Source organism: Acinetobacter sp. TUM15071, from assembly GCF_008980925.1.
Taxonomy (GTDB): Bacteria; Pseudomonadota; Gammaproteobacteria; order Pseudomonadales; family Moraxellaceae; genus Acinetobacter; species Acinetobacter dispersus.
This window is the reverse complement of sequence record NZ_BKGB01000008.1, coordinates 1-57,671: the sequence shown is the minus strand read 5'-3', so window position 1 is coordinate 57,671 and position 57,671 is coordinate 1. Positions and strand designations below refer to the sequence as shown.

Here is a 57,671-nt window from a genome sequence, read left to right as displayed (position 1 = left end):
TTACCTTAGACGAAGAAGGGATGACTGCGACCTTCTATCGTGATCAGGCACAAATTCGTGAAGATGCACAATATTTGACCTTGGAGCATCCATTTATTGAAAGTGTGATGGAAATGATCCGCACACAATCATTTGGTAGTACCAATGTTGCCTTACTGAAATCAAATGCATTGAAACAAGGTTCGGTGTTATTGGAAGTATGGTTCAAGGTCGATGTCGTTGCACCAAAAGCCTTAAATTTACCATCAAGCTTACCGAAGCAATTGATTCGTGTATTGCTTAGTGAAAATGGTCAGGACTTATCTGCCAAAATTGACCCAAGCATTTTACGTCCATACCTGCATCATCTAGATGGCAATAGCTGTCGTCAAGTGGTGAAAGCACGCCGTGATGTGATCGAAACCCGTTATGCGCAAGCTTTAGACATTGCTAAAACTTCTTTGCCAGAATTGATGCAACAAGCTAAAGAGCATTACAGCGGCAAATGGCAATATGAGATTGACCGTTTAAGCTATCTCAAGCAATTTAACCCAAGTATTCGTGAAGATGAGATTGAGCGTTTACAGAAATTCCAGAAAGAAGGTTTAGGCCTCTTAGATGGTTTGTCGGTGACACCAGAAGCGATTCAGGTCTTGGTTGTGGTCAAACCATAATTAAAACAGCAATAAAAAAGAGGACTCGAATGGTCCTCTTTTTTTATGCCTTGAATAAACTTAGTTTTGATCGATATTGGCTTCCAAGAACCATAAATATTGATCTAGATCTTCGAGTGCCGCATGAATAATATCTTCAGAAATCGGATCTTGAATTTCTTCAATGGTGTCGCGTAGATGATTGGCAACCACGCCATAGCGATCTGCCAGTTCTTTTAAGTGATCTTGTACCGCATGAATGGCGACAGGATAGGGTTTTAGATGCGATGTTTCCGCAACAGTTTGCGTTGTACCTAACGCCGTTCCACCAATCTGTACGGCACGCTCTGCAACATTGTCTAAATGAGTGATTAGCGAGGTACGGAACATATCCAACATTTCATGCACCGCAATAAAATTGCTACCCCGCATGTTCCAATGCGCTTGCTTGGTCAATAATGAAAGATCAATCAGGTTGGCAAGGATCTGATTTAATATTTTTACTGTGGCCTCTTTGATCGAGTCATCTAAATTATTACGTGTATATACTTTTAAAGATTTTGCTGCTGAAGAACTCATAGTTACCTCATTCAATTATAATGTGATGAAACATAGTGAATAAAAACCATTCGATTCATCACTAGCTTATCCCTTGAATCAGCGTTTGAGTGTTTTCGTTTTCTAGGCTTTTGTAAGTTTGCTTATCATCAATTTTCTTTTTGATAATACTCGTTTGAATTCAGATTAATTGATGATTGCATCTGTTAAACTACATATATAAGTGTTAAAAAATTTATTAAATCAATCCTGCATCTTTGCATTCTAATTTGATATACGCATAGAAAACTGGCGCAACAATGAGTCCACTTAAACCAAAAATTGACTCAAAAATGAGCATTGCTAATAACACTTCCCACGCACTGGCATTAATTTTTGTTCCAATAATTTTGGCATTTACGAAATATTCAAGCTTATGAATAATCACCAAATAGGCCAAGGCAATTGCTGCGACAGATAAAGAAATCGTTAAGCCAGCCATAATGATCAAGGTATTTGAAATCAGGTTTCCAATAATCGGTAGTAGACCAAAAATAAAGGTCAGAATGGTCAGAGTCTTCGCAAAAGGTAAATGGATATTGAAGATCGGCAGCACGATAAAGACAAAGATCATGAACAGTGCGGTATTGATTAGAGAAATCTTAACCTGAGCAAACACGACATTTTTAAAAGAAACAGAGAGCTTTTGAATACGGTGTAAAATCGCGGCTTTAAAAACAGGTTGTGGCGCATGCTGTTTGAAATTCTGGATCGAAACCAAGATCCCGACAATCAGGCCAATCACCATGGTTGCCAGATTGTGCAGAATATCGGTGCCTGTGTTTTTCACAATCGAGATATTGTTCTTGATAAAGGACAATATCTGATTTTTGATATCAGCCACACTATGTGGCAGATAGCCAGGCAAATAATGGCTCATCTCAGCCTGAAACTTGATCAATGTCTGGTCGATCTTGATATTGAAAGAATTGAGTCCTGTGCCTTTAAGATCATAAATCACAAAGCTAATCAGACTAGTAATAAAGAAACCGATTAAGAAGGTAGTTAAAACCCCAAGAATAATACTGATAAAGATACGCGCACGTTGACCATCAATATGTTTTTCGACAATTGAGCTTAAGCTGTTAATAATTTCAAAGATCAGGAAGCCTGCAAAAAAACTGGGCAGCAGATGCAGGGGAATGACCATCATTAAAAACAAAAACATCAGAATGAAACTGGCGATGATGCTTTGACGGTCACTGAGAAGATTCATGATCTATATGCCTAATTTAGCTTGTCATTATAATAGCGGACAAAGATACAATTTTTGTTACATTCAATTCTAGTTTAGGCCGATGCAAAACGTTAATCAATTTCCATTTCATTGATATGACGCGCGCCTTCTAAAATCATGCGAATCATCACCATGGTTTGTTCTGCCACTTCAGTGCGTTGTTCAGTAGGCAAATCGAGCACTTTTGCGCCCATGTTGAACACCAATTGAGTGATGGCTTTAGCCGCAAGATCTGCATGACTGAGTTTACTGTTGTTCAAGCGCTCTAAGCGAATCAAGTCTTCTTGAAGTTCTTGCTGGAAGAAGTTCAGTTGACGGTCAACCGCTGCTTTATATGAGGTTGAGCCTGTATAACCTTCGCGTAATAACAAACTCAGGTTGCCTTCATCGGTATTCAATTGTTGAATAAATACTTCAACTGAACTACGGATAATGCTTTGCTGTTTTGAGGCTTGTAAGCGTGCTTCACGAATAATACGACGGAGTACTAAACCAGATTGATCAATCAACGCGATTGCGAGTTCATCAATATCTTTGAAATGGCGATAAAAGCTATTCGGTGCAATGCCTGCTTCACGTGCAATTTCACGCAGGCTAAGTGAGGCGATACTTTTTTGCGGACCAATCAAGCTTAGCGTGGCTTGAAACAGCTCTTCTTTGGTAATCGTCGCTTTTCTACCTACTGAGCGTACAGGAGATTTCATAGGAATGACATCTTGTTCATTTATGTTGTCATGGCCGAGCGGTAAAAAAGAAGAATGAACCATTGTTTTCAATATATAAGTAAGCTACTCGGGATTATAGCGATTGTCTGTGGACTTGTGAAATGTAAATTCTTATACGAGTGTATATACAAATATATATACACATGTATAATAATTAGCAAACAACCAGAGTAAACCTGCTCATGCATGCAATTGAAAAGAGAAACTCTCTATTTAATTTGTTGGCTCACAGTGTGATGAACAGCCATGACGCCAATTTTTGGTTACAGAAAATCAATCCATTGTGGTCCATTAATCAGTCTCTTGCCAAAATCGTAAAAAAACAAATCGTGGCAAAAGACACCGTCAGTCTTATTTTGCAATGTAATCGACACGTCACGCGCGGGTTTGCAGGGCAGCACCATCCTGTTACTGTTGATATTGCAGGTCGTCACTATGAGCGCACCTATAGCTTGATGCAGATAGATGCTGATCATCTTTGTTTAACGGTTAAAAAAGTAGATCAAGGTCTCGTGAGTTCTTGGTTGGTTGAGCAGAGCCAAACAGGTGATATTCTACGTTTGGGTCAACCCTATGGTGAGATGCAGCAGTCCGTTGCGACACCACATTTGTTATTGTTGGCTGCTGGTAGTGGCATCACGCCGATGTTGAGTTTGATTGAAGGTTTATGCCAGTCTAAACAATTGAATACAACAACTGTCAAATTGATGTATTGGGTTAAAACCCAAGCCGATGCTGCTTATGTTGAATATCTTAAAGAAGTCTCTGAAAATTTCCCTCATTTTAGTTATCAAATTTTTTATACCCAACAACAAGATCAGCGTTTAAATCAAAGTCATGTTGATCAATTGCTTGCTTTAGGTCAAACCACGGTTTATGCCTGTGGACCATCTGGTTTTGCAGCGTCAGCGGAAAGCCTGTTTAAAGATGCTGCTGCACTGCAAACCGAAGCTTTTAGCTTAAGTCAGTTTGATACAGATACCACAGAAACCGGCTTTATCAATGTCACTTTGACTCAATCAAATAAAACTGTTGCGATTCCAAAAGGACAATCGATTCTGGCCAGTCTTGAGCATCAAGGGATTAAACCAAATCATGGTTGTCGTATGGGGATTTGTAATAAATGTGCCTGTAATAAAGCACAAGGCGCAACCAAAAATTTATTGAATGGTGCTGCCAATAATGAGCCAACACAGTTATTAAAAATTTGTGTCAATTCAGCCCAGTCTGATCTTGTGATTGATCTATAAGAGAGTAATTGATTATGAACATGCCTGTTAAGATGGAATTTTTTAAAAATCCAAAAAATCGTGATTTAACTGCTGCAGAATTAGATGCTTTTGCTCGTGAACTCGATCAAATTAAACAAGAAGTATTGGATGATTTGGGTGAGAAAGACGCCAAATATATCCGCCGTGTCTATTCCACCATTCGTTATAGCAGTTTGGCTGGGCGTGCTTGTTTATTTCTTGGCTGGTTTCCTCCAGCATGGTTACTCGGTACAGGCTTACTCGGTTTCGCCAAAATCATGGAAAATATGGAGTTGGGCCATAACGTCATGCACGGTCAGTATGACTGGATGAATGATCCTAAATTTAATGGTCAAACCTATGAATGGGATACGGTGGGAACATCAGACAACTGGCGTCAAACTCATAACTATAAGCATCATACTTATACCAATGTAAAAGGTATGGATGATGACGTTGGTTATGGTGTATTCCGTTTGTTTCCTGAACAACGCTGGTCAAAGTTCACTTTAATTCAGCCGATCTATATCGTGCCATTTAGCCTGTTATTCCAATGGGGGGTCGCAGTTCAAAATCTTGAATTGGGTAAGGTGCTGTATAAGCGTAAAACCATGGCGCAATTTAAACGCGAATGGCAGCCTGCGCAAAAGAAAATCCTCAAGCAAATGTTTAAAGACTATGTGTTCTTTCCATTGATTGCGGGACCTGCGGCGATTCCTGTTTTTACAGGCAACTTGGTGGCGAATGGAATTCGTAATGTCTGGACATTCAGTATTATTTTCTGTGGTCACTTTACTAAAGATGTTGAGGTATTCCCGAAAGCCGTATTGCAAGATGAAAGCCGTGGTCACTGGTATATGCGCCAGATTCGCGGTTCATCAAACTTAACAGGTTCCGAAGCATTTCATATTTTGACAGGGCATTTGAGTCACCAGATTGAGCATCATTTGTTCCCAGACATTCCTGCACGTCGTTACCGTCAGGTTGCACCTAAAGTTCAGGCGGTTTGTGAAAAATATGGTTTGCATTATAACAATGCCAGCTTCGTGAAGCAGTTTGGTGAAGTGGTTGGACGTATTTTTAAATATGCGCTGCCATTTAAAAAATAATATCTAGCTTTAAAAAAAAGCCCTGAACATTTTTTCAGGGCTTTTTTATTTTATTTCTTTTTTTTGGAAATCCACATGGTAATGGTGGCATGGAAAACTTTTTCATTGTGCTGATCAAGTACATCAACATTGACTAAGTATTCGCCAGCTTTTTCCCAATCATAGTGAGGCTCAGCAGGCGTAGCAGTTGCAATCAGATCAGTTTCAGCCTTCTTCAAATATTCAACCGTCATACCTTTGGGAATCCAGCGATGGCTTGAAGGAACGGTGACCTCGGTCATGGTACCACCAGCAAGTTCTGCCATATTACACATCGCGATCGCATGCACCGTACCGATATGATTGAGGACAGTACGTTTTTTCTTAATGCTGATTTTGCAGGAATTGGGTTTTAGCTCCTCAAATAAGGGAGAAATACTACTGAAATAAGGTGCCTTTAAGCAGAGCATACGGGTAAATGTCCATTTCCCAGCAGGCAAGACAGATACTTTGTTCCATAGATCTAGAGTTGAGGCCATGACTAAACTTCCTATAACAGAATTAAATTCTTTTACAGAATATAATTCTGTTTACAAGTTGTGGTCAAGTCATACACAATAGTTCCGACGATTGGTGAATTTGATTAAACTATGCAAGCAGCCCAACAATTATTAGAACGTTTATATCCACAACGTAGGTCATTATTAAAAAGACAAATTTTGCTGGATGCTTTGTCATGCTTTATTGAATACGGTCTGGAAACCACCAGTATTGAAATGATTCGGGAAAAATCTGGCAGTAGTGTGGGGGCGATTTATCATCATTTTAAGAATAAAGATGGCGTCGTTGCAGCATTGGTGTTTGCTGCTTTAGATGATCAGGCCCAACTACGAGATCAATATTTACAACAAGCAAAATCACTTAAAGAACTGCTCTATGCATTGATCTATAGCTATACGGATTGGGTTTCTGATCAGCCTAAGTTTGCACAGTTTCTATTACTTGCCCATTTTAGTGTGCGGCAGGGTGAGTATGAACAACAATTAAATGATAAAAATAAACTCAGGAATCAAAAAATAGTTGGCTATATTTCCAATTATGCAGATGCCAGTTTATTAAAATCAGTACCAGCAGAGTTAATGATGTCTTTGGTCATTGGTGCAACAGAAAGCTATTGTCGTGCTTGGTTATCTGAAAAAGTAGTGACCAATCCCAGAGCATATCGAGAAACTTTGGCGCAAGCAGCTTGGGATTCATTACAACATTTAAGCAAACATCAATAACACGAAAACGATCAGGATAACAATCGATGAAACCTAGCAGTGAGAATCAAAAATATACAGGGGTGTGTTTATGCGGAGCAGTGGTTTTTCAGCTAAATCTGAAAAAAATTAGGATGATGTATCGTTGTTATTGCAGCCTATGTCGTAAGCAGAGTGGGGCTGCTTCGAATGCTTCAACTTTTGTGCAGACAGAATCATTTCAGTGGCAGCGAGGCGAGTCGTTGATTCAAACTTATATCAAAGATACAGGCTTTAATAGTAGTTTTTGTAGACAATGTGGTTCACCTGTACCGAATGCTTTAGGTATCAATCCAAAGGTGATGTGGATTCCTTTAGGATTGATTCAGGAAGATTTTAGTCCAGAGCTCGAGCTAAATTTTTGTGTGAACTCTAAAGTGAGTTGGGCCGAAACTCATCAAAAACTTAGTGAATTTGATGAGTTACCGAATATGCTGGAGTTGGCTGGTTATTTTAAGATGAATAACTAAAAGCAGAAAGCTACTGTTTTCTGCTTTTAGGTTGTGGAGATTATTGTGAGGTCGTTAAGAGGCAGCCAATAATTGCTGTTCTTTCTGAGCTTGTTGGTAAGCATCAAAAAGCTCTTCTTGTTTAACTTCTTGATTGACCACGCTACATACGGCTTTATCTTCAGCAGTTTTTTGATCGACCTCTTTCCCTTTTCCGCTACGACGGGACTCGTAAACTGTTCTTTGACGGAAGTAACTAAAAGGTTCGGCATTGCTGATAAAACCATATTTAGAGTCGTGTATATAGTTTTGATAAAAGTCCATGATCTCTGGCGTTGAGCCGTTGCTCCAGCTTTTAAATTGCCAATCCTCAACTCCTAAGTAATATTCATAGGCTTTGGAAACAGGGGATAACAATCTAAAGATATTTATTCCGCCAGATTTATTTGATTCCGTAAGTTTTTTTAGTTTTTCTAATCGTTCCATTTCAGTAGCCATATCAGAAGGGCCAATAGGAATAAATTCACGGATTTTATTGTCACTGCGCGCTTGTTGGCTGACAGAAGCCGTTTTTTGTGTTGCTAAAGCACCATAAGCCGCATAATAGACTTTCATGGAAGTGATAATCTGATCCTGAACTTTTCCTGTCGCTGGCATTTGTGTTTTGACCGCATCATACAGACGCTGTGTTTCATTCTGAATTTCAAACTGTTGCTCAAAAATCTTTATATGTTTTTCTTTTAATTGGTTATAGTCAAACATTCGGACACCTGCGCTGACCGCATCTTCTAGCATGTCTTTCAGTGGAATACGGGCAAAGTTATCATTTACATTTTGGCTACCAGGTGTATAACCACCACCCACATCGGAATGCATGCCTGGATAAACAAGTTCTTTCCAATTTGGATTGGCAATTTGACCATTCTCTTTATGAATTAAATCAACAGGGAAGGCAAAGCGTAGCTCATTTCCTGCAACATGGTGCACACACATTTTGACGCGCTCATCAATCACCATGTCCCGACCTTCAAAGGTTAAATTATTATTTAAGTTAGTCGCAGGTAAGCCAAATGAGGCAACGGTATCAAAGATTCCCATAAATTTAAATTCAATGGGATATTTCCCTATGCCATAGGTTAAACCGTTGCAATCAGACTCACATTGCCACATAAATTGATTGGTAAATGCTCGTGCTAAAGCAGCGCCGCGAGAGAAGCCAAATGTAGAAATATTGATTTTTTTTATGAGTCGATGTTGCTTTAAACTATTATCAACCTCTGCAAAGCTGTACACTTTTTTTGCGTTGGCATATTTACCTGTGTCTATTTCTGCTTTTTTTGCATTGATGATCATGACTTGCTTTAACGCATCATTCAGTTGATCTTCGCCATAATCTAGGCGTCGGGTACCGCCTGTTCCCACACCAAGACCAAAACCACTATGGTCTTGCATTATAGCGAGTGCACGTTGAAAAATATTTAACTCGCCATTAAAGCGCGTGCCTACGCCTGATACATAGATTGCATAATTAGAAGTTGAATTATTTATTCTATTATCTACAACATATTGATTAGCAGTACGCCATAATCGAGCTGGATTAGACCACTTCTTTTTTTCCTCATCGGCATCTTTATTATTGCCTGTACCATCAAAGAAGACTGAAATATGAACTACATCGGAACAATCTTGTTTTGAAGTGGGTGGTGTATTGGAAACATCACTATTGGTTTCTACAGTCCGTTTGATAATCGTCTTTGTAAACATTATCTCTACTCGCTATTTATTATTTTTTAATTGATTTAGCCATTTAACCCCTTTTTCGGTTGGATTTGGCCAATTGTTGGATGTCGTAATCTCTACAGTATCATCTGGATAAAGATGAACTGCTAAGTACTTCATTCCATTTAAGTCTTTTTTCGTTAAAGTTACTTGGTTTTTTGCTTGATGAAGTTTATAACTATTAGATTCCTCCCATTTAATTTCTTGTAGTCCAATTTTTACCGGTGAAGTATTCATACCACCACCGCCACCACCTATTTCACTTCCATTTAATTTTACCATATAAGGGCTATATGACGGATCATAATGAAATGAAGTCGTTCCCATATAATAGGTTGCATTTGGTCCAATCCCTGCACAGCCCACAGCACTGAAAACTAAGCTGATAGGTAGGAGGACGAGTTTTTTTAGATTCATGGTAATTCCTTACTTGCTTTAAAATACTTAATCTATATAAACGTATTAGATTTATATGGATTAAATAGCTTTAATTATTTCTGAGAAATTTATATAAACTCACTATTTATTATTTTTCAATTGATTCAGCCACCTAATTCCTTTTTCGGTTGGATTTGGCCAATTATTAGATGTCGTAACTTCAACTGTATCATCTGGATAGATATGAGCAGCTAAATATTTCTTACCTTTTAATTGCTCTTTCGTAATGATGACTTGATTTTTAGCAGAGTGTGGTTTACCTGTTTTTGCATCTTTCCATGTAATGACTTGAGGACCAGTTTTAATTGAGTTCGTTGACATAGCTCCACCGAAGCCTCCTCCAATTTCTTGCCCATTCAGTTTCAGCATATAGTCAGAATAAGTTGGATCATAGTTGAAGGATGTAGTAGCTATATCATATGTTGTATTTGGTCCAATATCAGCACATCCAGCAGCACTGAAAACTAAGCTGATAGGGATGAGGAGTAGCTTCTTTAGGTTCATGATAGTTCCTTGTTTTATTTAAAATACTTAATCTATATAAACGTATTTGATTTATATGGAGTAAATAGATTTTTAAACATTATTTAGCTCCATTGTTCTTAATTTTTTCTCGCCATTTTAATCCTTTATCTGTTGGGGTTGGCCAATTGTTAGATGTCGTAATTTCAACTGTGTCATCAGGGTATAAATGTGCTGTTAAATATCTCATACCTTTTAATTGTTCTCTGCTAATTATTACTTGATTTTTAGCAGAGTGGAGTTCACCTGTTTTTGCGTCTTTCCAAGTAACAGTTTGTGGCCCAGCTTTTACAGAAGATGTATTCATTGAACCTATAGCTCCACCAATAATATGATTATTTAACTTAACATCATAAGTATTGTAAGAGGGATTTTAATTAACGGATGTTGTTCCAATATCATATGTTGCATTTGCTCCAATACTGGTACAGCCAATTAACCCAAAGATAAGGATAAGTATTAAAATTCCCTTTTTATGATCAATCAGTGTCATGACTTAAATTTGTCCATATACCCAGTTGCCGATACAACCAGATAACATCGCAGATATAATGATAAGTGTAAAAAATAATACTTTGTGATTCATTTTCTCTCTTGGTAATTTATTTCGATCCATTGTAATAAAGCCTATAAAAATAAATTGAATTATATTAGGCTGTTTTCGCCATTACGTTATTCATGACTTCATCCATTGTGAGCTTTTTATCTTTCAAATGAATCAATTGATACTGTAAATCATGGTCTGACTCAAATTGATCTTTATAAATCAACTTTAAACAGATGAAATTTAAAATATCACGTGTACCAGATAGATTATACGTTCTTGCTTCTGGAATACTCTTAACCACCAACTGATATAATCTATCATCATCAATTTTATCGACTAGAAACGAGTTGTTGAGTTTAAGGTAATAGATAAGGTTGTCGGGAAAAGTAGCCTCGACCATCATTTCTTCTTGATCAGCAGAAAAACGTAGTGGTGTTTCTACAAGTGGAAGTACTTCTACACGCTGATTCAAGCCAAATATGCCTTGCAAGTTGCCTGAACGATCCCAGTACCACCAACTTTGAATTGGTTTAAGTAAGGCTTCAATTTGTTGTGGGTGAAGTACAGGGCCTTGTACATATAATGTTGTATCTGCTTTATGGCCAACTAGAGTTGCTAAGATTAGCGGATCCCAAAAAGCCAACATCATTTCTAGGCCACCTTCGAATTCGACATCTAAAAAATGGCGTAAGTGTTGATATAAATAATCAAATGACAGGGGCGTGATAATAATCGTCATTCTGGTCGTGCCAGCAATATTCTTTTCTATCCACTCCCATTCAAGCGCAGTAAAGTCTTTTGGTAATTGCAGTAAATGAGGAGAGATTTCTCTCGCCTTTTCGCCACCTGCTTCTTTCAAAAGGCATTTTTGTCTTAAGTGCTCTAGAACTTTTAAGAATTTTTTATCCTGTGCCGCATCGGCCAATGCATAAACGTTTAATCCAACTTGATCCAGTGGATACTTTTCAAATGTTTTAAATAAGATTTGGAGACTTTGATTGCTCAGCATTTACATTCCATCTCCTTTATTAATAAAAGCACCACGTTGTGCGGCCCGTCGAGCGAGGCATTCCCAGCAAATATTGTTGGGGAACAAGGGGAGTGTAGGACTTTCACTTGCACCAGCTATAAACAGGTGCTGACCTGCTTTGGCGGTAAATTTATTTGGCGTAATCACAGTGACGCCATCACCATTGATTTTTAAGGCACTGTCTTTTGCTTTAAATACAATTTCGGTCGGGCTATGAATTTCTACTTTGCCCTCAGATGAGGTTATTTTGACGTCTAGTCGCGCAGCAACATCCAATACATTGTCTTGTGACTGTAGATCAAATTTACCTTTTGCTGCATAAATTTTTAGGTCTTCTTCACCGGCAAAAACACTGACTTTTTTCTTGGCATTTAAGATCAGGTGTTCATCTGTACTGACATTGACTGATTGTCCAGCACCCATAGTGATACTGTCCAAAGCATTGATATGAACATCTTTCCCCGAAACTAACGATATGCTTTCTGGTGATGCCAAGAGCATCAAGGCATCTTTGGTTGCTTTTAAATCAGACCATTGTGATTCAATTGTTTTGATATATTGATCGATATTCGCAAGCATATCAGCAGCTTCAGCTTTCTGTTTAACTGCATATTCGGAGAGAGCTTTCATACTTTCCAAACTTTCTGTGAAGTTTTGGATGGCTTCTTTTGCCTCTAAATGTATATCAGTTGCTTTGTCTTGGACAAATGTTGAGATATAGAGTCCTTTACTTCGAATAGCACCTGCATCATCGGTTCTGAGTTCAAAGCCTTCACCACGACCATCACTTTCAGCTTTGTCTTTTGGATGACTTAAATTACCTAAATTAAGTTGGGTTACACCATGACTGCTATGTAATTGGGCACTGATTTGTCCTGTCGTATCATCAAATCGCAGTTGGTTATAGCCTTCGCCACCAACTTCTTTGGAGCGGATTCCGCTAAGTTTTTTGGTATCGGGAAGTTGGCCTTTAATGTCAAATTTAGTTGGCGAACGTTGTGCTTCATGAATACGACCAGTCACAAAGGGACGATCGATATTGCCATCAAAAAAGTCAATCACCACAATTTCATCTTTACGTGGTAAAAAGCGTGCACCATAGCCTTCACCCGCCCAAGGCGTCAGAACATCAACCCAAGCCGAATCGGTATCACTGTCATTTGAACCTGCACCACCATCGTGTGCATGGTCTTCTGTACGTGTAAATAAAAAGCGAACCTTGATTCGACCCCATTCATCCACATGGATTTCTTCACCGTCACTGACAACTTTGGCTCGTTGTACATGTGCAGTTGGACGGTGAGTCAATGGATCATATTCAGGGATAATTTCAATTGTACGACGTACCACCATTAGTTCGTTGGCTTGGCGTTCTTGTTCACTGTCTTTACTTATTGCCCAATGGCTTAAGTTTAATAGTTTCTCAACTTGATCCTTGATATCTTTGGGTAGGTTATTCTGATTATAAAAATGCTTGGTCAGGATCAAAAATTCTTTATCATTTTGACTATGATTCTTCTCTAACTCTGGATGATCACTTAACTGAAACCAATAGCCAACTTGAGTATCACGCACACTACTATTTGCGACGAAATATTTTGCCTGTAAAGCCTGATATTGATTCAGCTGTTTATTGAGTCTATCTAATTGTTTATTCCCTGAAGCTGTTGCCTGATCTTCTCCTTTTAGATCAGTAATCCAAGCAGGTGAAATACTCCATGCTTGTTCCAGACTCAGACTTTCATTATCTCTTTGGGCACTGTGTTGATGTGAACTGATTACTGAACCACTTGCATCTTCTTGGCTTAGACTATCTGCTTGCCAACGTTGTACATGAATGGCGGTGGGCTGCAGTTGGCGTTGAGCAATAAAACTGGTGATACTGTCTGACTGTTCTGTTGCATTAGAACGATGATATCGAATGGTTCGACGTTCAAGTGCTTTAAATTGAGCATTGTCATCAATCAGGCGTAACAGTTGTGGCTCGATACTCTGGCTTGGATTTGTGGCAATATAGCTCGATTCATCAATTAAAAAGTTGATTGACTCCTCGCGTAACAACCGTGTCAGATAGGCATAATCACTTTCATTCGACTGCATAGAAAAAGGGCGGATGTCATAATCTTTGGTTAGGCCACTGCTATCCAGTTTTAAACTGGCGGCAAATAATGAACTCTTGCTTTGCCATTCCTTGAAAATGATTTCGCAAATCTCTACCGCACTTTTGTTCATAAATACGCGGCTATTGCGACGTTTATGCCATAAGCTGGTTGCATCCTGCATGGTGAGTCGATATAAACTCAAAGCACCATCGCTTTGTCCTTGACTTGCGCCTGTAATTATTCCTGTGGTTCTAAACAGTTGTCCTGAATCTGTAACTTGATCAACGGCAACCTGACAGCCAATAAATTGTTTTAATTCGATATATGGATTACTTGATAAGCAGATCAGTTCAATGGATAAACCATCATTGAGACCATGATAACCGTCAAGGCGTTGTAATATGACTTGAGTGTTAAGTTCTATATTTGAAAAGTGTACGCTGATCGCACGTTTTTGAGCACCAAACCCTAATTTATCCAAGACACCAAAGATATTATTCAACATTATTATTGCCTTATTCTTGATCGGGGAAACTTAGCAGAAAGACCTGTCTGTTACAATTCTAAACTGTTTTCATTTTGTTTCATTCAGATTCCTTGTTTTGCATGGAAGGGGAAAACTATCTCTAAATAGATATTCTTTGTGCCTTATTTAATACTGAGTTACGAGATTATTTTTAAATGAAAATAAGAAAAAAACCGTGCTTAAGCACGGTTTTGATAGCAACAGGGTGGTTTTTATTTAAACTGAATTGAACCATTGGCGTTGACCGTGATTTTAGATTCACCGGCTGCCATATCTTGTGCAGGTGCCGCTTCAGCCATGGCAAATTTGGCCATGCCACCGCGCATCATCGGTTGTGGGAAATAATTGCTGGTATTTAGATTTAAGCTAACTAAATTGTATTGGGCTTTACTCCAAGCTTGAGTAATCGCTTGTGCGCGTTGCTGGAAATTTTTAGAAGCTTCAATCATCAGCTCATTTTCGACTTTTTTACGTTGTTCATCAGACACCGTAAAGTTAATTGATTGTGTTTGAAACGTTTGCTGTAACTCACTAATTAACTGACTCGCTGCTTTAAAGTCTTTACTTTCAAGTTGGATCTCAGCTCGAGCGCGCCATTCTTTTAGTTTATTACTGTCATTGTCATACACCGGGTAGGTACTTTGTGCACCTGTTTCGACTTTTACTTGTGAATATTTACGTGAAATTGCTTGCGCCTGATTCATCAACTGGTTGATCTGATTTGAAAGCTCAGCGGGTTGTTTGTTGCTTTTCTCGATATAAAGAACGGCACGCATTTCATCATTTGAGACTTGGCGTGAAGCGTCCGCTTGGATATTGACGATATTGTAGTTCAAGTTTTCTGTCTCGTGAGCAAAAAGGGTTGGGCTGAGTGCTGCCCCGATCATCATTGTTGCAAGTGCTAAAGTACGCATAAAAATTTCCTTAGAATTTGGTATCGAAAATTTATTTTTTACAAGATTGATATTAAAAAGAACTCATGGTGAACTTCTGCATATTTTGTGGTGACTTTGTAAGAGATTAGCAGTGTTTTGCAACAGAAAAATAAAACAAAAAATATTAAAAATGAATGGATTATGTGGATTGTTTTGACCATTTATCTAAAAACAGAAGCCTGATTAAAAAAAGCTTACTTTCTTTAGCTTGTCACATAGTATGATGATAATTCATCATACTTATTGGAGCGAAACATTTTTTCAATAAGATTAGATGAATGTAAGGCATAAAAAGTGTTTATTTTATTTCAAAATTAGGTATCATCTCGCTCCTAGTTGAAAGATATAAAATTTGTGTCTCACTAGATTCTAAAAAGCACCGAGTCAAACGACCGCAAGTCACCAGACTTATTTCTTTTACCCATATCAGAGATGGTAATTCGATATGAGCGTTACTTCTGTAAACCCTGCCACTAATTCTACTAACGAATACTACCTGACTCGCCAAAGTCAGATGGAATCCAATGTTCGTAGCTATCCACGTAAATTACCATTAGCGATAGCCAAAGCATTAGGTTGCTGGGTTACTGATGTTGAAGGTACTGAGTACCTCGACTGTCTAGCTGGGGCAGGAACATTGGCTTTAGGTCATAACCATCCTGCAGTAATTCAAAGTATTCAAGATACGCTTGCAAGCGGTCTCCCATTGCATACTTTAGATTTAACAACGCCTTTAAAAGATGCATTTACTGAAGCATTACTTGAGCAATTACCAGGTGGTAAGGAAGAGTATTGTCTACAGTTCTGTGGTCCATCTGGTGCAGATGGTACAGAGGCAGCAATTAAATTAGCGAAAACCTACACAGGTCGTAGCACAGTGATTAGTTTCTCTGGCGGCTACCACGGCATGACGCACGGCGCACTTGCAATGACAGGTAACTTGTCTGCGAAGAATGCGGTGAATGGCTTAATGCCAGGCGTTCAGTTTATGCCATACCCGCATGAATATCGTTGCCCACTTGGTCTAGGTGGTGAAGCGGGTGTTGATGCTTTAACTTACTTCTTTGAAAACTTCATTGAAGATGTTGAAAGTGGTGTAACTAAACCTGCTGCTGTAATCCTTGAAGCAATTCAAGGTGAAGGTGGTGTAGTTACTGCACCTGTAAAATGGTTGCAAAAAATCCGTGAAGTGACTGAAAAGCACAACATCGTTTTAATCTTGGACGAAGTTCAAGCTGGTTTTGCACGTTCAGGTAAAATGTTTGCCTTTGAACATGCAGGTATCGAGCCTGATGTTGTAGTGATGTCAAAAGCGGTAGGTGGTAGCTTACCACTTGCAGTATTAGGTATTAAACGTAAGTTTGATGCTTGGCAGCCTGCGGGTCACACGGGTACTTTCCGTGGTAACCAACTTGCAATGGGTACAGGTTTAGCATCACTTCAAGTGATCAAAGAACAAAACCTTGCTCAAAATGCGCAAGAGCGTGGTGATTTCTTACAAGCTGAGTTCAAGAAACTTGCTCAAGAATTCCCATGTATCGGTAACGTACGTGGTCGTGGTTTGATGATCGGTGTTGAGATCGTTGACGAGCGTAAACCTGCGGACCATATGGGTTCATTACCAGCTGATGCTCAATTGGCTGCTGCAATCCAGACTGCTTGTTTCAACAATAAATTATTGCTTGAAAAAGGTGGTCGTAACGGTACAGTCATCCGTTTACTTTGCCCATTAATTATCAATCACGAAGAATGCGTAGAAGCGGTTGCTCGTTTCAAGAAAGCTGTTGCTGAAGCATTAAAAGCAGTACGAGGCTAATTCATGGTTGATTTTGCAGAACATCGTAAAGCGTTACTCTGCAATGATGCTCAATCTATTGCTGACTATGAGTCAGCAATGGGCGAGGCGGTACAAGCCGTTTCAGCATGGTTGCAAAACGATAAAATGTATACTGGTGGCAGCATTAAAGATTTGCGTGCAGCAATCTCTTTTGCACCTTCAAAAGAAGGTCTAGGTGTACAACAATCTTTACAACGCATGATTGAGCTTTTCCTCAATAAAAGCTTAAAAGTACATCATCCACACTCACTTGCACACTTACACTGCCCAACCATGGTGATGAGCCAGATTGCGGAAGTGTTGATCAATGCAACCAACCAATCAATGGACTCATGGGATCAAAGCCCAGCGGGTTCTTTGATGGAAGTTCAGTTGATTGATTGGCTTCGCCAAAAAGTGGGCTATGGTGCTGGTCAAGCAGGTGTGTTCACTTCTGGTGGTACACAGTCAAACTTGATGGGTGTATTGCTTGCGCGTGACTGGTGCATCTCGAAAAACTGGAAAGACGAAAATGGTAAACCATGGTCTGTTCAGCGCGATGGTATTCCAGCAGAAGCAATGAAAAACGTCAAAGTCATCTGTTCTGAAAATGCACATTTCTCTGTGCAAAAGAACATGGCAATGATGGGTATGGGCTTCCAGTCAGTTGTCACTGTTCCTGTGAATGAAAATGCACAGATGGATGTCGATGCACTGGAAAAAACCATGGCGCATCTTCAGTCTGAAGGCAAAATCGTAGCCTGTGTTGTTGCAACAGCGGGTACGACAGATGCTGGAGCGATTGATCCACTCAAGAAAATCCGTGAAATTACCACGAAATATGGTTCATGGATGCATATTGATGCAGCTTGGGGCGGCGCACTGATTCTTTCAAATGACCATCGTGCAATGCTTGATGGGATTGAATTATCAGACTCAATCACGCTGGATTTCCACAAGCATTATTTCCAAAGCATTAGCTGTGGTGCTTTCTTGTTGAAAGACGAAGCAAACTATCGCTTTATGCATTATGAAGCAGAATATTTGAACTCTGCTTATGATGAAGAACACGGTGTACCTAACCTTGTATCTAAATCATTACAAACGACACGTCGTTTTGATGCATTGAAATTGTGGATGACGGTTGAAGCATTAGGCGAAGAGCTTTATGGTTCAATGATCGATCATGGTGTGAAATTAACACGTGAAGTTGCTGATTATATTAAAGCAACAGCGGGTCTTGAGCTACTGATTGAACCACAGTTTGCTTCAGTCCTATTCCGTGTTGCGCCTGAAGGTTATCCTGTTGAATTTATCGATAGCTTGAACCAAAACGTAGCAGATGAATTATTTGCTCGTGGTGAAGCGAATATTGGTGTGACCAAAGTGGGTAATGTTCAATCATTGAAGATGACCACTTTAAGCCCAGTTGCAACGCTTGAAAACGTTCAAAACTTACTTGCACTTGTGTTGGCAGAAGCTGATCGTATTAAAGATGCAATTGCTGCAGGAACTTATGTTCCAGCGATTGATTAATTTCAATCTGGCACATACATCAAATAAAAAAGAGGTCTGAATAGGCCTCTTTTTTATTGCTTCTTAGAACTGAATGTATGAGTCAGCTAGGCCGCAAAAATAGGATTGAATCCCATTTTTCTTAAAAGACGACGATACATACTTGAACTACGGTCTGCTGGAAAATGCGATTCCATCGATAAATCCAGTGGTAAGTATTCAGGTTTCTGTGTTTCGACAATCAGTCGATCCTCTTCAAAAATTTGCAAATTGAATGCATAGGCATCTTCAACGGGTAAATCTTTATCATAATTACGGCAGATTGGTGCAAACAGGCGAGTTTGTCGCGCGCTTACAGGAGAAGCGGCATTCATAATGACCTGTTTGCTTTGATTGGGGAAATGGATGGTGAGCGTTGCAGTAAAAGGTAGGCTGATTTCAAAATGTCTGAGCCAGTTGAAATTGTCTTGCCCGCGTTGCTCTGTCCCAATCGGGTAGCGTCCAACACTGCTGATATAATCGGCATCAAAGCCATAACTGGTTTCTGTGGTTATATAGTCTGGTACTTCAACATCATCAGGATCACCAAAGGTATCAGGATGTACCCAAGCAAAATGGGCGACATCAATAAATCCTTCCAGTTGCCGACCAGCAAAACAATTCAAATCTACAAATGGGCACACCAGTTGTTGGTAGTCCGAATCATCCCAATACGGCATATCAGGAATAACAGGTTTATCATCAGGCCGAGCTGCCAAGCAACACCAGATCAGCCCATATTTTTCAGTGGCAGCATAGGTTTTCAAATGAAAGCGATCAGATATTTTATGCTGTGGATGCGCAGGAATACGGTTGCATTTTCCCTTATGTCCAAAGCGTAATCCATGATAGCGACACACAATGCCTTGTCCATCATGGCGGCCTAAGCTGAGGGGAACCCCACGATGTGGGCAGACATCTTTTGCAACAATCAGCTCATCTCCCATTTTGTAGATGACCAATGGCATATCTAACAACATGGCCGCAGTGGGTTGTTCGCTAATGTCACGGGCGAGCGCAATCGGATACCAGTGCTGAGCAAGCAATTGCCAATCATGCTCTGAAAATGTCATGTGTACGGGTAAATCCGTATGCTTAAACGTTGTAATCACTTTACTGTTCATATTGTTGGCTTCTAAGTCATTTGTAATGAATATAGCGAAGCCAGCTGTTCTAATAAATTTCAATAAACTGAATGAAGTGTTGCAGCTTTTAGAACATTGGATTCGAACTGAAATTCTGAAGCTATCGTTGAGAATAATAAGATGAGATTGCCGAAGTGCGTGGTGTATTTGGCTTGGTGTGCATATGGATCATGTCTAGAGCCTATAGGAAGGTTTTTTATAATGACAAGGTAGAAAATTGTCGCTGTTCTGCACAAATTGTGCATTTTTAATCTAAATCAGAAATAATTATGCATAAACTGTGATGCGCAAATTCCATATTGTAGTAATAGATGCTCAATATTTTGATGGATAGATGTCATCAATTTTGCACTTGGGATCTACAACGTAGGTCAGATAAGGCAAAAAATCATGATTACAATGAATAGAAGGAACAAGGCATGCAACACTTGAATATGCAAAACCAATTTAAACTCATTATTAACGGTCAATCTTGTCTTGGTGAAGCAGGCGAACTTGAGATTATCAATCCTGCAACAGCTGCCATTGCAGCAAAATGTGCCCAAGCATCGATTGCACAGGTCAATCAAGCAATTGAGGCAGCAAAGCAAGCTTTTAGAAGCTGGCAACGTAGTTCTCATGAAGAGCGCAAAAGCACACTCAACAAAATTGCGGATGGGATTGAACAGCATGCCGAAACCTTGGCTGAATTGATTGTTTTAGAGCAAGGTAAACCACTGGCGTTAGCACAAATGGAAGTGCAGGGTGCGATTGGCTGGACACGTTATACCGCAAGCTTGGAAATGCCTGTTGATATCGTTGAAGATAGCGAACAAAAACGGATTGAACGTCATTACCAACCCTTAGGTGTGGTGGCTTCGATCACACCATGGAACTGGCCGCTGATGATTGCCGTTTGGCATATCATGCCTGCATTACGTGCGGGCAATGTGGTGATTAATAAACCATCTGAATTTACCCCCTTAGCGACTTTAAAACTCTGTGAAATCATTCAGCAAGAAGTCCCAGCGGGTGTGATTTCGATTGTTGTTGGTAATGGTGAAATTGGTGAGGCTTTATCGAGTCACCCCGACATCGCAAAGGTGGTTTTTACAGGCTCGACTAAAACTGGTCAGCACATTATGTCTGGTGCGGTAAAAACCTTAAAACATTTGACCCTAGAGCTAGGTGGCAATGATGCAGGGATTGTTTTACCTGATGCCGATCTTGATCAGATTGCCAAACGAATTTTTAATGTGGCATTTTTAAATGCTGGGCAGACCTGCGCTGCTTTAAAACGGTTATATGTGCATGAAAGCCAATATGACGCGCTAGCACAAAAACTGGCTGATATTGCCAATGCCCAGAATGTCGGAGATGGTATGGCAGCAGAGACCACTTTTGGTCCTGTGCAAAATCAACTGCAATATCAGAAAGTAAAAGCCTTAATTTCCGATGCTCTTGCACAAGGTGCCAAGGCACTGTCGGGTGATCAGATTGTACCTGAGCAAGGCTATTTTATAGCACCAACTATTTTAACAGGGTTGGATGAAAGTTGCCGAGTGGTACAAGAGGAGCAGTTTGGTCCAGTGTTACCAATTCTAAAATATCGTGATATTGATGATGCAATTGCACGTGCCAATGCCAGTGAGTTTGGATTAGGTGGTTCAATCTGGTCGAGTGATTTGAAAGCAGCGCAGTTCTACGCTTCACAACTACAATGTGGTACGGCATGGGTTAATACCCATGCCGAGATTGTCCCACATGCACCGTTTGGTGGTTGGAAAATGTCAGGTGTTGGTGCTGAGTTTGGTATGGAAGGTTTGCTAGAGAATACCGTTGGACAAACGGTGCATATCAGCAAACTGTAGATATTGATGATTTCAAGGCGGATTTGATATCCGCCTTTTTCTTTTTATGCACGATGCTGCTTAAAACTGGGTTTAAGTGGCAGGGTGGTAGCTGTGGTTTTTGGTTTTGCTTAAGAAATGATTCTGTTCTTTTATTTTTTTTAACACAATGTAAGATTTGATATGCCCAATAAATCCATAAGAAAGCAGCCGTTCCGTCACGAATTGGGAAAGCTGTTCCAAATTTTCTGCGACGACTTTTAAGATAAAATCTGCATCTCCACTGATTGAAAAGGCATCTTGAATATTGTCTTCAGCTTCAATTAAATCCTGAAAGGCTTGCTGTGACTTGGCTTCATGGATACGCAGGTTAATGTGGATCATTGCCGTTACTTCTAGGCCCAAAGCCTGTTGGTGGATGCGAGCCGCATAACCCAAGATCACACCTTTTTGCTCAAGTAACTGTCGTCTTCTTGAACATTGTGAGGCCGATAAACCGATTAAATCTCCTACTTCCTGATTGGTGAGCCGTCCATTCTTTTGTAATGCCTGAATGATTTGCCAGTCGAACTTATCCATTGCATAAAATCCTTTTATGATACACAAATATTGTATTTTTATTAAAATCCGTTTTTATTATGCACGAAATTTAACAGGTAGATGAAATATTATTTTTCTATGGAATAAAAAATTGACTTGAAAGGATGTAGAGCAATGTTCATAGAAATCGGTGACTTTTTAAATCTTCGTCTAAAGCAAATGGGTATCCAGCATTTGTTTGGTGTACCTGGTGACTTTAACCTTTCTTATCTAGAGCAAGTAGAAGCAGATGCGCAGCTCGAATTTATCGGTAATTGTAATGAATTAAATGCAGCATATGCGGCAGATGGTTATGCACGTATTAACGGTTTTGCTGCTTTAACCACCACTTATGGTGTCGGTGATTTAAGTGCAATTAATGGCATTGCAGGCGCTTATGCTGAGAATGTACCAGTCGTGCATATTTCAGGGATTCCACCTTTGCATGTCGTTCAAAAGGGAACGCTAGTACATCATACACTGGTGGATGGTAATTACGACAACATCATGAACTGTATGAAAGAATTCACAGTCGCTCAAACACGCTTGACCCCAGCCAATGCTGTCTTTGAAATTGATCGTGTGTTACGCCAATGTTTTCTTGAACGCCGTCCAGTCCATATTCAACTACCGTCAGATATTACTCATGTTAAAGTTGAGGTGACAGATCGTCCATTGGATTTATCCTATCCAGCAGTTGAGCCAGAGCTGTTACAAAGTGCTGTAGCAAAATTGTGTGACATCCTTGCACATGCCAAATGCCCAGCACTTTTAATTGATAATGAAGCATCGGTTTTTGGCGTGACTTCGCTACTCAATGATTTATCACAAAAATGTTCTATTCCTTTTGCCAGCATGCTCACCGCGAAAAATATTATGGATGAAGGTTCACCACGTTATGTGGGAACTTATGTCGGTGGAGCAAGCCAGCCGCATGTCCGCAGTACTATTGAGCAATCGGACTGCCTGATTGGTATCGGTGTGCGTTTTACCGATGTTGGGACAGGCGTGTTTACTCATCAGATTGCTACTGAAAACTATATTGAAATTAAGCCGTATGCATTAACGATTTTTGGACAGGATTTTCCAGGCATTGAAATTGGGCAATTGTTGGTGGAGCTGAATAAGAAGGTTGCACCACGTAAGTTAAGCAAGCCAATGTTGGAAAAACAGCCTTCAACAATTGTAGAAGTTCCTGAACAGCAAGCATTGAGTCAGGACGTTTTATGGAATGCAATTTCAGGTTTTCTAAAAGAAGATGATGTGATTATTGGTGAAGTTGGAACATCTAACTCTGCTTTGGCGGGTTTAAAGCTACCTGCAACCGCTAAATATATTGCACAACCACTGTGGGGCTCTATCGGTTATACCTTGCCAGCATTACTCGGTAGTTTGTTGGCTGCACCTGAACGCCGCCAAATCCTGTTTATTGGTGATGGTTCATTTCAGCTCACCGTACAGGAACTTTCAACGATTATCCGTCATGACCTCAAGCCGATTATTTTCTTATTGAATAATGGTGGCTATACCATTGAACGTTTGATCATGGGAGAGAATGCAGCCTATAACGATGTGCAAAATTGGAAATATGCCGAAATTCCAAATGTCTTTAATGGCACGAAAGCCTATAAAAGTTGTGTGGTAGAAACCGCAGGTCAACTTAAACAAACCTTGGACAGTATCGACCAGTTCGATGGTCTGACCTTTATCGAATTAAAACTACCAGCCATGGATGCACCTCTTAGTCTGAAGAAATTTGCTTCAGTGATTGCACGCTTTGATTATGGTGATCGAGGTTATGAAATCTTAAAACAACGTTCCCAAAAATTACCATGTAAAAAAGCAATTTCCTTCTGATTAGAAGGAAATTGGAAAATCTTCAAATTTATAAATTGATAAGAGAGCGAATCAGGTTCGGAGCTTCATGTTGAGCTTCGAATCATACGCTGTATAAAAGGTGTACAGGATGTGACACACACATTGGAGATAAAGTGATGGATGTAAACAATAAACATGAGTTAAAACAAGGATTGTCCAATCGGCATATTCAGTTAATTGCCCTTGGTGGTGCGATTGGTACAGGATTATTTCTGGGTCTTTCACAAACCATCAAACTGGCAGGGCCTTCTATATTATTGGGCTATGCGATTGCAGGTGTGATTGCTTTTTTAATCATGCGTCATTTAGGTGAAATGGTAGTTGAAGAACCCGTCAGCGGCTCATTTAGTTATTTTGCCAATAAGTACTGGGGCCGCATGGCTGGCTTTATGTCGGGTTGGAATTATTGGGTGCTGTATGTATTGGTCAGTATGGCAGAACTGAGTGCCATCGGAACCTTTATCCAATTTTGGTGGCCTGATGTTCCCACATGGCTGACAGCACTGGTTTTCTTTGTGTTGATCAATGCGATTAATCTAGTCAATGTCAGGTTCTTTGGCGAATCTGAATTTTTATTTTCCTGCATCAAGATTGTTGCAATTTTAAGTATGATTGGCTTTGGTGCCTATCTTTTACTTTCAGGTTCTGCTGGACCGCAAGCGGGTATTGCCAACTTATGGCAACACGGTGGCTTTTTCCCGCATGGAGCACATGGTTTTGTCATGGCACTTGCGGTCATTATGTTTGCTTTTGGTGGGTTAGAACTTATCGGAATCGCTGCGGCAGAAACCAAGAAACCAGAAACGACGATTCCTAAGGCAGTGAATCAGATTGTGTACCGTATTTTGATTTTCTATATTGGTGCGATTGGAATTCTATTATGCCTTTATCCATGGAACATGGTGGCAGAAGGCGGTAGTCCTTTTGTCTTAATCTTCCAGTCTCTAAATAGCAATGGCGTTGCCAACGTTTTAAATTTCGTGGTTTTGATCGCAGCCGTTTCTGTTTATAACAGTTGTATTTATTGTAATAGCCGCATGTTGCATGGGTTAGCTGAACAGGGCAATGCACCTGCGATACTGAAAAAAGTGAATGCGCGTGGTATTCCTGTACCTGCTGCCATAGTCTCTGCATCGGTTACTGCCATTTGCGTGGTAGTCAATTATTTAATTCCTGGTGAAGCTTTCCAGTTGTTTATGATGCTGGTTGTAGCTGCTTTAGTGATTAACTGGTTGATGATTTCAGTGACACATTTGAAATTCAATAAAGCAATGCGTCTGAAACAACATCAGACCAAATTTAAAAGTATCTGGAGCCCGTGGAGTAATTATTTAACGATTAGCTTTGTCTGCTTTATTCTGATTATTATGGCGATGACACCTGATATGCGTTTAGCTGTTATTCTTGGACCGATTTGGTTAGGTGTTTTAGCCCTCATGTACGTACTAAAATATAAAAAGAAGGACGTAATTTCTACGGCTGCTCAACCAAATATTTGAGTTTAAGTTTGACTAAGTAGCGCAAGAAAAAGGAGTCCAATATTTGGGCTCTTTTTATTTATATAAGGTACAAATCGCTGTGTTGTAGCGCCAAGCTCATCAAAATGTCATTTTTTGTCAAAAAATTAGGTTCTTTCTCAATAAATTATCGTTTGAAAAATGGTTATTTTATAGCTTGCTGTAAATATGATCAAAGATGATTTCTAAGTCATTAGACATCACTAGAAAACGAGAAAAATAAAGATGAGCAATCAGTGGCCAGCATTAACAAGTTTTATCAAGCAACTCCATCATGCGTTAGATAAGCCAACAGTGCAAGCTGATTGGTCTTTCCCACCAGAATATGCACTTAAACCTGAACATCGAATGCAGCAACGGGGATGGAGCCGTTATGGCGTTATCATTCCCGACCTACCATATCCACATCATTTTTTTACGTTTTTGTCGATTATGAGTTCAACAGCTGCTGTCGCAACGGAAGCTGATCCACTGTTACAGACTCGCTTTGGACAGAATGCCATGATTGTGACGGGAACTGCCGCGAAAATGGCAAAACATTTTCAGAGTTATTCGGTTCCTAAAAGTCCTCAGTCTTTTGATCATCCTGCATTTTTAAAATTTGGAAAGGAGATCACCATTGAGGGGAAGTATCCAGATTATCATGTTGCAATTCAGCATAATGAATTTGAACTTGATATTGGTTTTAAAAATACCAATCAGGTTTCTTGGTTTATACAAATGCCAATGTATGACCATTTCAGCTTATTGTCTTATTATGAAGGATTTTTTAATTATCAAGGTGTTGAGAAAAAGATCTCTGGATTATGTACCTTTGAATATGCTTTTTGCATGAGTCCAATTACACCACAAGATCAATTTGGGGCTGCGAATGAAAAGATTCCTTTAGATTTCAGTACCTATCATATTATTTCATTGGATGAGCAGACTCAGCTTTTACTGAATGAAACACATTTAAAAGGTGAAAAAGTTGTGAGTAGGGCCTTTCTCCGAAATCTAAATGGAGAGAGTCAGAACTTGGAGGCTGAATTTGAAGTCTTGAGTTATCAATCGCGTTTGGCTGTTGCGATAGACGGACGCAATATTAAGTTGCCTTACTTATTCCGTTGGCTCATCAAAAATCAACAGGATAATGATGAAATTACCATATATGGCGAAGTGGATACGACAATGCTATATGGGGTCGGCAATGGTTATGTTGGAGGATATCATTTTCAGGGAATTTATTTAGAGGCTGTAATAGAGGGGCGGGCCTATATGGAATATGTTGATCGAAGAGCGGGGTAATCATTTACTGACGACACGGAGCCAAATGAATTAAATAAATCAAATTGCTTCCCAGCTATCACACAAAGCATCGTCATCCATGTTCTTTATTGCTCAGGTTGATTCAATATTTAGAAGGGCGGAAATTTGTCTTGTACCAGATTAAGTTCTAGATCATGTTCTAAATAGGCTTTAAGGCTATCTAGAACGGTTGTAAAACCACCAGTACTATCAATAATAAAAGCAATCAGTTCATCGCCTTGTAAAGGGATATTGTAGTTTTGAATCCTGATATAGGTTTGGTTGTCACTTAAAGCTTCAAAGATAAAGTCAACGCTACTGTTCGGCTCACCCCATTGGATTTGAATCAATTCATTGGCAATGATTTTTGTCACATTCACTTTTGTCGAAACTTGATATTTTTCCCATGTCCATTCAACGGTTTTACCTTGTTCAAGCTTTGCTGTTGCTGAACTAAACCAAAACTTTGAGGTGATTTCAGGATCTATAAATGCTTCGAACACCTGTTGAATAGGTTTACGGATCATCATTTGTGTTTCAATTGTGACAGGATTTAGCATGCAATCTATGCTTTTTGATAGGGAATTGTCATAAAACATATATAAACTGTGGGATACGACCAAGATGCTTTTTGTTAAGCAAATATTCTTCCTATCATTAAAACTTTATGAAATTCAGTATGTAGTTGTTGGTTCTTCTCCTGTATACCTAAAGTTTTTTGTAAAAATACAGAGAAAAATACGGCTTTATGACCAAGAATTTTCAAAAAATTAATCTTGAGAAATGACCATCACAAAAGCGTCATAAAGTTGTCACTTAATTGTCATATTATCTGCTCAAAATGCAGTTAACCAAAGTACAACACTTAAACAGAAAAGAGTTGTAAATCAAATTGCATAAATGAGAGAAAACAGAATGCGCTTAAATCCACGTCACATCGCAATTGCATTAGCTGTATCTGGGGCAACTGTAGCAACGACTGCAAATGCAGCTCGTGATACGATTCAAATTGCTGGTTCATCTACTGTATTACCGTTTGCAAGTATTGTTGCTGAAGAGTTTGGCAATACATTCCCACAGTTCAAAGCACCAGTTGTTGGTTCAGGTGGTACGGGCGGTGGTTTGAAACAATTCTGTCAAGGTGTGGGCGATAACACCATCGATATCGCAAATGCTTCACGTCAAATTAAAGACACTGAACTTGATGCATGTAAGAAATCTGGTGTAAACCAAGTACAAGAAATCAAAGTAGGTTATGACGGTATCGTATTTGCATCAAATGTAAAAAAAGCAGCGTATAAATTAAAGCCAGTTCATGTCTTTACTGCTTTATCTGCACAACTTCCTTCAAATGGTAAATTAGTTCCAAACCCATATACAACTTGGAACCAAATTGATAAATCATTACCAAATGAGCCGATTACTTTAGTTATTCCTGCATCTAACCACGGTACACGTGAAGTTTTCCAAGAGAAAATGGTTGATGCAGGTTGTGAAGCATTTGATTACTACAAAGCTTTAAGCAAAGATGATCAAAAGAAAGCATGTTCAACCTTCCGTAAAGATGGCCGTGTGATTGAAATTGCGGGTGACTACACAGAAACTTTAGCTCGCTTGAAGACATCTCCAAACGCAGTAGGTGTATTCGGTTTAGGTTTCTATGATTCAAACCGTGATAAATTACGTGTAGCGACTGTAAATGGCGTGACTCCATCTGAGAAAACGGTATTAGATGGTAGCTACCTTGTTTCACGTCCATTGTTCTTCTACGTGAAAGGCGAGCACTTGAAATCAATCAAAGGCTTACCACAATACACAGAATTCTTCTTAAACAAGAAAATTTCTGGTAAAGGTTCTAAATTAGAAAAAGCTGGTTTGATTCCTTTAAGCGACAAAGAGCGCGCAAAAATCCTAGCTGATTTCAAAGCTGGTAAATCAGTTAAGTAATATTGTTAAAAGGGAGGCTGGTGAGACGTTGGATCATCAGCCTTTTTGTCTAGCTAAGTTTTTTCAAATCATGAAAATTGAGAAAACAGTGGAGATTACATGAATCTGCTACTTATCGGTGTGTTATTAGCCCTTGTGGCAATTGCATATCAAATCGGGCTGAGTAAAAGCCGTAACCTAGCAGGTAAGGGAAATAACTCAGCAACACTACATTCTCGTCCAGGATATTATGGGGCGTTGGTTGCTTTGTGGTGTGGTATTCCTGCTTTTTTAATTTTGATTATTTGGAACTTGGTTGAACCAAGTATTTTACAGCACATTATTTTCAATAATATTCCTGCATCTGTGAGTTCGACCTTAGATGCGGCAGGCCGTGATGTTTTAACCAGTCGAGTGCAAGCAATTGCGTCTGGTTTCGGGGTAACAGATCAGCCAGCAGCATATGAAGTTGCAGCAGCACAACAACTTGCTAAATTCCAAACCATTGGCTCCTTTGCAAAACTTGCAGTGGTGATTAGTGCTGGATTGGCTGGTTTAGTGTGGGCAAAGCGTCATGTGAGCCAACAATTCCGTGCGCGTAACCAAGTCGAAAAAACCATTAATGTTGCTTTAATTCTGTGTTCAGGTGTCGCAATCCTGACAACAATCGGTATCGTTTTATCGATGTTGAAAGAGGCGTTACACTTTTTTCATTTTGTTAGCCCAGTTGATTTTTTCTTTGGTACTGAATGGAACCCAGGCTTTAGCACTTCAGGGAATGCAGAAGGTAGCTACGGTATCTTACCGCTGATTTGGGGGACCTTAATGGTCAGTGGTATCGCATTATTGGTTGCGGTACCGATTGGCTTGTTGGTTGCGATTTATTTGGCTGAATATGCATCGCCAAGCTTGCGTTCTTGGGCAAAACCTGCGATTGAGGTTTTGGCGGGGATTCCAACCATCGTTTATGGCGTATTCGCTTTAATGGTCATTGGCCCATTCTTCAAAATGGTGGGTGAGAGTGTTGGTATCAATATTAATGCGACCAGCGCACTAACAGCAGGTTTTGTAATGGGCATTATGATTATCCCATTCGTCTCCTCATTATCCGATGACATCATTACTCAGGTACCTCGCGCATTACGTGATGGTTCTTTGGGTTTAGGTGCAACGAAATCAGAAACGATTCGTCAAGTCGTTCTACCAGCTGCCTTACCAGGGATTACAGGTGCGTTCTTGCTTGCCGTATCGCGTGCGGTGGGTGAGACCATGATTGTGGTGCTTGCAGCAGGGAATAGTCCATTGTTACATGCAAATCCATTTGAAGCAGTTTCAACAGTAACCGTCACGATTGTGAAGCAATTAACGGGGGATACTGACTTTGCGAGCCCGCAAGCACTGGTAGCATTTGCCCTTGGTTTAACGCTGTTTGTGATCACTTTGGGTCTAAACATTATTGCACTGTACATCGTGCGTAAATATCGTGAGCAATACGAATGAGTTCATCAAATACATCTCCTCTGGATCCGAACCTATTGGATCCTCAAGTAGCTGCTGAACAACGTGAGCAGCGTAAAAGAAAGATCCAAAGTTCTTTGGCTAAGCGTCATCGTAAGGAAAAAACGTTTCGCTTTGCAGGTATCTCGGCTGTTGTTATCGCTTTGGCATTTGTTGCTTTATTGTTTGGTAGCATCTTGGCGAAAGGTCTGCCTTCATTTTGGCAAAGCAGCATGACTGTTCCTGTTTATTTTGATCCAGCAATTATCAATGTTGGCGCGAAACCAAAACAAACAGCAGGTGAAACACCAGCTCACTTTGAAGAGCGCATGGTGGCTTGGCAAACTGAAATGGGTATGGTGGACTGGGATGCTTTGATCGTAAATGGCATTGTTGCTAAAAACAAAGCATTAGAGCCTCAACGTGATTATCTCAGCAGCTTATATACCAGTTCTGAAGCATACCGTTTGCGTGATATGGTACTTAAAAATCCTGCGCTGATTGGAAGTAAAGAAGAGATCAAATTCTTAGCAGATGCCAATGTTGATGTGTGGTTAGCGGGTAATATTGACCGTAGCTTACCTGATGATCAGCAACAGCTTGAGCCAGAAGTACGCCAGTTGGCAGATCAGTTAAAAGCGGAAGGAATTATTAAAAATACCTTCAATACTAACTTGTTCTTTAGTCCAGATTCTCGTAGTTCACCTGCAACTAGTGGTTTAGCCGGCGCATTCATGGGTTCATTATTCATGATGATGATCGTGATTGTGATCTCGATTCCAATTGGTGTTGCGAGTGCAATTTATCTTGAAGAGTTTGCACCAAAGAACATGATGACGGACATTATTGAAGTCAACATTAACAACTTGGCTGCGGTTCCTTCGATTGTGTTTGGTTTACTAGGTGCAGCTATCTTTATTGGCTGGATGCAATTGCCATTATCAGCACCATTGGTCGGTGGTTTGGTTCTGAGCCTAATGACTTTGCCAACCGTGATTATTACGACACGCGCATCATTAAAAGCAGTGCCTCCTTCGATTCGTCAAGCTGCCTTGGGTCTAGGTGCATCGAAAGTACAAACCATTTTCCATCACGTATTGCCACTGGCATTACCAGGGATTATGACAGGTGCGATCATTGGGGTTGCACATGCACTGGGTGAAACTGCACCGTTGCTTTTAATCGGAATGAGTGCTTTCGTTGCAAGCGTGCCGACAACACCACTCGATCAAGCGACAGCATTGCCAGTACAAGTTTATTTATGGCAAGGTAATGAATTACGTAACTTCTTTGAAGGACGTACTGCAGCAGCGATTATTGTTTTACTGGCATTAATGATTGGTTTGAACAGCCTTGCCATTTGGCTCCGTAAGAAATTTGAAGTGCGTTGGTAATTGAGGAGAGTACAATGAATACGATTGATATTATGAACGCCGTAGAAAAGGATAAATCAGTGAATCCACAGCAAAAAGAATTTACGTCATCTGAAGCGCAAGTTCAGCAATCAAATACTGCATTTGTCTCTCAGTTTGAAACGGCTTCTTCAAATAAAAAGCCAAAAACGAGCGAAGTGAAAATCAGTACTAAAGATGTTCATGTTTACTATGGTGAAACTGAAGCAATCAAAGGGATTGATCTTGATGTTTACCAGAATGAAGTGATTGCATTCATTGGTCCATCAGGTTGTGGTAAGTCGACATTCTTACGTACTTTAAACCGTATGAATGACACCATTGATAGCTGCCGTGTGACGGGTAAAGTAACCTTAGATAACCAAGATATCTACGATCCAAACCTTGATGTGGTGTTATTACGTGCACAAGTCGGTATGGTATTCCAAAAGCCAAACCCATTTCCAAAATCAATTTTTGACAATGTTGCTTATGGCCCTAAATTACATGGTCTGGCGCGTGATAAGTATGATTTAGAAGAAATTGTTGAAAATAGTTTGCGTAAAGCGGGTTTATGGGACGAAGTGAAAGATCGTTTGAGCCAACCAGGTACAGGCCTCTCAGGTGGTCAGCAACAGCGTTTATGTATTGCACGTACCATTGCTGTGAGTCCAGAAGTGATCTTGATGGATGAGCCATGTTCAGCCCTCGATCCAATTGCGACCGCAAAAATTGAAGAATTGATTTCAGAATTGTCAGAACAATTCACTATTGCAATCGTCACTCACTCTATGCAACAAGCGGCACGTGTCTCTGACCGTACAGCTTATTTCCATTTGGGTGACTTGATTGAAGTGAACTCGACTGAAAAAGTGTTTACTCAGCCTGATCATCAATTGACTGAAGCTTATATTACAGGGCGTTTTGGTTAATTTTTTACGATTATATAAAAAGGGTCCTCGGACTCTTTTTTTATATATAAATGAAAATGAATCTATTTTGCAAAATCGCTATTGAATTTTTATTGAGCAGACCACATCTTAGAACAATAACGCCGAACTTATAGAGCACATACTTCATGTTATTCCATTTACCTAAGTTTCCTGCTGAAATTCGTATTAGTCATCTCAATGCGCGTGTGAATGAACAAAGAAAAAGAATTGCGCAAACTACAGCATCTCGTTTGGAGTTATTGCAACTTGTTCAACAGCTTGCCAAAGAAGCCAAGATCCGTAAAAAAAATGATCAAAAAATCTATGTTCTCGACTTTAAAGGGGATGTTCAAGCTTCTGCAGTAGATACCATTCGTGAAGAAATTACCTTGATTTTAGCGACTGCCAAAGCAGGGCATGACCGTGTTGTTGTTCGCTTGGAAAGTCCTGGTGGAATGGTGCATGGCTATGGTCTTGCAGCGGCTCAATTGGTGCGTTTACGTGATGCAGGCTTTCACGTCACCATCTGTGTCGATAAAGTTGCAGCCAGTGGTGGTTATATGATGGCATGTATTGCCAGCGAAATTATTTCTGCGCCATTTGCTGTTGTTGGTTCGATTGGTGTGGTTGCACAAGTGCCAAACTTCAATCGTTTATTAAAACAACATAATGTTGATTTTGAATTATATACCGCAGGTGAATACAAGCGTACCGTGACCATGTTTGGTGAAAATACACCAGAAGGTAAGGCCAAGTTTGAAGAAGAATTACAGCAAACCCATTCTTTATTTAAACATTTTGTTGAGAAATATCGCCCTCAACTGGATATTACAAAAGTGGCAACAGGCGAGCACTGGTATGGTGAAGATGCGCGTGAGCTGAACTTGGTTGATAAGCTACAGACCTCGGATGAGTATTTATTAAGTCTATTACCAAAGCATGATATTTATGTGATTAATACCCGTAAACGTCCAACTTTTGGTGAGAAATTAGGTTTGCAAGCTGCACAAATGGCAGAGAGTTTAATTCCAACTGTGCTCAGTAAAATTACCGATAGTCTTGCAAAAGCGAATAGCACATTAGTACAAATGCGTGATCCTAAATTTTAAGCATTTGCATTCAATTGCTCTGTAAAAAGACCAGCCGATAGGGCTGGTTTTTTCTCACTTATATTTATGATTTTAATCATAGATCATATTGATATTTGAACATTTGGTTAATTAAACAAACATGACAAAACTTCTGATAGAAGAGATTGTAGTCATATCGATCATTTGATATTTTATTTGCAAGATGAATTACTTAATTATTCATTAATCGAAGAATTATTTAAAAATATAATTGATAAGTGAGCATAATAATGACAAGAGTCGTTGTTTTTTCAAAGAAAAACTCGAATATTCTACACGATGCGCAATTAAAAAGTGTGGTTTTGGACCAACCTTCAATCGTGCAAATTGGCGTAAATCAGGCGGATATTAAGTCAATTATCAAACAAGGAAATGATCTTGTCATTACATTAAAAAATGGTGAGAAAATTATTGTTAGTGATTTCTATACCGATGGAAATCTGACGGAAAATAGTTTAGCAATTTCTAAAACAGATGGTTCCTATGCAATCGCTGAATTTGATGATTCAGGAAAGTTTGTAGGTTATTCACCAGCGACATCACTGGCGCAATTTGCATATACCGAGCCAGTTACACAAGCAGCGCCTGTTCAAAGCAGTGAGAATGATTTAGGCATTAGTAAGTCACAATTATGGAAAGTCGGCTTAGCAGCTTTAGTCGCAGAAGGCGCGTATTTGTGGGCCGTCAAAGATGACGATAAAGATGACAAAAATAAGAGTGATAATCAGCCAATAGATATCACTCCACCCGCAATTAAAGCCACAATAGCAACGGATGATTCGCAAACAATCACTGTAAAAACAGAGGCGAATGTTAGAATTGAAATTAAAGATTCAACTGGGAAAATACTTGCTACGGGACAAGCGGATGCTCAAGGAAATTATACCTTTAAATTATCCCAGCCCTTGCCAGCAGGTGAAAAAGTTACAGTAACGGCAATTGATAGTGCTGGAAATGCTACTAAGAGTGAAGTGATTGGAAATAAAGATGTGACCCCACCTGATGCACCAATGGCACAATTGAATGCGGATGGTACGATTGTCTCTGGCAAGACTGAAGCGAATGCTAAGGTGTCAATTTACGACGCTGATAGGAACTTACTTGGCACGGTTACCGCAAATAAAGAAGGTCTATACTCAATTAAAGTTTCTCCACCCTTAACTAGTGACAAGGGCGGGACAGTGATTGCTGAAGATGCGGCAGGGAATAAATCCACTCCATCTAAAGTCATTGCTGGAAAAGATACTTTGCCACCTGACCAACCTTTGGTTGATGTAAATAAAGAGGGGACTTCCATTCAAGGGCGTGCTGAAGCCAACAGCAAAGTACAGATAAAAGATGCCGATGGAAAAGTGATTGGCAGCGGAACTGCGGATGCACAAGGCAAATTTCAAATTACGCTTTCAACCGCATTAGCTGCGGATAAAAAAGCATCGATTATTATTGAGGATGCAGCAGGCAACCAATCCAAACCACTTGAAATTACAGCTGGAAAAGACACCATTGCACCAGACAAAGCCTTAGTGCAAATTAACGCAGCTGGTGACTCTGTTACAGGGACTGCCGAAGCCAACAGTAAGGTGGAAATTAGAAGTGCTAATGGAAAGACTGTGTTGGGTACAGGCACTGCGGATGCTGAAGGAAAATTTACCATTACACTATCACCTGTTTTGACGGATAAAAATATCGGCAAAGTTTATGTAGTTGATGCGGCAGGTAATCGCTCCGAGGCAACGGATGTAATTGGTACCAAAGACACTATTGCCCCAAATAGTCCAGTTCTGCAAAAAGTCACAGATGATGTCGGTGCGGTAAAAGGAATTATTGCAGCGGGGAGTGATACGGATGACAGTAAACCAAAGTTAGAAGGTATGGGCGAAGCAAAAGCCGTACTTACGATTTATGATAATGGACAACCTATAGGAACTGTCACTGTAGGGGATAATGGAAACTGGAGTTTTGAAATTACCAAAGACTTAGCGTTGGGGCTACATAAAATTACGTTGACTCAGACTGATGCAGCTGGAAATATAAGCGAAGTGAGTAGCGCATTTAGCTTTAATGTAGTTGCACCTGCAGCGAAAGCCTCTTTGGCAGATACGATTGATTTGAATACGTTGCAAACCCATCCAGTTGAACCTGTATCTGAATCGACGGCTACGGAAAAGCCTGCTGTAAATGAATTGTTAACATCTTCTAATCAAGCTTCAAATCAGTTAGATAGCATTTTAGATCAATTGCTTGTTGGTCAAACACCAACCACAGTAGCGAGCAATTCAGAAAATTCGGATTCAGCTCATCTTGATTATGCACAAAGTATCAAAGCTGATCCATTAGATCAGCTTGCTGTGTTGCAACACTCTATTATTTAATAGACATTCTGAACAAAAAAACGCTTATTTTTGAATAAGCGTTCTTTCTTTAAGGAGTTGAATGATGCCGATCAGAAGTGCTCCCACTGTAGCGAGGAACATGTCTTTGTGAGCATCCCAAATATCACCTTGTTGACCATTATAGTTCTCTGCATCTTCAGGGGATAAGCCGATTGCAATCCACCACTCGATCAATTCATAGAACATACTCGATGCCATGATAAATTGAATCACAAGCAAAAATAAGGTAAATGGTTTGGCTGAGGGTAACCAGACTTGAAAACAACGATAAAAGAACGGATAAAGCAGTAAACCATAAGCAAAATGAACCAGCCGATCATACATATTGCGTGACCAGCCCATACTTTGATTGAGATCAAAATGAAACAGATTTTCAATCCATTCATTATATGGAACATATGAATAGAGATAATGTGCACCTAGAATATGAATTAGAAGAAAACCAATGTAGAGGCAAAAGCTATAAAAACTGACGCCGATCTTCTTCATGACGACAATCAAGGCAATCAGCATCAAGACAGTACCCGCTTGGTGCAATAAATAGGCTTCAAATTCAAGCGGCTGAATACTTGCTATCCCGACGATTAGTAGCAGAATAGCAAGTGCAATATAATGTTTTAAAGTCAGTTGTTTTTCGATCATGCTGTATCCTAAATACAGTCAGGCAAATGTTATTGATTTTACTCAGTGGTCTCTAAAGCGATTGTTTCTTTAGTTGCAGAGATACCACCAAGTGCCTGACAAGCTTGTTTATATAATTGATATTTTTGTTGTACAACTTCATCAAGTGGAATGTCAAAGAGATCTTCACCATTTTTATATTGCTCAATATAGTTTGCTGCTTTCTCTTTATTGGCCGCCAATGACTGTTGATAAAAATTTGACATAGAAGAGGTGGCTAACTCATTGGATTCGATATTATTACATTGAAAACTCTGTAGCACTTTTTCAGCGCGTTTTACTTCATTTGATTTTCCAAAGATGCAACCTGTTAAGCTCACGGTGGCAATGAGTAAGTACAAAAGCTTCATGATCGATAAAGTAGAATTTTAAAGGACGTATTATTGTATATATGATTCATTTTATAAATTAATTATTTATGTCTAACACGATAAAATTTAATCTTTTTTCAATGTGAAGATTTTATTGGACAAAAAATAAATCGCATGATTTTGCAAAATACGAAAACGAGGAAGAACGAAATTAGTGTTCGTATGTCTTTAATTAGTGATGCAAATCGTCATTGTATGGGAGGATGGGGACAAAGCATGTATGTTTAAGAGAAGATAAAAATATTCAATCGGTTGATATAAAATGATTTTTAGCGTTATGCTAAATAGGGGCATCATCAAAACATCTTGTTATGCATATTAAGCACGTTTTTTTATTCTGTTTCCTGATCAGCTTATCACTTGGATCTTATGCAGATGACTATGATTTTTTTGCAGAGCATGATCAAGAAGACACAGAACAAATGTTTGATTCGGCCTATCCACAGACCAAAACTGAATACTCAGTTCTGCATAATCTATTTTTTCAGAATGAGCGTTGGCGTGTATATAACTATACAGCGTATCAAACCAATCAATTTAACCATAAGATGCTGACAGGTGATACCACCAGCCTTTCACTCGATGATTTTTCGATTTCAGTGGGCTACGGCATGATGTATCAATTGAACCAGACCAATCGAATAGGTTATGAATATCTCTCCAGTTTTCCTTTTGATCGTGGGCAATTAATTCGATTTTTCTGGTTAAGAATCTTTTAACTGGTTTTTTGATATAACCCAGCTCGTACGATCCCTGCTTTGGTTTCTTTGATTTTCTGCCATGTGTTTGGCAATTTTAATTGAGATAAGTCTCGATCTGCTTCTACGTAGATAAAGGCCTTGTTGCTGATCATGGGATCAGCCAGTTCAGCTAGCTCTTGCCATAGATCAAGGCTATAGGGTGGATCTAGAAAGATCACATCAAAGGTTTCATTTAATTTTTTTAAGGTCTGTTGTGCTGTTGCGACATGTAATTGGCAATTTTCAGCTTTTAAAAATTGAATATTGTCTTTTAAAAAACGGGCTTGGGTTGGATCGGGTTCGATCATCACCACTTTGGCTGCACCACGGGACAATGCTTCAAAACCTAATGCACCTGAGCCTGTGCAGAGGTCTAAGACCTGTGCATTCTGGATATCCCACATCAACCAATTGAACAAGGTTTCACGGACACGGTCAGGAGTGGGACGTAAACCATCGATACTTGCAAAGGGCAGAGTACGACGCTTCCATTCACCACCAATAATACGTAATTGATTTTTCATTATTCAGTCACTCCATCCGCAGGTTGAGGTGCTGGAGCTGCAACAGGAGAAGAAGCGGCAGGTGTGGTTGCTACGGGGCTTGAAGCTGGTGCTGCATTTTGTGTTGCTGCCGAGTTTGCCATAGATAACTCACCTGGCTTGATTCCAGCAGTCATCAAACCGCCACTCACTTGATGGCTGGCTGGGCGAAGAGGATTCTTTTTACGGGTTACGAGCCAATAATCGAAGATTGGACGCGCAATTTGTGCAGCTGAACCACCATGCTTACCATTTTCCCAAACCACCGCAATCGCAATTTCTGGATTATCTGCAGGGGCAAAGCCTACAAATAGACCATGGTCCCATTGTCGAGATGAAAGTGCTGACTCGTTATAGCGTTTGCCTTGGGCAATACTTTTAACTTGCGCTGTACCTGTTTTACCTGCAATTGAATATTGTAAGCCACCCTTAATGCCACGTCCTGTACCTGATTGGATCACGTCTACCATTGCATCATGCATATTGGTCCAGTCTTGTTCTGTACCGTTAAACTGGATTTTACCGTCAGGTGCATTGTGTACAGCAAACTTTTTGGCACCTTTGGTTTCTCTTAATACATGCGGCGTAACATGTGAGCCTTTATTGGCAGTAATCGCAGTGGCCATAGCCAATTGTAATGGTGTTGCAGTAAAAGCACCTTGCCCAATACTGACCGAAATAGTTTCACCTTTTAGCCATTTCGACTTACGGGTACGCATTTTCCATTCTGGGCTTGGATACAGACCAGAACTTTCACTTGGTAAGTCGACCCCAGTTTTTTCACCAAAGCCAAATTGGCGCATCCAGTCGTTCATTTTTTCAATGCCCATACGATAGGACAGTACATAGAAATAAGTATCACAGGACACAATTTGTGCTTTATGCATATTGACTGAACCATGACCACTTTTCTTATGGTCACGGAAGCGGTGGCTATCACCAGGCAGTGAGAAATAACCAGGATCGGAGATCGCTGTACTCCAATCAACAAGGCCATAATGAATACCGCCTAAACCAAACATTGGTTTAATGGTAGAACCTGGTGGGTAAGCCCCTTGAACCGCGCGGTTATATAGCGGTTGATCGAGGTTATCACGCAGGCCACTATAGTCTTTGGAGCTAATCCCTGTAACGAAGAGGTTTGGATTAAAACTTGGGCTAGAGACCAGTGCGAGGATTTCTCCTGTACGTGGGTCCATCGCGACAATCGCACCACGACGATCTGCCAATTGTTTTGCAGCAATGGTTTGCAGACCATAATCAAGCGATAAATATAGATCATTCCCACGTGCTGGATTTTGGCGACCTAAATTACGCAATACATTACCGTGCGCATCGGCTTCGACAGATTCATAGCCAGGAATACCATGTAACAGGTCTTCATAGCTTTTTTCGACCCCAATTTTACCAATCAGGTTGGTTCCTGCGTATAAATCCTTATCAATAGACTTGAGTTCTTTATCATTGATACGCCCCACATAACCAATCACATGTGCAAACAATTCCCCATGCGGATAATAGCGGGTCATCTGGGTTTCAATTTTGACCCCAGGAAAGGCGTATTTCACTTCACTGAATTTGGCAATATCGGCTTCAGTCAAATTTAATTTGATCGCAAGGCGTTCGGTTTTACGTGCTGTTTTGACACGGCTTTTAAAACGATCAACATCATCCTGAGTCAATCCTAAGATTGGGATTAAACGTGTAATGGTGTCGTCAATATCGCTGACATCAGCACGGCTTAGGGTCGCCGTAAAAACAGGGTAGTTATCTGCCAACAATACGCCATTACGATCGTAGATATAGCCACGAGCGGGCGCTAAAGGTTGTAAACGAATTCGGTTCTTATCTGAGGCCGTTGTAAAATCATCGTAATGAACAATCTGTAAATATGCATAACGACAGATCAGTAACAGTAGAAAAATAGTCACAATCGAAATTGCAAAAAAGATTCGACCTCTATAAATGCGCTTTTCTTGTTGCATGTTTTTTAAAGGAAAGTGCTGTTTCATAGAGTGTCGACTTAATTACAAGATTGAGAGAATACGAAAGCTACGCATTTTAACGTAAGTTGCATGATCATACTGTAGAATTTTCAACAATTCATGCAAATGATAGCGCGACAGTTTTTGACTTTGCAGACATGAAAATTGTATGGTCTTGTATATTAGAAGCAAAATAATTCTGTTAAAGTCACAAACAGTTTGAAATAGGATTTTCCAATACACTCTTAGGGAAAATGGAGAAAATAATGAGAAAAATTTGCCTTTTATTATCGGTTTTAACACTTACAGGCTTAAGTCATGCGGATGAAAATCCATTTAAGCCAGAGCCTAAATTGAAAGACGCAAACGTTTCTACATGGAATGTAGGTGCTGGTTTTACCAAAAAATTATTACACGCCAACCTTGAATGGGTAAATCCGTATGGTATTGCCTATGCCAAAGCAGGGGCATTTCTAAATGATGACAATGAGGCTGGTGGACAAGTTGGCTTTCGTTATCCATATTATTTAACAGGTACAGATAAAAATGGTTATTACCTTGGTGTCTATGCGGGCCATCTAGACAGTAAGAACTATGGTGGTAAGCAAAAGGGCAATCTGGGGGTCGGTGCTGATATTGCTTATGTTTGGCTGAATAGCGAACGTATCAGTACTTTTAGTGTAGGCGCTGGGGTACGTGAAAAAATAGAAGATGGAAATGGTAATACTGTGAAAAAATCAGAGCCAGTTCTTCAGTTTTCTTATACCTTAAGTTTTGGTTTATAAGAGAGGAATCCAGATTCATCCTTTTATAGGCCACCCTGTATCAATAATTCTGAGAGTCATGCATGTTTGATTACGTCAATGAATTGTGGCAGATTTTCTTAAATCGACCTGACCATCTGGCAGTCTTGAGTATCATCCCTGTGACCGCCTTTGTAACATGGGCACACGTGTGGATGGCATTGAAAATGGTATTTTACCCAATCAACTTTTGGGGATTCCATTTAGGACCATTACCTGTCGGTTGGCAAGGAATTGTGCCACGTAAAGCTGGACGTATTTCAGGCATCATTACCGATAATACCTTATCTAAACTGGGTTCATTGCGTGAGTTTTTAGAAGCAATGGATCCTGAAGATATGGCGATGATCATTGGTGAACAAGTTGGTTTTGAACTTGAGCATCTGATTGATGAGGTGATGATTGACCGTAATGCAGTACTTTGGGAAAACTTACCTTATTCGATTAAGCGTCGTATCTACGCGCAAGCACATAAACAACTACCCAATACCTTAAGGGAACTTGTGACTGAGCTGACCATGAACGTCGAGTCACTGGTGGATATGCGTGAGATGGTGGTGAGCCAAATGGAAGGTGACCGCCGTTTAATGGTACGCATGTTCCTGAAAGTAGGTCAGAAAGAAATTAATTTTATTTGGCATATCAGCGCATTAATCGGGATGTTCTTTGGTATTTTCCAAATGATTGTTTGGTTTGTGGTGCCATGGCACTGGACGGTTCCGTTTTGGGCAGCGATCTGGGGCTTTTTAACCAACTGGATTGCGATCTGGATGGTATTTAATCCGATTGAACCACACTATATTCGTTATCCGCAGATTTTCCGTCTGACCAAAGACCGCAAATTCCCTTGGATTGTGCCTGTCTTGAAGATTGGTACTTATAACGTTCAAGGCGCATTTATGAAGCGTCAGGAAGAGGTTTCCGATGTATTTGCCAGTGTGGTGACTGAAGATTTAATTACCTTAAAGTCCATCATGACAGAAATGATGTATGGCAGTAAAAAAGACAAAACCCGTCGTATTGTCAAGCGGCACATCAATGAAATTATGGAAACCCCACTGGTCAGAACCTCTTTGCAGCTTTCATTAGGGCCAAGAGAATATGCTAGACTCAAGACTGACTTGATTGATCGCTCAATTGAAATTACCATGGGACCAGTATGTGACCCAGCTCTGAATGCAAGTCGCGCGCAGAAGATCTTTCAAATGTTTAGAGACCGCATCCGTGAACTAACACCGAAAGAGTTCCAGAACTTATTGCGTCCTGCGTTCCAAGAAGATGAGTGGATCTTAATTGTACTAGGTGGTGTGACTGGTTTCTTTGCCGGTTTAATTCACTTATTTGTTGCTTTCTTATAATTAATTTGATGTTGGTTGAGCGATAAGTCTGTATGATATTGCTCAATTTAAGATTTATTGTTTTTAAATGAGGATGTTCTTTTATGCGCATTATTTTACTCGGACCACCTGGGGCAGGCAAAGGTACTCAAGCTCAGTTGATCTGTAAGCGCTACAATATCCCACAAATTTCAACCGGTGATATGCTCCGTGCTGCAATTCGTGAAGGTACTGAACTTGGCTTAAAAGCGAAAAGCGTCATGGAATCAGGTGGTTTAGTATCTGATGAACTGATTATTGGCTTGGTTAAAGAACGTATTGCTCAGCCTGACTGTGAAAATGGTTGTATCTTTGACGGTTTCCCACGCACAATTCCACAAGCTGAAGCATTAGAAACAGCTGGAATTAGCATTGATCACGTGATTGAGATTGCTGTACCTGACGAAGAAATTGTACAACGTCTTTCTGGTCGTCGTCAGCACCCAGCTTCTGGTCGTGTTTATCACATCGTTTACAATCCACCAAAAGTGGAAGGTAAGGATGATGAAACAGGCGAAGACCTTGTTCAACGTCCAGATGACCAAGAAGAAACGATTCGTAAGCGTCTTGGATCTTACCACAGTGAAACTGAACAACTTGTTGGCTTCTATCAAGGCCGTGCTGCTTCTGGTGAAAATGCGCCTACTTATGACAAGCTAGATGGTTTACGTGCAATCGAAAACGTTCAAGCTGATTTATTTGCAATCTTAGATAAATAATTTAAGTTGCCGATTTTAAAAGAGCTCTGAATACAGAGCTCTTTTTATTTGGAGAAAGCTCATGCTAAAAGTGGTTTTAATTTTAGTGGTCATTTTCAGCGTCGTTTTACTGTTATTTCTTTTGTATCAAAGTCAGAAAATGTTGCGTCATGTACAGAAACAACAGGCTTTGGAAAATAAATTGAATGGTAAAGCTCGCCAATTGCATCCAAAACTGCAACAGCAAAAAAAACCTCAGGATTAACTGAGGTTTTTTATTGCGATTGGTTTGCTTGCGCCAAATTCAAAACGATCTGGCCAGTTACAGACATCTGCCACGATGCATTCACCACACTTCGGTTTCCGTGCGATACAGCAATAACGGCCATGTAAGATCAGCCAGTGATGGGCATCAATAATAAATTCTTTCGGAATCACTTTAATCAAGCGATCTTCCACTTCTAAAACGTTTTTTCCAACAGCTAAACCTGTGCGGTTACCGACACGGAAAATATGAGTATCAACTGCCATGGTTGGTTGACCAAAAGCTGTATTCAGCACCACATTCGCCGTTTTACGTCCTACACCGGGCAGTGCCTCTAGCTCTTTGCGTGTTTCTGGAATTTGCCCTTGATATTGATCCACCAAAATTCGGCAGGTTTTAATCACGTTTTCAGCTTTAGAATTATATAAGCCAATGGTCTTGATATATGATTTTAAACCATCAATTCCAAGGTCTAAAATGGCTTGAGCTGTATTGGCAACAGGATACAGTTTATCCGTGGCTTTGTTGACACTGACATCAGTTGCTTGGGCAGACAGTAATACTGCAATCAGTAGCTCAAAAGGAGAGGAATAGTTCAACTCGGTCTGAGGATGTGGTCTTTGTTCACGTAAACGTTCAAAAAAGGTCTGGATCTGCTTTTTAGTCATATTTTTTACGGGCATTTAGACCTCCTGCAATTCAGTTAAACGTTGTTGTAACGCAATCAATTGGGCTTGCTTTGATTCATCAGCACGAACACTGAGTTGTTTTTCAAGTTTTTTAATCTGGGTGCGTACTTTCGCAAGTTCGATTGTTGTTTTTGCATCGAGTGTGGTGTTTTCTTTCGGCTTATCTGCCAAGGTTATCACCGGCACATTATTGAATGCCTGAGAAAATTGGGCGAAGAATTCCACATCAATTTCAGCACGTACAATCGGCCCTTTACGGCTCAAGCGACGTTTTTCTTCACGTTGGATATGTGCGTAATAACGATGTCTTAAATCATCCTGTTCAGTCTCACGCTGCATTGTGGTGGGTAAAGGTTGGGTATCTTCAACCAGATCAATGCAGTCGACTGGACAAGGTGGAATGCATAACTCACAACCTGTACATAGGTCAGTCAAAATACTATGCATTAATTTGCCACTACCAATAATCGCATCTACAGGGCAGGCACTAATACATTTTGTACAGCCAATACATTCATCTTCACGAATCACCGCTTTGATCCGTTGCGGTCGCCCATCCAGTTGAATATCCCAAACACTGGGTTCAGCTTTGAGTTGTGGGCGTTCTAACAAGGCTGCAAGTGCATCTGCAACAGGTTGTCCACCAGGCACACATTTATTGGCTTCCTCACCCTCTGCAATCGATTTTGCGTAAGGTAAGCAGCCATCACGATGCCCGCATAAACCACATTGTGTTTGTGGTAACAGTTGGTCAATTTGGACAATAAGCGCATGTTCTGCAGTTGGGGACATGTATTGAAGATGAAGCAAAAAACAGGGAGCTTAGTATAGCAAATAATGATTTATCGCGGCGAAGCAATCGAGAAATATCCATAGCATTGAAAACAGGTTGTGCTTAAAAATAGTGCTTTTATTGGTGTTTTTTAGTGCAGTTAAATTTTTAGATCAATCTGCTTTTCTGTTGGAATGTGACTTTTTCTACATTTTTTACCTTTATTTATTATCTAAATAATGAATATTTATTGACCTAAGATTATGATTTTAATTAATAAAAATAGTTAAGCTTAAAAATAATATTGTGATGAAATAGTAATCTGTATTTAATAGTGGAAAACTCTATTTTGGTGCATTTTTAGCACCAAGATAAATCACAGGCTCGGGGGTGAATGTTGAAATACAATAGCTTAAATGACTTTCTGGATTATGTTAAAGCTAGAGATCCATATCAACCTGAATTTTTGCAGGCGGTCGAAGAAGTGATGACCAGCTTGTGGCCATTCATTGAGAAAAATCCGAAATATGCTCAATATGGCTTGCTAGAACGACTGGTTGAACCTGAGCGAGCGATTCAATTCCGTGTATCGTGGATGGATGACCAAGGTCAGACCCATGTCAATCGTGGTTTCCGCGTTCAATACAACTCTGCAATTGGTCCATACAAAGGGGGAATGCGTTTCCATCCTTCTGTGAACTTGTCCATTTTAAAGTTTTTAGGCTTTGAACAAACATTTAAAAATGCGCTAACTACTCTGCCAATGGGCGGTGGTAAAGGTGGTTCGGATTTTGACCCGAAAGGTAAATCTGAAGCAGAAATCATGCGCTTCTGCCAAGCTTTGATGCTGGAGCTGTATCGTCATCTTGGCTCAAATACCGATATTCCTGCTGGAGATATTGGGGTGGGCGGTCGTGAAGTTGGCTATATGGCAGGCATGATGAAGAAGTTAAGTAACGACACATCATGTGTGTTTACAGGTAAAGGGATTTCATTTGGCGGTTCATTGGCTCGTCCTGAAGCAACAGGCTATGGCACAGTGTATTTTGCAGAGGAAATGCTGAAAACCCGTGGCGATAGTTTTGCCAATAAAACCGTATCGATTTCAGGTTCAGGCAATGTGGCGCAATATGCTGCAGAAAAGGCGATGTTCTTAGGTGCTAAAGTCGTAACTTTGTCTGATTCAAATGGTACGGTCTATTTAAAGAATGGCTTCACTAAGGCTTTGCTCGATGAAGTGATGGAACTGAAAAATGTTCAACGCGGTCGGATGTCAGAATTCGCATCAAAGCATGGTTTTGAATATTTCGAAGGCAAAACGCCGTGGCATATCCCAGTCGATATTGCTCTACCTTGTGCAACGCAAAATGAGCTCAATGCTGAAGATGCAGCAACGTTATTGTCCAATGGCGTGATTTGCGTAGCAGAAGGTGCGAATATGCCATCTACACTTGAGGCTGTTGAAAAATTTATTGCAGCGAAAATCCTGTATGCACCAGGTAAAGCATCGAATGCAGGTGGGGTAGCAACCTCAGGTTTGGAAATGTCGCAGAATGCCAATCGCTTGGGTTGGTCATTTGAACAGGTTGATGAGCGCTTACATGCGATTATGAAAGAGATCCATCGTAACTGTGTCAAATACGGGACTCAGGAAGATGGCTCAATTAACTATGTTGATGGGGCGAATATTGCAGGTTTTGTAAAAGTTGCTGATGCAATTTTAGCGCAGGGTATTTATTAAAAATCGTACGAAATCCCTCTTTAATAAAGAGGGGCTTCCCATAAAAAATCCGATGACAGAGCATCGGATTTTTTATTTCTAAATGAAATTATGGTTTTTTCACAATCTCTTGTTCAACAACCATATCGAGTACGTCTGCAATGCTTGATTGGTCAGCAGCAGGGTTTTTAATGTCAAAACGTTTAACACGTACAATCACACGTTGTTGTGGGTTATGCTCAAAACCTTCGATTTGACCGTAGTACAATGACCAGTTTTTATCTGCGTAAGTTTTTAAACCTTTGTCATCATATTTGATTTCACGAACTTGCATACAAGTTTGTGGGGCAACACCTGTGCAAGACTTAGTTTCTGGTGAAATTTCCAAGAAAACTGTTTTACCTTCAGACTGGTATTTCGCTTCTGGGGTCATTTTACCAACGAAAGTATATTTTTGACCTTTAGCATCCGCGATTACCAATGTTGGTTGCTCTGGGTTGGTTGCATTTACTTCAAACGCGATTTGACGTTTTTGTAGAAGATCACCTGCGAATTTTTCTTGTGCCATCAATGCTGGTTCACATGCCATCATGGTTGATGCACCGTCGCCTGTCGCGATCAAACCATTTTCAATTTTCCATGATGTATTTAAACGGTTGCAACCTGTGTCTACAGATAAACGATCGTTCGCTAAGAAGCTTAATACGATTGGACGTTTAGTATTAGCAGGTTGATATGACCAAGTGTAATTAGTTAATACGTTGCTATTTGACACTTTTGCACCTGTAAATACATGCTTTTGACCTTTAGCATCAGTAACAGTCAAAATTGCTTGACCATTTACTGTGCTGATTTCAAATGGTACTTTTTTCTCGCTGAAGATGTCAGCAGATAAACGCTCTTGCTGCATTAAATCGTCAGCACAAGCCATCATTGTTGATACAAGAGGAGAAGTTACAATCTTGTTGCCTTCGACAGCCCAAGTACCGCCTTGGTTGTTACAGCCAGTTTGGATTGCAAGTTTTTGGTCAGCGTTAAAAGATAACACTAAAGGTTTAGATGCTTTAGAACCTTGGTAAGTCCAATTATATTCAGTTAGGTTTTTTGCAGCAGTTGTATTAATTTGAGAAATTACATTATCAGTTACATTTTGCACAGTTTGGCACGCCATTAAAGAAAGCGGAAGTAATGCAAGAACTAAATATTTGATTTTCATATTCAAAACAACGATAAATAAATAACAGACATAAGCTTAAAGGATTCTTAAAAAGAGAACATGTCATCCTTTTAGCAATTAAGTTTGTTAAATGTTTCTATTTGTAAAATTTTGGAAAAATATAGCAGATTTATAGGCTTGCCGTTATTTTGAGCAAGCCCATTTTATTTTTATGTGATGTAGTTGGATATTTAATCAAAGCGATAAATATCCATGCCCAAAGAACCCATCGAGAAGCTGCTATGCACGACGTTGAAGCGAGGACCTGTGCCCATCGCAAAAAACAGTGGGGCGAGGTGCTCTAGTGTTGGATGGTTACGCTGAATATAAGGAAGCGTTGGCCAGTCCAGCACTGCATCATAATCTTGATGGGTCAGTTTACTGACCACTGTATTGCGGAAACTGCTGGCCCAAGTTGGCACGTCGGCATCTGCTTGCCATGACAGTTCAGCAAGATTGTGAGTAATACTGCCCGAACCGATTAACAGAATTTGCTGCTCACGTAATGGGGAGAGGACCTGTCCAATTTTATAGATTTCATCTGCATTCATTTGAATTGGCAGTGAAATCTCAATCACAGGAATGTCTGCATCTGGATACATATGTAGTAGAGGCATCCAGACGCCGTGATCACGTGGACGCGTACTATTTGCATGCGCAGCAATCCCGGCTTCGGCAAATCGTGTAAGAATTTCTTCTGCCAGTTTAGGTGCGCCAGCTGCCGGATAACGAATGTCATATAGCGCAGGCGGAAAGCCACGGAAGTCGTGCCAAGTTTGTGGTCGAGTTGATGTATTGACCTCTAAAGCCTGACTTTCCCAGTGTGCCGACATCACCACAATAGCCTGAGGTTTAGGTAGATTATTACCTAAGCGATGAAGTGCTGGACCCACTTGTTCTGGATCAAGCGCAAGCATGGGTGAACCATGTGAGATAAATAATCCGGGTAAAGTTTGCAGATCCATAAATAACTACCTGAGAAGGAATATAAGCCTATCCTGACAAAATAGGCATCGATATGACAGCCCTTAAGTTTCAACATGTTGTTCTAAAATTAGAACAATTTTAAGCGCGATGGTAAGGATGGTTGTGATTAATGGTCATCGCGCGATAAAGTTGCTCAATCAACAAAATACGTACCATTGGGTGTGGCATGGTGAGTTTTGACAATGACCAATGCCAAGCAGCCGCTTTGCGAACAGCATCGGAATGTCCATCTGGACCGCCAATTGCAATCGCAATATCATTTCCTTCAAGCATCCACTGCTTCATCGTGTCAGCTAATTTTTCTGTACTCAGTTCACGTCCACCCACTTCTAAAGCAATCAAGGTTTCATTGGATTTGAGTGCATTGAGAATGCTTTCACCTTCAATTTGACAATATTTTAGAATATCTGCTTCTGAGTCATTTTTGCCGCGTTTTGCCATAGGTAGCTCAACGACCTGAGTTTGTACAAAAGGCTGAATACGTTTGAAATAGTCTTCAAATCCAGTTAGCACCCAAGCAGGCATTTTTTGACCAATGGTGAGAATGCGGATTTTCATAGGCGTGTGCGATTGAGGAAATGAACAATATTATAACGCTGTTGTCTCTTGCATGCAGGGAAGTGCGATTTATCTAGTCATAAAAAATACAACAAGCGCTTATACAGTACTCATAAAAAACGCAGCTCAAAACGCGTATGAGCTGCGATCAAAGTGCCATCCGTCTGGAGTTCGGATAGCGCTAAAATGAGTTCATGAGTCAAATTTAGCCTTTGTTTTTATCGACTCTATTTTTATTATGCCGCATGTTGGTTATTTTTCAACCATATTGTGTAACAAAAAAAGAGAGCCGAAGCTCTCTTTTTATTTTCAATTACTTAACAGATTAGTGACGTGCCGCTTTTACATCTTCTACTGGTTTAACAATAGGCGTTTTAGGTAAAGGCTTTGGTGTATCCGTCAATGCTAAAGGTAGGATGTCATCAATACTTTTCACCGCTTTGATTTCTAAGCCTTCTTTAACATTGTTTGGAATCTCAGCCAAATCACGGACGTTATCTTGTGGAATGAAAACCAGTTTAATTCCACCGCGGTGTGCTGCAAGAAGTTTCTCTTTTAAGCCACCAATACGCATCGCACGACCACCAAGACTTGTTTCACCTGTCATGGCAATATCTGGACGAATCGCAATACCTGTAAATGCCGATACAAGGGCAGTCGTCAGGGCTAAACCAGCAGATGGACCATCTTTTGGTGTTGCACCTTCAGGTAAGTGAACATGCACATCAGTTTCGTCAAAACGAGAAGCTTCAATGCCGAGTTCATCAGCACGAGTACGTACTACAGTCATTGCTGCTGTAATTGATTCCTTCATTACATCACCGAGTGAACCCGTAGTAATGAATTTACCTTTACCTTTTACTGCTGCAACTTCAATGGTAAGTAACTCACCACCGACAGACGTCCAAGCCAAGCCATTTACGCGACCAACTTGTGCTTCATCTTCGGCAATACCAAAGTCAAACTTGTGTGGACCTAAGTATTCTGGAAGATTGGCAGAAGTTACATCAATCTGTAAATTCTTAGACTTTTTACTAACTGCTTCTTTTACCACTTTACGCGCAATTTTAGACACTTCACGCTCTAAACTACGAACACCCGCTTCACGTGTATAACGTTGTACGATGTCGCGGATTGCTTCTTCGTGAACAGTCAATTCTTTTGTACGTAAACCATTGTTCTTGATTGCTTTCGGAACAAGGTAACGTTCAGCAATATTCACTTTCTCATCTTCGGTATAACCCGGTAGACGAATCACTTCCATACGATCCAACAACGCTTCAGGAATATTCATACTGTTTGCTGTACAGATAAACATTACTTCTGAAAGGTCAAGATCAAGATCTAAGTAATGGTCATTGAACTTGCTGTTTTGTGATGGATCAAGTACTTCAAGCAATGCTGATGCAGGATCACCACGGTAGTCTTGCGCCATCTTGTCAATTTCGTCGAGCAAGAATAGTGGGTTCTTGACACCAACTTTTGTCAATGATTGTACGATCTTACCTGGCATCGCACCAATATAAGTACGACGGTGACCACGAATCTCGGCTTCATCACGTACACCACCGAGTGCCATACGGACAAACTCACGACCTGTTGCTTTTGCAACTGATTCACCGAGTGAAGTCTTACCAACACCTGGAGGACCAACCAAACATAGGATCGGACCTTTGAGTTTTTTAACACGAGACTGAACTGCCAAGTATTCAACAATACGATCTTTTACGTCATCTAAGCCGTAATGATCTGTATCAAGAATTTCCTGTGCTTTCGCAAGGTTAATACTGACCTTGCTCGCTTTATTCCAAGGCGTATCTAAAATAACTTCTAGATAGTTGCGAACAACAGCCGCTTCACTAGAAGCAGGTTGCATCGCTTTCAGCTTACGAAACTCAGCTTCAGCTTTTTTACGTACGTGCTCAGGTAAATCAGCTTCCGCAAGACGTTTTTCAATTTCTGCAACGTCATCTTCCGCACCGCCATTCATATCGGAAAGTTCACGTTGAATGACTTTCATTTTTTCATTTAGAAAGTATTCACGTTGGTTCTTTTCCATTTGGCGTTTTACACTGTCATGCAGCGTTTGCTCAATTTGCTGTTCAGCAGATTGATTCATCAAATAGCTCATTAACTCTTGCAAGTGAGCTTCAAACTCGTCGTGCTCTAAAAACTTTTGTTTTACTTCAATATTTAAAGGCACACGAGTTGCAACGAAGAACATCAATTGCAATAAGTCTTCGATTTTATTTGCTGCTGCAACGAGTTCACGTGCATTACGTAGTTTCGCTTCTGCATATTGAGCGAATAGGGTACGTAATTCATTTAAGCGAGTCTCTTGGGTCTCTTGGTCCAAAGGTAATGTCATTGGGCTTAAATGATGTTCAGCTGTTAAGTATTCTTCGCCATCAATAATGCGTTCAAGCTTAGAACGATGTAAGCCTTCAATCAGTACTTTGATGCAGTTTTCATCATTCTCATGATTCACGACCTGTACGATTTTAGCTACAGTTCCATATTGATAGAGATTGTCGTGATCAATTTCTTCTGTGAGCGAATCTTTTTGCGCAACTACAAATACTAAATTGTCACTGTTACGAGCCACATCCACTGCATTGATCGATTTTTCACGACCCACAAATAGCGCGATTTGCATATGTGGATAGACCACAACATCACGTAATGCTAAGAGTGGTAATACACTTGGAACCTGTGGCTCTAAGCTAGTTTCATTATTTAAAATATATTCAGACATGAGCACTCCTAATGAGTGACAACGGTGTTGCCATGTTTTTTATAGTGATGTGCATTTGAAAAAATACAAGGGGTTTTGATTAGAAAATATAAAAAAAAGACTAAATTACTCAAGATTCATTGCGAAAATAAGAAAAACAGAGGACTAGCGCTTGAAATGATAGAACTTTTTAGGGCTAAGCAATCCATCTAAAGGTTGATCCCATTTTTGCCTGAATAAAGATTGATTGATATATTGAAAGTTATGCGCAAGGCCAAGGCGATATGGGCGATGCATTGCTGTCGCGAGTGTCCGATCATAATAGCCCCCCCCCATACCAATCCGTGTTCCCTGATGGTCGCAAGCCAATAAGGGCATGATGAGTAAATCTAAATGTGAAACATGCTGGCCGCGACTTGTCATCGGTTCTTTCATGCCAAGTGGATGATGAGAGAAACGTTTATTTAAATATTGTCTTGCGCTTACTCTGACCCAAACCAAATTTTGATTCATATTACAAATCATAGGTAAATAAACCTGCTTGTTTTGCCGAAAACAAAGCTTTAGCAGTTGGTCGGTATGTACTTCACCAAAGGCATGTAGATAAAGTCCAATTTTTGATGCGGATTTAAATCGAGAGAATTGTCTGAGACGAACCAGAACCTGTTGTTCAGCTTTATTTTGCTCATAAATAGAGAGTTGTCTTCTTTTTGAACGAAGTTGTTTTCTTAATGAGTTTAAGGTAGGGCTCATAAGGTTTCAAAACCAATCCTGATAGAAGCAATCATACTTGATTTACTCTATAAACTCTAAAATCAAAGATCCTGTTATTTATAAGTAAAATTTCAAACTGATAGTGTTATTTGTATTTGTTCTAATAAGTGTAAATTTAATAATTTATTCCAATCATTAATGTGAATTTTAGGTATTGAATAATATTTTATTATTCACTATGGAGTAATTGCTCTATTTTTCATGTTCTTTATAAAATAAAACAAAAGCAGAACAAAATAAAACATTTTTTTATTTTTGTGATTTAAATCATATATTTGTTTTATTGTTTTGTATGTGAATATGAGAAATATGTCTCATTTTTTTAATGTTCATGTTTGCTTAATCTTTACCAATTTACTCGATTTTATTAGCATTCGCGACTCTTTTTTGGCACCGAAACTAAAAATGCTTATTGGCATTTTTAGACCATCAATAACTGTTGTAATGATCTGAGAATTTTTATGAATAAAGTCTATAAAGTGGTTTGGAATGCATCGATTGGCGCATGGGTTGCAACATCTGAACTTGCAAAAAGTAAAACAAAAACTAAATCTAACGTTCTCAATTTGTCGGCTGCTATTTTAGTTGGGGCGATTAGTTTTTCTCCTGCTGCATTTGCTGCACAGAATATCGGTGGGGGTGGTGGATCAGGCACCTCAATTTCTGGGACAGCAACGAGAGATCAATGTTCTGAGGGTGTGGCAAATACCTCTGGTACTCGAGATATTGCAATTGGTTGTGCCGCAAAAACCCAAGGTACAGGTAGCTCGAATATTGCGAATCGGCAAAATCCTTATAATAACTCTACAGGTGCCTTTGCAGGTAACATGAAACAGGGTGGTGCGATCAGTCTTGGAGTTGGCGCAACCACTGAGCAAAACTTTGGAACTGCGATTGGCTCTTATGCGACGACGACTGATATTGCGGGTATTGCAATAGGTACTGCAGCATTGTCAAAAGGAAACACAGCGCTTGCAATTGGTCGTCAATCAGCAGCTACAGCAGATTACGCACAAGCACTTGGTAACGTTGCAGCGGCAACTGGTAAGGGTTCTTTAGCAATTGGTCACTCTGCAACAGCAGAAGGTTATCGTGCAATTGCAATTGGTTCACCTGATATTGAAAATGCGGGTTCAGTTGCAGGTCAAGCAGGTGCTGAATATCAATCAAAAATGGCAACTAAAGCGACAGGTAAAGATTCGATCGCATTTGGTGGTGGTGCCGTAGCGACTCAGGAAAACTCTTTAGCAATTGGTGCATTCTCTGAGTCGACTGGTGCAAAATCTGTAGCAATTGGTACTGGTGCAAAAGCCAAAAAAGATAATGCAGTTGTTATTGGTGATCAAGCTGAAACAACTTTTGATGGTGGTGTAGCCGTTGGTAAAGGCGCACGTTCAGAAGCTGAAAATAGTATTGCTCTAGGTAAAGATTCAAAAGCAACACAAGCAACGGGTGAAAGTTTCTTAACCAAAAAAGCTGCACCGACGGGTGTTTTATCTGTAGGTGATGTTGGTGCTGAACGCCGTATTCAAAATGTAGCAGATGGCGCAGTTGATTCTGATGCCGCAACCGTTGGCCAATTAAAAGCTGCACGTACCCATTATGTCAGTGTAAATGATAATGGCGTACAGGGCGGCAACTATGAAAATGACGGTGCAAAAGGCCGTAATTCAATTGCAGTTGGTGTCAATACAACCTCAACAGGTTCTGAGTCAGTTGCAGTTGGCTCAAACGCAAGAAGTACTGGTACGGGGGCCGTTTCTGTTGGTAGTGCAAGTGAAACAGTGGGTAGTGGTGACGTTGCGATTGGCCGTAATGCTTCAACCAAAGGTGCCGCAGGCACAGCAACAAGCTATAGCAATCAATCTATTGCGATTGGTGATCAAACTAAAGCAATCGGTGATCAATCCATTGCAATTGGTGCAGATGTAATTGCACGCGGTAACTCTTCAGTTGCGATTGGTGGTGATGATGTTGATAAAATTGCACAAGATGCTGAACTGAGCAAAACCTATACTGATATCACTGGTGGTGTGCTAAAAGCGGGTCGTTATCCGACAACCGAAGCGAACCATGGTTCAACAGCAGTTGGTACTCAGGCAGTTGGTACTGGTGCATTTTCATCTGCATTTGGTATGACATCTAAGGCAACTGGTGATGCTTCATCTGCATTTGGTGTGATGTCAAATGCTGCAGGCAAAGGTGCTTCTGCATTTGGTGCTGTTGCACAAGCAACAGGTGATGGTGCATCAGCAATGGGTATTAACTCACTTGCATCTGGTACAAACTCAACCGCAATTGGTTCGGGTAATAAGCCTGGTGAAGGCGCGACGGCAACAGGTAATGGTGCTGCTGCAATTGGTAGTAATGCCAAAGCGACTGGTGATAATGCTGCTGCAGTGGGTAAAGGTGCTGAAGCGACCAATGAAAATGCTGCTGCGATTGGTGGCGGTGCTAAAGCGACAGGTAAAAATTCTGCTGCAATTGGCGGTGGTGCATTGGCTGATCAGGAAAATGCTGTAGCAGTTGGTCAAGGCGCACAATCAATGGTTGTTGGTGGCGTAGCCTTGGGTGCTCGTAGCCGTGTTGAAGCCGAGAACAGTGTAGCATTGGGTCAAGATGCTGTCGCAACTGAAGCAACAGGAAGTTCATTCCTTACAAATCGCGACGCTTCAATGTCAAATGGTGTTGTTTCTGTTGGTTCTGCTGGAAAAGAACGCCGTATTACCAATGTTGAAGATGGTTCAGCTGATTCTGATGCGGTTACAGTGCGTCAGCTTAAAAATGTTGATTCTCGTGTAAATGAGAATGCTCAAAATATCAGTAATAATGCCCAAAATATTACCAATTTGAATCAAAAATTGGATGATACCAAAACTGATTTAGGCAACCAGATCACGGATACCAACAACAAGTTAGACGATGCTAAGAAAGACTTAGGTAACCAAATCACGGATACCAAGACTGAGCTTAATAACACGATCAACAACACCAAAACTGAACTGAATACCAAGATTGATAACACCAAGGTCGAGTTGGAAAACAAGGGCTTGAACTTTGCAGGTAATGCAGGTAAAGATGTACATCGTAAGTTGGGTGATAAGTTAAACATCGTCGGTGGAGCTGATGCTGCAACAGCGGAAGACAGAACCAGCGGTGAAAACGTGATTACGCGTACCACAGCAGATGGCATCAAGATTGAATTGTTGAAAGATGCGAAGTTCGATAGCATTACCACTGGCGACACTGTAGTGAACAACAATGGCTTAACCATCAAAGATGGTCCAAGCATCACTAAAGATGGTATCAATGCTGGTAATAAAGTCATCAGTAATGTTGCTGATGGCAAAGATGGTAAAGATGCAGTCAATGTTGATCAGTTAACCAACGTTAAAGATGGTTTAGATGGCAAGATCATAGATACCAACAACAAGTTAGATGACGCGAAGAAAGACTTGGGTAACCAAATCACGGATACCAAAGATCAGTTAACGACTCAGATCACAGATACCAAAACTGAGTTAAACAACACGATCAATAACACCAAAACCGAACTGAATACCAAGATTGATAACACCAAGACTGAGTTGGAAAACAAAGGCCTGAACTTTGCAGGTAATGCAGGTAAAGATGTACATCGTAAGTTGGGTGATAAGTTAAATATCATCGGTGGAGCTGATGCAGCAACAGCAGAAGACAAGACCAGCGGTGAAAACGTTATTACGCGTACCACAGAAGATGGCATCAAGATTGAATTGTTGAAAGATGCGAAGTTCGACAGCATCACCACTGGCGACACTGTAGTAAACAACAATGGCCTAACCATCAAAGATGGTCCAAGCATCACTAAAGACGGCATCAATGCAGGTAACAAAGTCATCAGCAATGTTGCAGATGGTAAAGATGGTAAAGATGCAGTCAATGTTGACCAGTTAACTAACGTTAAAGATGGTTTAGATGGCAAGATTACGGATACCAACAACAAGTTAGACGATGCGAAGAAAGACTTGGGTAACCAGATCACGGACACTAACAACAAGTTAAATGATACTAAAGATCAGTTAAAGACTCAGATCACAGATACCAAGACTGAGCTTAATAACACGATCAACAACACCAAAACCGAACTGAATACCAAGATTGATAACACCAAGACCGAGTTGGAAAACAAGGGTTTGAACTTTGCTGGTAATGCAGGTGCTGATGTTCATCGTAAGCTGGGTGATAAATTAAATATCATTGGTGGAGCTGATGCTGCAACAGCGGAAGACAAAACCAGCGGTGAAAACGTGATTACGCGTACCACAGAAGATGGCATCAAGATTGAATTGTTGAAAGATGCGAAGTTTGACAGTATCACCACTGGTGACACTGTAGTGAACAACAATGGCTTAACCATCAAAGATGGTCCAAGCATCACTAAAGATGGTATCAATGCTGGTAATAAAGTCATCAGTAATGTTGCTGATGGCAAAGATGGTAAAGATGCAGTCAATGTTGATCAGTTAACCAACGTTAAAGATGGTTTAGATGGCAAGATCACAGATACCAACAACAAGTTAGATGACGCGAAGAAAGACTTGGGTAATCAGATCACAGATACCAAGACTGAGTTGGAAAACAAAGGTCTGAACTTTGCAGGTAATGCCGGCGGTGATGTCCATCGTAAGTTGGGTGACAAGTTAAATATCGTTGGTGGAGCTGATGCGAATACTGCAGAAGACAAAA

Annotated in this window: 48 protein-coding genes and 1 pseudogene (1 of these 49 running past the window's edge); 24 read left to right on the top strand and 25 right to left on the bottom strand. The window is 40.1% G+C overall.

Annotated elements, in window-relative coordinates; all coding sequences use genetic code 11:
- Positions 1-653, top strand: the final stretch of a protein-coding gene (gene rapA / locus GBI66_RS09445; protein WP_151715909.1) for an RNA polymerase-associated protein RapA. The gene continues 2,185 nt to the left of window position 1, outside the view; 653 of the gene's 2,838 nt are visible here — the last part of the coding sequence; its start codon lies beyond the left edge, outside the window; its stop codon occupies positions 651-653.
- 60 nt (positions 654-713) lie between these two features.
- On the opposite strand, the gene dps is transcribed toward rapA, so the two are convergent.
- The 3 genes from dps to fabR all read right to left on the bottom strand — a co-directional run bounded on the left by dps (position 714) and on the right by fabR (position 3,233).
- Positions 714-1,211, bottom strand: a complete 498-nt coding sequence (gene dps / locus GBI66_RS09440; RefSeq protein WP_005208263.1) for a DNA starvation/stationary phase protection protein Dps — start codon at positions 1,209-1,211, stop codon at positions 714-716.
- 217 nt (positions 1,212-1,428) lie between these two features.
- Positions 1,429-2,445, bottom strand: a complete 1,017-nt coding sequence (locus GBI66_RS09435; RefSeq protein WP_151715908.1) for an AI-2E family transporter — start codon at positions 2,443-2,445, stop codon at positions 1,429-1,431.
- Positions 2,446-2,537: 92 nt separating this feature from the next.
- Complete coding sequence (fabR, locus tag GBI66_RS09430) at positions 2,538-3,233, bottom strand: HTH-type transcriptional repressor FabR (protein ID WP_151715907.1); 696 nt, start codon at positions 3,231-3,233, stop codon at positions 2,538-2,540.
- A 140-nt stretch (positions 3,234-3,373) separates the two neighbouring features.
- Here fabR and GBI66_RS09425 point away from each other — a divergent pair, with 140 nt between their 5' ends.
- Positions 3,374-4,441: a ferredoxin reductase gene (locus GBI66_RS09425; RefSeq protein WP_151715906.1), complete on the top strand. Its 1,068-nt coding sequence runs from the start codon at positions 3,374-3,376 to the stop codon at positions 4,439-4,441.
- 14 nt (positions 4,442-4,455) lie between these two features.
- Positions 4,456-5,550, top strand: a complete 1,095-nt coding sequence (locus GBI66_RS09420) for an acyl-CoA desaturase (protein ID WP_004801310.1) — start codon at positions 4,456-4,458, stop codon at positions 5,548-5,550.
- Between the two features lie 50 nt (positions 5,551-5,600).
- Here GBI66_RS09420 and GBI66_RS09415 read toward each other — a convergent pair whose 3' ends face one another.
- Positions 5,601-6,068 carry a hotdog fold domain-containing protein gene (locus tag GBI66_RS09415; protein WP_151715905.1) on the bottom strand — a complete coding sequence of 156 codons (468 nt, stop codon included), beginning with the start codon at positions 6,066-6,068 and terminating at the stop codon, positions 5,601-5,603.
- 111 nt (positions 6,069-6,179) lie between these two features.
- On the opposite strand from GBI66_RS09415, the gene GBI66_RS09410 reads away from it, so the two are divergent.
- The gene (locus tag GBI66_RS09410) at positions 6,180-6,812 is read left to right on the top strand and encodes a TetR/AcrR family transcriptional regulator (protein WP_151715904.1); all 633 of its coding nucleotides are present in this window, start codon (positions 6,180-6,182) and stop codon (positions 6,810-6,812) included.
- A 26-nt stretch (positions 6,813-6,838) separates the two neighbouring features.
- Positions 6,839-7,300 carry a GFA family protein gene (locus tag GBI66_RS09405; protein WP_151715903.1) on the top strand — a complete coding sequence of 154 codons (462 nt, stop codon included), beginning with the start codon at positions 6,839-6,841 and terminating at the stop codon, positions 7,298-7,300.
- Positions 7,301-7,354: 54 nt separating this feature from the next.
- On the opposite strand, the gene GBI66_RS09400 is transcribed toward GBI66_RS09405, so the two are convergent.
- From GBI66_RS09400 to GBI66_RS09370, 7 genes and pseudogenes are all read right to left on the bottom strand, one after another.
- Positions 7,355-9,043 (bottom strand): DUF2235 domain-containing protein, encoded by a 1,689-nt coding sequence (locus GBI66_RS09400; RefSeq protein WP_151715902.1) that lies wholly within the window; start codon positions 9,041-9,043, stop codon positions 7,355-7,357.
- 12 nt (positions 9,044-9,055) lie between these two features.
- Positions 9,056-9,475, bottom strand: a complete 420-nt coding sequence (locus GBI66_RS09395) for a hypothetical protein (RefSeq protein ID WP_151715901.1) — start codon at positions 9,473-9,475, stop codon at positions 9,056-9,058.
- A gap of 102 nt (positions 9,476-9,577) precedes the next feature.
- Positions 9,578-10,000, bottom strand: a complete 423-nt coding sequence (locus GBI66_RS09390) for a hypothetical protein (RefSeq protein ID WP_151715900.1) — start codon at positions 9,998-10,000, stop codon at positions 9,578-9,580.
- Positions 10,001-10,079: 79 nt separating this feature from the next.
- Positions 10,080-10,511: pseudogene (locus tag GBI66_RS09385) on the bottom strand (hypothetical protein).
- Positions 10,512-10,668: 157 nt separating this feature from the next.
- Positions 10,669-11,574, bottom strand: coding sequence for a DUF4123 domain-containing protein (locus tag GBI66_RS09380; protein WP_151715899.1), 906 nt, complete (start codon positions 11,572-11,574; stop codon positions 10,669-10,671).
- Complete coding sequence (locus GBI66_RS09375) at positions 11,575-14,202, bottom strand: type VI secretion system Vgr family protein (protein ID WP_151715898.1); 2,628 nt, start codon at positions 14,200-14,202, stop codon at positions 11,575-11,577.
- Positions 14,203-14,435: 233 nt separating this feature from the next.
- Positions 14,436-15,137, bottom strand: a complete 702-nt coding sequence (locus tag GBI66_RS09370) for an SIMPL domain-containing protein (protein WP_151715897.1) — start codon at positions 15,135-15,137, stop codon at positions 14,436-14,438.
- Positions 15,138-15,603: 466 nt separating this feature from the next.
- Here GBI66_RS09370 and GBI66_RS09365 point away from each other — a divergent pair, with 466 nt between their 5' ends.
- The gene (locus GBI66_RS09365; RefSeq protein ID WP_005145147.1) at positions 15,604-16,974 is read left to right on the top strand and encodes a diaminobutyrate--2-oxoglutarate transaminase; all 1,371 of its coding nucleotides are present in this window, start codon (positions 15,604-15,606) and stop codon (positions 16,972-16,974) included.
- Between the two features lie 3 nt (positions 16,975-16,977).
- On the top strand, positions 16,978-18,510 hold the full coding sequence (locus GBI66_RS09360; protein ID WP_005184041.1) for an aspartate aminotransferase family protein: 1,533 nt from the start codon (positions 16,978-16,980) through the stop codon (positions 18,508-18,510).
- An 86-nt stretch (positions 18,511-18,596) separates the two neighbouring features.
- Here the strand turns inward: GBI66_RS09360 and GBI66_RS09355 are convergent, their stop codons facing one another.
- Entirely contained in the window at positions 18,597-19,652 is a 1,056-nt protein-coding gene (locus GBI66_RS09355) for an aromatic ring-hydroxylating dioxygenase subunit alpha (RefSeq protein WP_151715896.1), read from the bottom strand.
- Between the two features lie 440 nt (positions 19,653-20,092).
- Here GBI66_RS09355 and GBI66_RS09350 point away from each other — a divergent pair, with 440 nt between their 5' ends.
- On the top strand, positions 20,093-21,523 hold the full coding sequence (locus tag GBI66_RS09350) for an aldehyde dehydrogenase family protein (RefSeq protein WP_151715895.1): 1,431 nt from the start codon (positions 20,093-20,095) through the stop codon (positions 21,521-21,523).
- Positions 21,524-21,595: 72 nt separating this feature from the next.
- Here the strand turns inward: GBI66_RS09350 and GBI66_RS09345 are convergent, their stop codons facing one another.
- Positions 21,596-22,081 (bottom strand): Lrp/AsnC family transcriptional regulator, encoded by a 486-nt coding sequence (locus tag GBI66_RS09345; protein ID WP_005184035.1) that lies wholly within the window; start codon positions 22,079-22,081, stop codon positions 21,596-21,598.
- A 135-nt stretch (positions 22,082-22,216) separates the two neighbouring features.
- Here GBI66_RS09345 and GBI66_RS09340 point away from each other — a divergent pair, with 135 nt between their 5' ends.
- The 3 genes from GBI66_RS09340 to GBI66_RS09330 all read left to right on the top strand — a co-directional run bounded on the left by GBI66_RS09340 (position 22,217) and on the right by GBI66_RS09330 (position 26,763).
- Positions 22,217-23,938: an alpha-keto acid decarboxylase family protein gene (locus GBI66_RS09340; protein WP_151715894.1), complete on the top strand. Its 1,722-nt coding sequence runs from the start codon at positions 22,217-22,219 to the stop codon at positions 23,936-23,938.
- Between the two features lie 137 nt (positions 23,939-24,075).
- Positions 24,076-25,458, top strand: coding sequence for an amino acid permease (locus GBI66_RS09335; protein WP_151715893.1), 1,383 nt, complete (start codon positions 24,076-24,078; stop codon positions 25,456-25,458).
- 243 nt (positions 25,459-25,701) lie between these two features.
- Complete coding sequence (locus GBI66_RS09330) at positions 25,702-26,763, top strand: DUF6670 family protein (protein ID WP_151715892.1); 1,062 nt, start codon at positions 25,702-25,704, stop codon at positions 26,761-26,763.
- A 110-nt stretch (positions 26,764-26,873) separates the two neighbouring features.
- Here the strand turns inward: GBI66_RS09330 and GBI66_RS09325 are convergent, their stop codons facing one another.
- Positions 26,874-27,323 (bottom strand): SRPBCC family protein, encoded by a 450-nt coding sequence (locus GBI66_RS09325; protein WP_151715891.1) that lies wholly within the window; start codon positions 27,321-27,323, stop codon positions 26,874-26,876.
- A gap of 355 nt (positions 27,324-27,678) precedes the next feature.
- Here GBI66_RS09325 and GBI66_RS09320 point away from each other — a divergent pair, with 355 nt between their 5' ends.
- The 6 genes from GBI66_RS09320 to blp2 all read left to right on the top strand — a co-directional run bounded on the left by GBI66_RS09320 (position 27,679) and on the right by blp2 (position 36,011).
- Positions 27,679-28,710, top strand: coding sequence for a substrate-binding domain-containing protein (locus tag GBI66_RS09320; RefSeq protein ID WP_004652127.1), 1,032 nt, complete (start codon positions 27,679-27,681; stop codon positions 28,708-28,710).
- Positions 28,711-28,809: 99 nt separating this feature from the next.
- Positions 28,810-30,189 carry a phosphate ABC transporter permease subunit PstC gene (gene pstC / locus GBI66_RS09315; RefSeq protein ID WP_005184021.1) on the top strand — a complete coding sequence of 460 codons (1,380 nt, stop codon included), beginning with the start codon at positions 28,810-28,812 and terminating at the stop codon, positions 30,187-30,189.
- Positions 30,186-31,580, top strand: coding sequence for a phosphate ABC transporter permease PstA (gene pstA, locus GBI66_RS09310; RefSeq protein ID WP_151715890.1), 1,395 nt, complete (start codon positions 30,186-30,188; stop codon positions 31,578-31,580). Before pstC ends, pstA begins: the two co-directional genes overlap by 4 nt.
- A 14-nt stretch (positions 31,581-31,594) precedes the next feature.
- The gene (gene pstB, locus GBI66_RS09305) at positions 31,595-32,509 is read left to right on the top strand and encodes a phosphate ABC transporter ATP-binding protein PstB (protein ID WP_004652130.1); all 915 of its coding nucleotides are present in this window, start codon (positions 31,595-31,597) and stop codon (positions 32,507-32,509) included.
- Positions 32,510-32,655: 146 nt separating this feature from the next.
- Positions 32,656-33,618 carry a protease SohB gene (gene sohB / locus GBI66_RS09300; protein WP_151715889.1) on the top strand — a complete coding sequence of 321 codons (963 nt, stop codon included), beginning with the start codon at positions 32,656-32,658 and terminating at the stop codon, positions 33,616-33,618.
- A gap of 251 nt (positions 33,619-33,869) precedes the next feature.
- Positions 33,870-36,011, top strand: coding sequence for an Ig-like repeat protein Blp2 (gene blp2 / locus GBI66_RS09295; protein WP_151715888.1), 2,142 nt, complete (start codon positions 33,870-33,872; stop codon positions 36,009-36,011).
- A gap of 24 nt (positions 36,012-36,035) precedes the next feature.
- On the opposite strand, the gene GBI66_RS09290 is transcribed toward blp2, so the two are convergent.
- Positions 36,036-36,674, bottom strand: coding sequence for a DUF2238 domain-containing protein (locus GBI66_RS09290; protein ID WP_151715887.1), 639 nt, complete (start codon positions 36,672-36,674; stop codon positions 36,036-36,038).
- Between the two features lie 38 nt (positions 36,675-36,712).
- Positions 36,713-37,063, bottom strand: a complete 351-nt coding sequence (locus GBI66_RS09285; protein ID WP_151715886.1) for a hypothetical protein — start codon at positions 37,061-37,063, stop codon at positions 36,713-36,715.
- A 332-nt stretch (positions 37,064-37,395) separates the two neighbouring features.
- Between GBI66_RS09285 and GBI66_RS09280 the strand changes: the two genes are divergently transcribed.
- Positions 37,396-37,803 (top strand): hypothetical protein, encoded by a 408-nt coding sequence (locus GBI66_RS09280; RefSeq protein WP_005184001.1) that lies wholly within the window; start codon positions 37,396-37,398, stop codon positions 37,801-37,803.
- Here GBI66_RS09280 and rsmD read toward each other — a convergent pair.
- Positions 37,800-38,348 (bottom strand): 16S rRNA (guanine(966)-N(2))-methyltransferase RsmD, encoded by a 549-nt coding sequence (rsmD, locus tag GBI66_RS09275; protein WP_151715885.1) that lies wholly within the window; start codon positions 38,346-38,348, stop codon positions 37,800-37,802. The two genes, GBI66_RS09280 and rsmD, sit on opposite strands and share 4 nt — an antisense overlap.
- Positions 38,348-40,378, bottom strand: coding sequence for a penicillin-binding protein 2 (gene mrdA, locus GBI66_RS09270; protein WP_151715884.1), 2,031 nt, complete (start codon positions 40,376-40,378; stop codon positions 38,348-38,350). The genes rsmD and mrdA overlap by 1 nt, the downstream gene beginning before the upstream one ends.
- 239 nt (positions 40,379-40,617) lie before the next feature.
- Between mrdA and GBI66_RS09265 the strand changes: the two genes are divergently transcribed.
- From GBI66_RS09265 to GBI66_RS09250, 4 genes are all read left to right on the top strand, one after another.
- The gene (locus GBI66_RS09265; RefSeq protein ID WP_151715883.1) at positions 40,618-41,136 is read left to right on the top strand and encodes a hypothetical protein; all 519 of its coding nucleotides are present in this window, start codon (positions 40,618-40,620) and stop codon (positions 41,134-41,136) included.
- A 62-nt stretch (positions 41,137-41,198) separates the two neighbouring features.
- On the top strand, positions 41,199-42,512 hold the full coding sequence (locus tag GBI66_RS09260; protein ID WP_004652140.1) for a membrane protein: 1,314 nt from the start codon (positions 41,199-41,201) through the stop codon (positions 42,510-42,512).
- Between the two features lie 83 nt (positions 42,513-42,595).
- Complete coding sequence (gene adk / locus GBI66_RS09255) at positions 42,596-43,249, top strand: adenylate kinase (RefSeq protein ID WP_004801251.1); 654 nt, start codon at positions 42,596-42,598, stop codon at positions 43,247-43,249.
- Between the two features lie 61 nt (positions 43,250-43,310).
- The gene (locus GBI66_RS09250) at positions 43,311-43,493 is read left to right on the top strand and encodes a hypothetical protein (protein WP_151715882.1); all 183 of its coding nucleotides are present in this window, start codon (positions 43,311-43,313) and stop codon (positions 43,491-43,493) included.
- Here the strand turns inward: GBI66_RS09250 and nth are convergent.
- Positions 43,490-44,176, bottom strand: coding sequence for an endonuclease III (nth, locus tag GBI66_RS09245; protein ID WP_005208310.1), 687 nt, complete (start codon positions 44,174-44,176; stop codon positions 43,490-43,492). The two genes, GBI66_RS09250 and nth, sit on opposite strands and share 4 nt — an antisense overlap.
- A complete protein-coding gene (locus GBI66_RS09240) occupies positions 44,177-44,992 on the bottom strand; it encodes an RnfABCDGE type electron transport complex subunit B (RefSeq protein ID WP_308464060.1) in 816 nt (271 codons plus the stop codon). It lies immediately after the preceding gene.
- A 356-nt stretch (positions 44,993-45,348) separates the two neighbouring features.
- Between GBI66_RS09240 and gdhA the strand changes: the two genes are divergently transcribed.
- Positions 45,349-46,695, top strand: a complete 1,347-nt coding sequence (gdhA, locus tag GBI66_RS09235) for an NADP-specific glutamate dehydrogenase (protein ID WP_151715880.1) — start codon at positions 45,349-45,351, stop codon at positions 46,693-46,695.
- Positions 46,696-46,783: 88 nt separating this feature from the next.
- Here the strand turns inward: gdhA and GBI66_RS09230 are convergent, their stop codons facing one another.
- From GBI66_RS09230 to GBI66_RS09210, 5 genes are all read right to left on the bottom strand, one after another.
- Complete coding sequence (locus GBI66_RS09230) at positions 46,784-47,890, bottom strand: META and DUF4377 domain-containing protein (protein ID WP_151715879.1); 1,107 nt, start codon at positions 47,888-47,890, stop codon at positions 46,784-46,786.
- A gap of 191 nt (positions 47,891-48,081) precedes the next feature.
- Positions 48,082-48,855, bottom strand: a complete 774-nt coding sequence (locus GBI66_RS09225; protein WP_151715878.1) for a class III extradiol ring-cleavage dioxygenase — start codon at positions 48,853-48,855, stop codon at positions 48,082-48,084.
- A 100-nt stretch (positions 48,856-48,955) separates the two neighbouring features.
- The gene (gene rlmH / locus GBI66_RS09220; RefSeq protein ID WP_005145201.1) at positions 48,956-49,435 is read right to left on the bottom strand and encodes a 23S rRNA (pseudouridine(1915)-N(3))-methyltransferase RlmH; all 480 of its coding nucleotides are present in this window, start codon (positions 49,433-49,435) and stop codon (positions 48,956-48,958) included.
- Between the two features lie 325 nt (positions 49,436-49,760).
- Entirely contained in the window at positions 49,761-52,190 is a 2,430-nt protein-coding gene (gene lon / locus GBI66_RS09215) for an endopeptidase La (RefSeq protein ID WP_151715877.1), read from the bottom strand.
- Between the two features lie 144 nt (positions 52,191-52,334).
- Complete coding sequence (locus GBI66_RS09210; RefSeq protein ID WP_151715876.1) at positions 52,335-52,922, bottom strand: 5-formyltetrahydrofolate cyclo-ligase; 588 nt, start codon at positions 52,920-52,922, stop codon at positions 52,335-52,337.
- A 482-nt stretch (positions 52,923-53,404) separates the two neighbouring features.
- Here GBI66_RS09210 and GBI66_RS09205 point away from each other — a divergent pair.
- Positions 53,405-57,671, top strand: a 4,267-nt coding sequence (locus tag GBI66_RS09205; protein WP_151715875.1) for an ESPR-type extended signal peptide-containing protein, incomplete at its 3' end; no start/stop codon positions are given.

What these genes read in the sequence shown, in the direction of transcription:
- adk (WP_004801251.1), top strand. Translation starts at nt 42,596, where the DNA reads ATGCGCATTATTTTACTCGGACCACCTGGGGCAGGCAAAGGTACTCAA.
- GBI66_RS09380 (WP_151715899.1), bottom strand. Translation starts at nt 11,574, where the DNA reads ATGCTGAGCAATCAAAGTCTCCAAATCTTATTTAAAACATTTGAAAAG.
- GBI66_RS09365 (WP_005145147.1), top strand. Translation starts at nt 15,604, where the DNA reads ATGAGCGTTACTTCTGTAAACCCTGCCACTAATTCTACTAACGAATAC.
- GBI66_RS09360 (WP_005184041.1), top strand. Translation starts at nt 16,978, where the DNA reads ATGGTTGATTTTGCAGAACATCGTAAAGCGTTACTCTGCAATGATGCT.
- dps (WP_005208263.1), bottom strand. Translation starts at nt 1,211, where the DNA reads ATGAGTTCTTCAGCAGCAAAATCTTTAAAAGTATATACACGTAATAAT.
- mrdA (WP_151715884.1), bottom strand. Translation starts at nt 40,378, where the DNA reads ATGAAACAGCACTTTCCTTTAAAAAACATGCAACAAGAAAAGCGCATT.
- blp2 (WP_151715888.1), top strand. Translation starts at nt 33,870, where the DNA reads ATGACAAGAGTCGTTGTTTTTTCAAAGAAAAACTCGAATATTCTACAC.
- GBI66_RS09335 (WP_151715893.1), top strand. Translation starts at nt 24,076, where the DNA reads ATGGATGTAAACAATAAACATGAGTTAAAACAAGGATTGTCCAATCGG.
- GBI66_RS09290 (WP_151715887.1), bottom strand. Translation starts at nt 36,674, where the DNA reads ATGATCGAAAAACAACTGACTTTAAAACATTATATTGCACTTGCTATT.
- GBI66_RS09265 (WP_151715883.1), top strand. Translation starts at nt 40,618, where the DNA reads ATGAGAAAAATTTGCCTTTTATTATCGGTTTTAACACTTACAGGCTTA.
- GBI66_RS09250 (WP_151715882.1), top strand. Translation starts at nt 43,311, where the DNA reads ATGCTAAAAGTGGTTTTAATTTTAGTGGTCATTTTCAGCGTCGTTTTA.
- rlmH (WP_005145201.1), bottom strand. Translation starts at nt 49,435, where the DNA reads ATGAAAATCCGCATTCTCACCATTGGTCAAAAAATGCCTGCTTGGGTG.
- pstA (WP_151715890.1), top strand. Translation starts at nt 30,186, where the DNA reads ATGAGTTCATCAAATACATCTCCTCTGGATCCGAACCTATTGGATCCT.
- GBI66_RS09355 (WP_151715896.1), bottom strand. Translation starts at nt 19,652, where the DNA reads ATGAACAGTAAAGTGATTACAACGTTTAAGCATACGGATTTACCCGTA.
- pstC (WP_005184021.1), top strand. Translation starts at nt 28,810, where the DNA reads ATGAATCTGCTACTTATCGGTGTGTTATTAGCCCTTGTGGCAATTGCA.
- GBI66_RS09435 (WP_151715908.1), bottom strand. Translation starts at nt 2,445, where the DNA reads ATGAATCTTCTCAGTGACCGTCAAAGCATCATCGCCAGTTTCATTCTG.
- GBI66_RS09210 (WP_151715876.1), bottom strand. Translation starts at nt 52,922, where the DNA reads ATGAGCCCTACCTTAAACTCATTAAGAAAACAACTTCGTTCAAAAAGA.
- GBI66_RS09415 (WP_151715905.1), bottom strand. Translation starts at nt 6,068, where the DNA reads ATGGCCTCAACTCTAGATCTATGGAACAAAGTATCTGTCTTGCCTGCT.
- lon (WP_151715877.1), bottom strand. Translation starts at nt 52,190, where the DNA reads ATGTCTGAATATATTTTAAATAATGAAACTAGCTTAGAGCCACAGGTT.
- GBI66_RS09405 (WP_151715903.1), top strand. Translation starts at nt 6,839, where the DNA reads ATGAAACCTAGCAGTGAGAATCAAAAATATACAGGGGTGTGTTTATGC.
- GBI66_RS09260 (WP_004652140.1), top strand. Translation starts at nt 41,199, where the DNA reads ATGTTTGATTACGTCAATGAATTGTGGCAGATTTTCTTAAATCGACCT.
- GBI66_RS09345 (WP_005184035.1), bottom strand. Translation starts at nt 22,081, where the DNA reads ATGGATAAGTTCGACTGGCAAATCATTCAGGCATTACAAAAGAATGGA.
- pstB (WP_004652130.1), top strand. Translation starts at nt 31,595, where the DNA reads ATGAATACGATTGATATTATGAACGCCGTAGAAAAGGATAAATCAGTG.
- GBI66_RS09350 (WP_151715895.1), top strand. Translation starts at nt 20,093, where the DNA reads ATGCAACACTTGAATATGCAAAACCAATTTAAACTCATTATTAACGGT.
- GBI66_RS09320 (WP_004652127.1), top strand. Translation starts at nt 27,679, where the DNA reads ATGCGCTTAAATCCACGTCACATCGCAATTGCATTAGCTGTATCTGGG.
- GBI66_RS09225 (WP_151715878.1), bottom strand. Translation starts at nt 48,855, where the DNA reads ATGGATCTGCAAACTTTACCCGGATTATTTATCTCACATGGTTCACCC.
- gdhA (WP_151715880.1), top strand. Translation starts at nt 45,349, where the DNA reads ATGTTGAAATACAATAGCTTAAATGACTTTCTGGATTATGTTAAAGCT.
- nth (WP_005208310.1), bottom strand. Translation starts at nt 44,176, where the DNA reads ATGCCCGTAAAAAATATGACTAAAAAGCAGATCCAGACCTTTTTTGAA.
- GBI66_RS09285 (WP_151715886.1), bottom strand. Translation starts at nt 37,063, where the DNA reads ATGAAGCTTTTGTACTTACTCATTGCCACCGTGAGCTTAACAGGTTGC.
- GBI66_RS09230 (WP_151715879.1), bottom strand. Translation starts at nt 47,890, where the DNA reads ATGAAAATCAAATATTTAGTTCTTGCATTACTTCCGCTTTCTTTAATG.
- GBI66_RS09325 (WP_151715891.1), bottom strand. Translation starts at nt 27,323, where the DNA reads ATGCTAAATCCTGTCACAATTGAAACACAAATGATGATCCGTAAACCT.
- GBI66_RS09330 (WP_151715892.1), top strand. Translation starts at nt 25,702, where the DNA reads ATGAGCAATCAGTGGCCAGCATTAACAAGTTTTATCAAGCAACTCCAT.
- GBI66_RS09410 (WP_151715904.1), top strand. Translation starts at nt 6,180, where the DNA reads ATGCAAGCAGCCCAACAATTATTAGAACGTTTATATCCACAACGTAGG.
- GBI66_RS09425 (WP_151715906.1), top strand. Translation starts at nt 3,374, where the DNA reads ATGCATGCAATTGAAAAGAGAAACTCTCTATTTAATTTGTTGGCTCAC.
- GBI66_RS09340 (WP_151715894.1), top strand. Translation starts at nt 22,217, where the DNA reads ATGTTCATAGAAATCGGTGACTTTTTAAATCTTCGTCTAAAGCAAATG.
- fabR (WP_151715907.1), bottom strand. Translation starts at nt 3,233, where the DNA reads ATGGTTCATTCTTCTTTTTTACCGCTCGGCCATGACAACATAAATGAA.
- GBI66_RS09370 (WP_151715897.1), bottom strand. Translation starts at nt 15,137, where the DNA reads ATGCGTACTTTAGCACTTGCAACAATGATGATCGGGGCAGCACTCAGC.
- GBI66_RS09395 (WP_151715901.1), bottom strand. Translation starts at nt 9,475, where the DNA reads ATGAATCTAAAAAAACTCGTCCTCCTACCTATCAGCTTAGTTTTCAGT.
- GBI66_RS09280 (WP_005184001.1), top strand. Translation starts at nt 37,396, where the DNA reads ATGCATATTAAGCACGTTTTTTTATTCTGTTTCCTGATCAGCTTATCA.
- GBI66_RS09375 (WP_151715898.1), bottom strand. Translation starts at nt 14,202, where the DNA reads ATGTTGAATAATATCTTTGGTGTCTTGGATAAATTAGGGTTTGGTGCT.
- sohB (WP_151715889.1), top strand. Translation starts at nt 32,656, where the DNA reads ATGTTATTCCATTTACCTAAGTTTCCTGCTGAAATTCGTATTAGTCAT.
- GBI66_RS09400 (WP_151715902.1), bottom strand. Translation starts at nt 9,043, where the DNA reads ATGTTTACAAAGACGATTATCAAACGGACTGTAGAAACCAATAGTGAT.
- GBI66_RS09390 (WP_151715900.1), bottom strand. Translation starts at nt 10,000, where the DNA reads ATGAACCTAAAGAAGCTACTCCTCATCCCTATCAGCTTAGTTTTCAGT.
- rsmD (WP_151715885.1), bottom strand. Translation starts at nt 38,348, where the DNA reads ATGAAAAATCAATTACGTATTATTGGTGGTGAATGGAAGCGTCGTACT.
- GBI66_RS09420 (WP_004801310.1), top strand. Translation starts at nt 4,456, where the DNA reads ATGAACATGCCTGTTAAGATGGAATTTTTTAAAAATCCAAAAAATCGT.